Consider the following 57,671-nt stretch of genomic DNA (forward strand, 5'->3'; position numbering starts at 1 on the left):
CGCTGCGACCAATAATACGGCCTAATGTAGAGTGCAGCTGATCGATACCAATGCTGTTACCCGTCAATGTTTGATACAGGTTCACCACATCGTTAAAGTGTTTTTCCGTTGGCTCGTGTTTTGCCGCCAGTTTGCACAGTAAGTCCGCTAATGGCCCCACTTCGACGGTTTTGTCATAGAAGGTTGGCGCTTTCACCCATGAATATTTACCGTCATCGTCCCAACCAGTGTAGTTAGGGTTTGTGGTGCCTTCCCACGGTGCTTGTGGCTCGTTTTCTTTGTACCACGCGTGTTTGCTACTTTCTTTGATACCGTTGATCAAATACTCGTCCATGTGACTGGTAATTGGGCGATAGGTACTGAAATCACTGTTTTCGAGATAGCCACCCGGCAATAAGAAACTGCCATTTTTGCCGTCCATCGGCATTTCAGGCATACACATGTAATGCTTCGCCCCTTGGCCGACTTCTAACCATTCTGGGTAACCCGCTGCAATCACTGCTGCATCGATTTTGTATACTTGCTCGATAAAATCCCCTAAACGGTCGATAAAAGATTTCACATACATCAAGCGTTCAAGGTTAAGAACCCCCACCCCATCAAGGTTGATAGGGTTCGCAACACCGCCCACCGCAAGGTTTTGGATATGTGGTGTTTTTCCCCCTAACAGGGCCACAATGCGGTTAGCATCCCGCTGACATTCAAGGGCTTGCAGATAGTGCGCGACCGCAATCAAGTTCACTTCAGGCGACAATTTCATCGCTGGGTGCCCCCAGTAACCGTTCGCAAAAATCCCTAATTGCCCGCTCGCCACCAGTTTTTTGATTTTGTCTTGTACGCGGGTAAATTCTTCTGCGCTATTGAGTGGCCATGTGGAAACCCCTTTGAGGATTTCTGCCGCTTTATTTGGGTCTGCATTTAACGCAGAGGTGATATCTACCCAATCAAGCGCCGACAATTGATAAAAATGGACAATATGGTCTTGAATGGTATGCGCCGCTAAAATCATATTACGGATGTACTGCGCGTTAACAGGCACATCAATATTCAAAGCGCTTTCAATGGTACGTACAGATACAATGCCGTGAACAGTGGTACAAACCCCACAAATACGCTGCATGATCATCCATGCGTCACGAGGGTCTTTCCCTTTGACAATTTCTTCCATGCCGCGCCACATAGTGCCTGAAGCCCAAGCCTTGGTGACTTTTCCATCTTCAATTTCACAATCAATGCGTAAGTGACCTTCGATACGAGTGACTGGATCTATTGTTATACGTTGGCTCATGCTTTACCTCGGGCCTCTGAATGGCTCATCGTTGTTTTTTTCAATGCTGGAATAACGGGTAGTAGGCGGATCAGCAAGATATACGCGCAGACCTCAATTGCCACAAAACCCATTGAAATTAAAAGTTCTTCTGATGTTGGGAAGTAGTCGTAACCGCCCCCAGGATTAAACGCGACAAGGGAATAGCTCATCCGCCACATTGCCGCCCCGATTAACATGCTTAATCCGCTGATATATAACCAACGCGAATCATTTCGTAGTGATGGCATGCGGAAAATAATTAATGGGATCACCATTAACACGGTTTCTATCCAGAACATCATGGCGTAGAAGTCGCCATTAAAGATGTGGTGCAGTTTTTCGCGATAAATTAACTCGCCAAATCGACACACAAGGAACAATACCAAGAGCACTTGCAGAATTTGCGTTAACCGCACAAATAGCGGCCGCTCATCTGCCCCTTGCCCCTTTAAGGCAGCTTGCAGCAATGAGCCTTCGAAAATGACAATCGAGAAACCCATAATAAATGCGGTCAACAACGAGAGCAGCGGCAACATTTCATAACTTTGCCAAATTGGATGTACCTTGTATCCCGCTGAAATCATTAACGATCCCATTGAGGATTGGTGCATCATTGGCAACAGTGCCCCTAATGCGATGATAAAAAACATCACTTTATTCAAGCGTTTCAATGAGACTTTCCAGCCAAAACGCTCACACAAGGCTGGGGCAAATTCTAATGCCATCACGCCGATGTAAATCGTCATACATACGGCAGTTTCGAACAGTACCGAATTGGTGTTGAAGAAACCTGGGATATAAAAATACGGTAAGTTCCAATAACGCCCCACGTCGATAGTGATGGATAAACCACCGAGCGAATAGCCGAATAAGCTGGCAAGTAATGCAGGACGAACCAGCGGATGATATTCCCCGCGGTTAAACACATACACCGCCCAAGCCAGTGCCCAGCCACCACAAGCAAATCCCGTTCCTATCAGCAAGTCAAAAGCAATCCAAATCCCCCACGGATAACCGCCGTTAAGGTCAGAAACCGAACCTAGGCCGAAAACCAAACGTTTGATAATCAGAATGACGCAAAGCAACACCAATGGCCCAAAGACCATAATTGGCCAACTGACTAAACGCCCACCTAACGGCTTTTCTTTATGATGCGTCGTCATTTGAGTCATCTCCTTCGTGTTTGTCATTCTTGGTATTGCGATACACCAAGAAGCTCAACCCTGCTAGCGCCGCTAACGGCAACACCATGCCTTTGTATAGCGTGTGTTGAACATATTCAGAGCGCGCACCTGTCGAAAGCTGCTCCAATTCAGGCAAGCCAAGGTGTTGATATGGCACGCCTGAGAGCACAATGACCTGCGTTCCACCGCCTTCAAGCTCGCCATACACATGGTTTTCATACTTCGGCACTTTGATGACATTTGGGTCATTGCTATGCAAGGTTTGACGTGGAAAGCCGTATTCATCGCCCACTTTGAGAGTTAAGCGTTTTTTCGCTTCAGCGAGTAACTCTTCCCGCGTACCGAAAATCACGGCACCAGTTGGGCACACTTCCACACAGCCAGGTAAACCGCCTTTGTCTAGACGCTCAACGCCTTTTTGATTACATAGCTCGCACTTATGGATAGCCCCAAACTTATCATCGTAAGCATATTTTGGAATGTTGAACGGACACGCCACCATGCAGTAGCGGCAACCCGTACACACACTTGCATCATAATGAACGATGCCCGTTTTCGGGTCTTTTTTCAGTGCTTGAACAGGGCAAACAGAGACACAATTTGGGTCAACGCAATGCATACACTGCTTTTTAATGTAGGCGTAGCCGTCTTTTTCCTGATCTTTATTCACCCCAGTGCCGCTGCTCCAGACCTGAATAATGTTATTGGTGTATGGGGTAAGCTTGTCGTTGTTCGACCATGTTTGCGCCCCGACTGGGTTACGCTCTGGGTGGTTGATATCTTGGCATTTTGTCACACAGGCCTGGCACCCAACACACAAAGTTGAGTCGTACAGCATGCCAAGGGAGTTTGGAATTGGCGGTCGGTTTTCCGCTCCCGCCAAGCTTGGTGAGCTGCCCGCAAGGAGCGCTCCCCCTGCGGAGAGTTTAAGAAAATTTCGTCTATTCACGGTTATTCTCCCCGTGAGTCATGGTCTTGCTGGCGTTTTTGGCGACCTAATTCACGTACCGCCATCACACTCACCCCAGCGACTAACCCCACAACACCACCAATTAAGCCAACGGCGGTTGATGATATTTGCCCGCCTTCACGGTTATTTAAATCAGGTTTATCCGCCCGTGGCGTTGGGTTTTCCACACTCGCAAGTTGGTGAATCGCTTTGTGGAAGCCAACATTTTCTTCGTTACAGCCATAACAAGGGTGGCCAATCGCCACAGGCCATACACCGCCAACATCGCAGAACTGCAATGTTGAACAGTTACCGTAAGTTTCAGGGCCCTTACAGCCTAAGTGATATAAACACCAGCCTTCACGGTGACCATCATCGCCAAACTCTTTGGCAAAACGGCCTGCGTCAAAATGAGGGCGGCGCTCGCAGTGCTCGTGAATCAATCGGCCATAAGCAAACATTGGACGGTTTTTGCTGTCCAGTGCTGGCGGGCGATTAAACGTAATTAAGTGGGCAACGGTCGCAAGGAAGTTATGTGGATTTGGCGGGCAACCTGGGATATTAATCACTGGTTTATCTTTGATAACTTGGTTTAGCCCAACTGCGCCCGTTGGGTTATCGCCCGCCGCTGCAACACCGCCCCAAGAGGCACAAGAACCGATTGCAATCACGGCAGCGGCATGTTCAGCCACTTCACGGATATGCTCAACAATTGGTTTCCCTGCAACCATGCAGTAAATACCATTGTCTTTCAGCGGGATAGAACCATCGACGACAAGAACATATTTTCCTTTGTATTTTTCTATCGCATTATGCTTATTCTGTTCAACTTGTTCACCAAAAGCGGCAGATAACACCTCATGGTATTCCAGTGAAATTGTATCCAGAATTAAGTTTTCGAGGGTTGGGTGGGTAGAACACAGCAGGGACTCGGTACAACCCGTACATTCTTGTGCGCCAATCCAGATGACAGGCGGACGAGCAGGGTCGCTAATAGATTCAGCAATTTGGGCCGCTGCTTTCCCGCTTAGCCCCATCGTTGCTGCCAACGCTGTACATAACTTCATAAAATCACGGCGGTTAATACCGTGAGGAGAATTAATAGAGTTATCTCCTATCATTCTTTTTTCCTATTATTATGGGTGGCTTAGAACCTATTCATTAAACAAATTTCGTTGATTATCTTTGCGTTAGAGATGCCACAAAACCCGACGTGCTAAATACGCTTACGCCTTACGCTTGTATCATTGCAATTCAAATTGACAACAAAACTGAGCTTAATGAAATAAATTCTTATTTAAGTAACCTGGTGCATATATATAAAATAGGATCCTATTCCTACCGATTTTTAATCACTTGATCTTCATCAAGAGGAAATAAGAAATTTTATCTTTTTTATATATTTGTTAGAAAAATCGATTCAGTTACTGGAAGATAAAAGTGATGTATTAAATAGAATTCAATCATTTATTATTCAATAATGCGCTATGCATCACATTAATTTAAATATAAATTTCATTAATTATCATTGAGATATAGAAAATCATTATTTGCTTATCATTTAATTAAACGAAATTAGAGTATTATTAATAACCAATCCATTAATATAATTACAAATTATCTAAATAAGAATCAATATCAAAAAAAGAATATTTTAATTAAGAATTAAAATATACAAAAATCAGCCTAATATACTTTCTAAAGACATCACAATATTCCTCATAGGCTAACCCTTTAATTTTGCTGAGGCTATCGCCACTTGCCCTAATGCCAATCCACCATCCCCCATCGGGAACTGCCTTGCCGTTAATACCTCAAATTCATTTAAATTATTCATTAATAAATTTCGTAATAATTTATTGTGCATCACCCCCCCTGATAGCACGATTGTCTTAATGCCATATTGCTGGGCAGATGCTTTCGCAAGCTGCGCAAACCCATTTGCTAACGCAATATGAAACGCATGGGCACGTTGTGCTTTCGGCGCTTGGTAAGCACCCCATTCACGCCAAAACGTTGCTAAATCAAGGTGTTGATTAATTAATGGCATCGTCACTGGGTGTGTCATAACCTCAGAGTTCATCGCCAGCGCTTCAAGTTGGCACGCCGCTTCACCTTCCCAACTGGTTTGTGCCGTACAAATACCAAGGGCAGCAGCAACAGCATCAAATAACCGCCCCGCGGAAGACGCTGTTGGGCAATTGAGCCCCCGTTCAATAGCCTTTTCCAGTCCTTGCCAAGGGAGTTCAAGAAGTTGAATTGCATCTGGTTGCTGTTGCCAGTTGGGAACAAACTGTAACCAGTGAGCCAATAAATTACGCCAAGGTTGCCTTGCCGCCATTTCGCCTCCGGGCAATGCAACCGCAGGCAATCCACCTAAATATTGACTGGATGAATAATCCACTAGTAAACATTCCCCACCCCAGAGACGTTGGTCATCACCAAAACCTAACCCATCAAGTGCTAAACCAATCACCTTATCTGTATTTCTTGGCAAACCATGCTCCACCATTACGGCTGCAATATGGGCGTGATGGTGCTGAACGTGCACAAAGGGAATATCCAACTGCGCAGATAGTTGCTTAGCAAAGCGATGGCTGACATAGTTTGGGTGCATATCCCCAACCAATACCGTTGGGGTAAAACGGTAAATTGACTTAAACAAATCAATCGAACTTTGGTATTGCTCAAAAATATCTAAGTCGTCCAAATCCCCAAGGTGCTGGCTTAATACCGCGCTTTTATCGCGCAGTAAACAGAACGTATTTTTCAGGTCAGCCCCTAACCCTAATATAGAGGGTGAGTTTTCAAACCCTTCAGGTAAATCTACAGAATCGGGTACATAGCCACGAGCACGACGTAACATTTCGGCCTGACCTTGGTGAAAACGAACTAAAGAATCATCAGCACGTTGTACGATATCTCGGTTATGTGTCAGGTAAAAATCGGCGATATTAGCTAAATCATTGAACGCACTTTGCTCCGTAAGTACAGGGGGCTTCCCTGAGGCATTTCCTGAAGTCATGATTAATGGTTTTTTTACCTCAGCCATCAATAAATGCTGTAAGGGGTTTGAAGGCAGCATCACCCCTAACTCAGTTAAATATGGAGCAACGAACTGGCTTAACCCACTATTTTTCCACTGCTTGATTAAAACGATCGGCGCTGCGGGGCTTTTTAACAACGAGGCTAGCCCATCACTCACACTCACCCCTTGGTTTTTTAACCAATCTAAAGACGGGATCATCACCGCAAAGGGTTTTGTTGGGCGATGTTTACGCATGCGTAGCGCTTGCACTGCATGGTCATCCGTTGCATCGCAAGCAAGATGAAAGCCGCCTAACCCCTTGATGGCAATAATTTTACCTGCAAGTAAATATTGCGATGCCGATGTTAACGCCCCTTCCTTCTCCGCTACCGTCAGCCCAAAAGCATCACTGAGCTTAATTTCGGGGCCACATACAGCACATGCATTGGGCTGCGCATGAAAACGCCTATCCGCGGGGGATTGATATTCCACCAAACACTCAGGACATAACGGGAAATCAGCCATCGCGGTATTTGGGCGATCATAAGGCATATGGCGAATAATCGTAAAGCGCGGCCCGCAATGAGTACAGTTGGTGAACGGGTAATGAAAACGGCGATTTTTCGGGTCAAAAAGTTCTTGCTGGCAAGCATCACAGGTTGCCGCATCGGGGATCACTTGCGTATCCATTTTCCCTTCGCCACTACGGCGAATGGTAAACTCATCGGGTAAAACATCCCATTGAAAAGATTGTGATTGAATACTCTCTATATGCGCCAAAGGAGGGCAATGTTGTTGTAATAATTGGCTAAATTTAGTGATATCTGCATTTGCAAGTAGGCGGATAAGCACCCCTTCACCATCATTACAGACATCTCCATGCAATTGCTGCTGATGTGCCAACTGCCAAACATAGGGACGAAAACCCACCCCTTGTACTTTACCTTTAACCCGAAGCTGTATTCCGTTGCTCACTTGCACACCCTCTTATTTCAATAGAAGGTATTTTCCCGCTAACAGCTTCAAAAAACTTCACGTGAGATCAAAAAAAGGTGGGATACACATAAGAAAATATGGGGAATTACATCGCTAAATTCGCTGATTCATTATATTCCCAATAACTCTAATTAATAAAACTTAATAAACTCATTCCTATTAGTTTTTAAATCTAATTTAAATTGCATTATTAAATAAACTCTCTTTTTTAATTAAATAATAAAGTCAGTTTATATAACCGTAGAATTTCAATATCACCTAATTCACTGTTATTAATAAGTTAAATAAAAAAATTTATAATTAATCCTAAAGAACGATAGTCACACCATCCAAACAAAAGTAAGCTCATTCATATGTTAACAATTTATCAACATATAGATTTTAATTATAATTATTCAATACCAGTGTAAATTCATTAATAATAAAAAGAGGTGCTATTTTGAAAATCAAACCACTGTTTATCTCTCTATCTCTCGCGGCGGCATTATTCGGTTCAAGTTCTTTAGCAAATGCCGATGAAATTATTACCCTTGGAACAAAAGGTGGGCCATCCATATTAAGTGAAACTCGCTTGCCGCAATCGACCGCATTTATTAAAGGGGATAAAACCTATCTTTTTGATGCAGGATACGGCGCAACTTTGCGCTTAGTTCAATCGAAAGCTCCGCTAAAAAATATCGACTCAATTTTTATTACTCACCTGCACAGTGACCACGTTGCCGATTACCCTGCGTTATTATTGAATGCATGGAACAGTGGGCTAAACCACCCTGTGACGGTGTATGGTCCAGTGGGTACAGAGAGCATGACCAAAGGTGTTTGGGACACCTTTAAGCGCGATATTGATTTACGTATTAAAGATGAAGGCAAACCTGATTTACGTAATATGGTCACTGCCAAAGATATTTCTGAAGGTGTTATTGTTGATAAAGACGGTGTGAAAATCAGTGCGTTGTTTGTGCCACATCCCCCTTTTAATTCCGATGAAGCCCTAGCCTATAAAATCCAGTCAGAGGGAAAAACTATCGTTATCACAGGTGATATGATTGATAATAAACAAATTATTGAATTTGCCAAAGATGCCGACCTTTTAATCAGTGAAGTTGTGCTGGTTTCTGGCGTTGAAAACTTAGCAAACCGAATTGGCAATGGCTCGACCCTTGCAAAAGCGATTATTTCCCATCACACCACCGCAGAAGAGGTCGGTAAAATCGCGAAGGAAGCCAATGTAAAACATTTGGTACTCACCCACCTTGTTCCCGCAGATGACCCATCGATTACCGATGAAGTTTGGATCAAAGAGGTTAGAAAGCAATACTCTGGCCCTGTTACCGTCAGTAAAGACTTACAACGGTTTGAATTAAAATAATGTAACCAAAATAGCCACAGACTACCTTGTGGCTATAATTGGCTCTGATATTAACTCCCACAATCGCTGATAAACCCCCTTCTGTTTCTTATATGAAACTAAACAACGCAATAAGCTCGACACACTCCACATTTTGAAACGAATATTTTACATATAGTCAACATTCGATTGACTATTAATCACCCCTACATTTAATCTGGTTTTAAATAATAAACAACGTTTCGTATATGAAACAAAATGTTACTGCGTATTAAGAGGAGAAAAAAATGAGCTGGATTGCTGTGTGCGATGTTTCACAAGTTCAAGAAGAATTTCCCTTTTCAGCCAAAGTTAATGACAACGAAATCGGTATTTTTTTGGTTGAAGACCAATATTACGCTTTAGAAGATGTATGTCCTCACGCTTATGCCCTACTCAGCCAAGGGTTTGTTGAAGATGGAAAAGTTGAGTGTCCCCTACATGAAGCCATCTTTGATATCAAAACAGGAAAATGTCTGCGAGAACCGGGTGGTCGAGATTTAAAAACCTATCAAACCCGCATTCATGAAAACCAAATCGAAATTAGCTTAATTGAGGAGTAAACATGGAACCGATTCGAAATATTAATCCTTACCTCCCCGCAAATAACCAAATTATTCCTGCACGAGAAGGTGGAAAAGGGAGTATTCAAGCACCTGGAAGTGCACCAAATATTGTCTGGCAAACACGATCGCGCCTTCCTGATGAATACGAAACAGCGCTGATCGCCGCATTAGAAAATTTATTTGCATCAGGAACAGAAACTCTCGAAGCCCTCGTTGAAGCTTTAAACCAACAACAATTATTTGACCGACAAGGTCATGCATGGACACCAAGCAGTTTCCGCGAATTTTTGCTCGTTAATGGATATTAGTACTTTGTAATTTATACAAAAATAAAAATAACCTTTGATAATCGGAAGCAAATTATGACAACGAATACACAACCTCAAAACTATCAAGCGTATTTAGATGTGGGGCTACGAGGACAGTGGTACCCCGTATTATCAAGCTGGGAAGTCAGCAGTAATCCCATCGGCATCACTCGCCTTGAAGAGCAAATTGTCTTATGGCGCGATGATAAAGGCCAAATTCATGCCTTAGAAGATAGATGCCCTCACCGCGGTGCACGTTTATCCATGGGCTGGAACCTTGGTGAACGCATTGCCTGTTGGTACCACGGCGTTGAAGTAGGCGGAGATGGTATTGTCAAGGACGTTCCAGCGGTTAGCCAATGCCCTCTTGAAGGCCAAAAATGCTTAAAAACCTATCCAGTTCAAGAGATTCACGGTGCTATTTTCCTCTATTTTGCCGTTGTTGAAGGGGAAACACCGCCAGCGCTTGAATTCCCTGAAGAATTAGCCGATGGCGAAAACCACAGCCACTTCCTCTGTACCGCATCGTGGAAATGTAACTATCAATATGCCCTTGAAAATGTAATGGATCCGATGCATGGCACGTACCTACACTCTTCTTCTCACTCTATGGCCGAAGGGGATAAACAGTCTGAAATGATCCTTGAGGCCACTCAAACAGGGTTTATTTTCCGTAAAAATGATCAAATCGGTGTCAACTTCGACTGGGTAGAATTTGCCAGTACAGGCGCAAACTGGCTTCGTTTATCCATCCCATATCAAAAACGTTTTGGGCCCGGCGGGCACTTTTGGATCATCGGTATGGTCGTTCCTGAAGATAAAGATCACTGCCGCGTATTCTTCTGGCGAATTCGTAAGGTCAAAGACTGGCAACGCGATCTCTGGCGCTTTATGTACCGCAACCGCCTAGAGGGGCTGCATTGGGATGTGTTAGAGCAAGACCGCATTATTTTAGAAAACCTCGCACCAAATGCACGTAACCACGAGTTTCTCTATCAACACGATGTCGGTTTGTCTCGCCTTCGTCGCATCATGCAGCGTGAGGCCAAAAAACAGTTTGAACTGATTTACGGTAAGGAAACTGAAAATGCATAACCTATTGGCGGGAAAACGTATTGTCGTCACTGGCGCGGCAAGAGGGCTGGGTTTTAGCTTTGCTCAAACCGTCGCAGAGCAAGGCGCTAAGGTCATTCTGTGCGACATTCTTGAAGAGCGTTTGCAAGAAAGTACCGAGACATTACGCCGCCAAGGGTTTGATGTACAAAATTATTGTATTGACCTTGCAGATCCTGCTTCTATTCACCAAGCCTTTGAGTACATCGCTCAGCAAGGTGCCATTGATGGACTGATCAACAATGCGGCGCTCGCGACTGGCGTGGGGGGTAAAACGTTAGATGAGTACGATCTTGAGCTTTGGGATCGCGTTATGACTGTAAATGTCAAAGGAACATGGCTGGTAACAAAAGCGGCACTACCATTATTAAAGCAAAGCCAACATGGAAAAATCGTCAATATTGCGTCTGATACTGCCCTTTGGGGTGCGCCAAGGCTAATGGCTTATGTCGCCAGTAAAGGGGCAATTATCAGTATGACTCGCTCAATGGCGCGTGAGTTAGGCCAACACCGTATTTGCGTTAATGCGATTGCGCCAGGGCTGACAAAAGTTGAAGCCACTGAATATGTCCCTGAAGAACGCCACCAGCTTTATGAAAATGGTCGCGCCTTACAAGGGGAGCAATTACCTGAAGATGTCACTGGTACTGCATTGTACTTGCTTTCTGATATGGCTAATTTTGTGACGGGGCAGCTCATCCCCGTCAACGGCGGCTTTGTGTTTAACTAACTGATGACCGCATGGGCGGCGAGGTTAAGGCATTGAATTCAACATGTAAGTACTTGATACCTGGTCTGGAAAAAGGATTGCAACTTCTTCTCTTGCTCGCACAGCAGCACCGCGAGCTCACGTTTGCGGAAATCCTACGCTTAGTCGATATGCCTAAAGCCACGGCTTATCGCGCGATCCAAACCTTGGTACATTTGGATTTCCTTGTCCAACACCCGAGAACAGGGGCATTTTCACTTGGTCGCAAAGTGCTTAGCCTTGGTCTCGGTTATATTGCCTCTCTCGATTTGACCCAGCTAGGGCAACCGATTATTGAACATTTGCGTGATCGCAGCCAGTGCAATAGCCATCTTGTGATCCGCGATGGCCGAGACATTATTTACATCGCTCGCGTCAGCGGTGCGGAATCAAAAATTAACCATGTCAGCGTCGGCACACGCTTATTAGCTCATCGAACATCTTTAGGGCGCATGCTATTAAGTGGGCTTTCTTCTACAGAATTTGATGCTCTTTACCCTGATGAAGAGCTCCCTGATAACGCAGGCAGCAAACACGAATTCTGGAACATGATCCAAGCTGACAAACTGCGGGGTTATGTTATCGGTGAATCATTTTATCGCCGTGGCATCTCCTCCATTGTTTATCCCGTTTACAACCAAGACAACGGGGTCGAAGCGGCAATCAGTATCATGGTTCCCATGGACAGCATCCCTGTGCAGGAGCGCCAATATTTGCAAAATGAAGTGCGCAGTGCGGCACAAAAGCTAACTGAATTTATTGGCGGCATCATCCCAGCCAAAGTGATTTAGCGTTAGTAAAAAACTTACCCATTTTTCGGTTTATTGCCATAAGCCTCGGCTCTCCTTTGCCCAAAAAACGTATCAGGCAATAACACCAACCTACAGAGGATTAAGCTATGTCAGTGATTGGAATAGAAAAATTAGAATTTGGCGTTGAAGACCTTAAGGCCTGCCAAAAATTTTTACATGACTTTGGCTTACATGTTTCTAACAATAATCCAAGCGTGTTTAGCACTCTATCGGGCGCCGAGCTGGCATTGTTTCCCCTTGATGATGCCTCCCTCCCTGCACCTTTTGAAACGGGATCAACCTTAAGGCGCATTACATGGGGCGTTGAGAACCTCAGCAACCTAAATCAAATCATTGATAATATTCAGGAATGTGATGGGTTTGAGCGAACATCCACTGGCGCACAATGCCGCGATCCTAATGGAATGACTGTTGCTTTTTGCCTTTCACAACAAAAAGACGTCCAACTAGACGTCACAGGTATCAATCAATGGGGAGACATTCGCCGCATTGATAAACCTAGCCCAATTTATGAAAAAGCTACACCTATTAATGTGGGTCATGTGGTTTTCTTTGTTGATAACCTTCCTGAAACAGAAGCATTTTATTGCCAAAAACTGGGGTTCCAAGTTTCGGATCGCTACATCGATCGCGCCGTTTTCCTACGCGCTCAAATTAACGGCTGCCACCATAATTTGTTCTTACTCAAGTTACCGCATCGCGGCAGTGGCTTAAACCACGTTGCCTTTACCGTTCGAGATATTCACGAGGTGATTGGTGGGGGCTTAGCGATGAACCGTCATCAATGGAGTACCTTTATTGGCCCGGGCCGCCACCCAATCTCATCCGCTTATTTTTGGTACGTCAATAGTCCAACAGGCGGCGCATTCGAATATTACACCAACGATGACTACCTCACGGAAAAATGGCAGCCAAGGGAGCTGGAACACTCACTGGTTTCATTTACCGAATGGGCGGTTGAAGGTGGCTTAGATTATGAAACACGCCGCCAAGTCAAACCCGCCAAGGAGTCATAAGATGAGCACTTTAATTCAAGGCGGTATTGTCATTATTGGCGGCGGCCAAGCCGGTGGCTGGGCTGCAAAAACGCTCAGAGAAGAAGGCTATCAAGGCACTATTTCGGTGATCAGTGATGAAAACCACGATTTTTACGAACGTCCTCCACTGTCAAAAGCGGTTCTCACACAAGAAGACGCTGTTTTATCGCGTTTATTTAGTGAAGATGATACCCGAGCATTGAACCTGCAGTGGTTTCGTCCCATTCGAGCCGAGCGAATTGATGCGCAAGCTAAATGCGTCTATCTCAATGATGGGCGGTTAGTTGGATTTGATAAATTGCTCATCGCGACAGGCGGCCGTCCTCGTTATCTATCAAAAGCATGGCAACAACACCCTAACGTATTTGCCCTACGCTCATGGGATGATGCCCAAATACTGCGTTCCAGTCTCTTATCCGCAAAAAAAATTGCCATCATTGGCGGTGGATGGATTGGCTTAGAAGTCGCAGCTTCCGCACGGAAAATGGGCCTTGATGTGACGATTTTTGAACGTCAAAGCCGTTTGTGTGAGCGCAGTGTTCCGCAAAGTGTCTCCGACGCATTAGCGCAGCGCCACCATGAGGCTGGCGTGCAGGTCATTACAAATTGTGGCGATATTCAATTGGTTGATGACAACGGCGCTTTACAAATCGGTTGTCAAAAATACCCAACCTCCCCCTTTGACCTTGCCGTTATGGGGATTGGTGTTGAACTCAACCTTGAGCTCGCAAAAGATGCGGGGTTAACGGTCACTCATGGCATCGTGATCAACGATAAAGGGCAAACCTCGCACCCTGACATCTATGCCGCAGGGGATGTTGCATGCCACCCAACGCTTTCTTTGTGTTTGCAATCTTGGGCTTATGCACAAAACCAAGCTATCACCACAGCAAAAGCAATGCTTAACCCGCAATCCATAGGGTTTAATGAACCCGCTTGGCTTTGGTCTGACCAATACCAAGACAACATACAAATTTTGGGTGTCCCTAGCACACAGGCTCTGCAACACATCCAACGCCACAGCGAAAATTCAGAGGTTCACTTTGCATTAAATGAGGCTAACGAATTGATTCAAATGGTGGCATTTAATGATGCTCGCGCGATCAAACTGGGTAAACGTTGGTTGCAAAGCCAGCGCAAATTGGTTCCCTCAGAACTTGCCGACCCCACATTTTCACTAATGTCACTTAAATAGTGTCAGCGAGGAAAAAACATGGCAAATCAAAGTATCACGATATCCGCCAATGAAAATGCACAAAGTACGCAGGATACACCAGAAAAAGTGAACTGGCTGATCCCAATCGGCCTATTTTCCTGCGTTTTACTGGCATTTTTCGACAAAATTAGCATCGCTGCACTGTTTTCAGACGAAAAGTTTCAACAAGCGCTGGGAATCGATTTTGATCCCACTCGTTTAGGCTTATTGATGAGCGCTTTCTTATTCGCGTATGGCGTTTCATCCATGTTATTGAGTGGGATTGGTGACCGCTTTCACCCCACAAAAATGTTGTTATTTATGATCAGCAGTTGGTGCTTCTTAATGATCTTTATGGGATTTACCCACCATTATGGCACCATGGTTTTCCTTCGCGTATTACTCGGCATAGCAGAAGGGCCATTGTTAGCCATCGCCTATGCCATTATCCGCCGCACCTTTCCGCCCAAAATGCAGGCTCGCGCTACAATGCTTTGGTTACTAGGAACCCCACTAGGTGCAGCACTTGGATTCCCTATTTCGTTGTATCTATTAAATAATTTTGGCTGGCAAAGTACCTTCTTTGTCATGGCAGCCTTTACCGTGCCCGTGTGGTGGTTGGTGGTCTTCGGAATTCGCCATCCAAATTTGGTCAATCGGAGTGCTCAGTTAAAAACAACATCAGGGGAAAAACGACCTGAAGAACAAATTGCAGAAATGAAAGCCCATAAAAAACGCCTATTTCAAAATAGCCATTTTTGGATCATCTGCATATTTAATATCGCGTTCTTAGTCTATCTCTGGGGTATGAATGGCTGGTTGCCAAGCTACTTAATTAAAGGGAAATCCATTCACTTGGAACACGCAGGGATCCTCTCTTCCCTCCCATTTATTGCCATGTTGTTTGGTGAAGCAATTGGTGCGTGGCTTTCTGACCGCTACGACCGCAGAGCCTTAGTGTGTTTTATCTCGTTGTTAGGTGCCGTGCTTGGTTTGGCGGGCGTGCTGTTCCTCACTGAGACCTATAGCATCATTTTAATGATGGCATTCAGCATGTTTATGTGGGGAGCTGGTGCCCCTAACATCTTCGCATTACTCGCTAAAGCGACACAAAAACAAGTCAGTGCCCTTGCTGGTGGGATATTCAATGGCCTTGGAAACCTTGCTGGCGCTGCCGCACCGCTATTAATGGGTGTGTTGATTACCGTTACCCACACTATGGATAGTGGGCTGTTATTTATCGTCATTATTGGTTTAGTGGGTAGCTTGTTATTGCTCCCCTTACTGAAAAAATACTAAACACTGCCTTTTTAGGAGATAACGCTATGTCACAACCTCAAATCAAACCGCAAGGGATCCCAATGGCACAATGGATTGAATCCCGAGTAGCCCGCCTTGAAGGTCGCAAATACGATTGGAACGCATTGAAATTCCAAGCCGATTACGACCCGAAATATCGCCGCGCACAAATGCGTTATATCGGCACTGGCGCAACAGGAGTCGCAAGCGATGTAAATACTGTTCCTGCAGAAAACTTCACCTTTTCTACCATGGTCTTACCTGCTAAGTGTGAAGGGCCGCTGCACTTGCACCCTGACGTTGAAGAAGTTTTTTTTATGCTAAAAGGCACTATCACGCTGTTTATCAAAGACGGTGATGAAGAATATGAAACGGTATTAAAAGAACGTGATTTGATTTCTGTCCCTGCGGGAATTTACCGCGGATTATTCAATCACGGGGAAGAAGAGGCCTTAATGTGCGTGATGATTGGGACACAAAAACCCGCTATCCCAACATACCCAGAAGACCACCCACTATCAAAAGTGAAACGCGGATAACAGGAGTGATCAGTGATGAATCTGCCAATTGAAAATTTACCCGAGTTACAGCTCGCCAACTTTGGTCAATACCGCCTTAATTGGCGAGAGGCAGGCCAAGGTGAGCCAGTGATCCTCCTCCATGGTATCAGTTCAGGATCGGCCTCATGGATTTCTCAACTGACGGCGTCATCACTGACTCATCACTATCATCTCTATTGTTGGGATGCGCCTGGCTATATGAATAGCCTTGAATTGGCGACAAAAACACCTGTAGCACTTGATTACGCCGATGCATTAGAAGCCTTTATTGATGGTCTGGGTTTACAACAAGTGACCCTAGTTGGCCACTCGTTAGGCGCTTTAATGGCCTGTGCTTTTGCGTCTTTGCATCCTCAGCGCGTCAATGGCTTATTTCTCGCTAACCCCGCACAAGGTTATGGGACAAAAAGCCTTGAAGAACGTAATCGTGTTTATGACCAAAGACACGATATTGTATTTCACTCAGGTATCGAGAGCTATGCACAAAACCGTGCAGCAGCCTTATTGTCCCCCACTGCTTCAAAAGAAAAAATCGAGTGGGTTCAGCAAAACATGAGAAAACTCAACCCAACGGGTTTTTTATCCGCTGCATGGATGCTAGCGCATGACGATATCAGCCTATATTTAAAGGCTTATACTGGCGCACTCGAAATGCTGGTTGGGGAAGAAGACTCCATCACCCCACCTTCACAAGTCAGCCAATTAGCGCAGCAGAAGCAGTGCCCGCTGTTTTATGTTCCACAGGCGGGTCATGCGAGCTACCTTGACCAACCCGCTGAATTTAACCAGCACCTAACTCACTTTTTATCGGCCGCTTTGCAAAGGAAAAACGCATGAATTTACAGTTAAATAACCGAGTCGCTGTCGTGACTGGCGGAAGCTCTGGCATTGGCTTTGCGACCGTCAAATTGTTACTCGACGAAGGGTGCAAAGTGGCCTTTTGTGGTCGAAATAAAGATAAATTACAAGCCGCAACAACAAAATTAATGGCCTTATACCCACAAGGAAATTTTATCGCTGTCATCTGCGATGTACTAGATAAAACCCAAACAGAGGCCTTTGCTGAACAAGTTCACCAGCAATATGGGCACGTTGATTTACTGATTAACAACGCAGGCCAGGGCTATGTCGCCAGCTTTTCAGATACCCCTGAGGCAGCTTGGCTACATGAAGCCCAACTGAAATTATTTGGTGTGATAAACCCAGTGAATGCATTCTTACCACTCTTAGAACAGTCCAATATCGCATCCATTACCTGCGTGAATTCATTGCTAGCATTGCAACCTGAGCCACACATGGTTGCCACATCCGCAGCAAGAGCCGCATTATTAAACATGACATTGAATTTATCTAAGACATTGTTACCAAAAGGAATACGCGTCAACTCTATCTTACTGGGCATGGTGGAGTCTGACCAATGGCGCCGCCGTTTCGAGAGCCGCAGCGATACCGACCTGACTTGGGAACAATGGATAGGCAATATCGCCAAAAACCGGGGTATCCCCATGCAGCGCTTAGGCAAGCCTGAAGAGCCAGCTCGCGCACTGGTTTTCTTAGCATCCCCGATGGCGTCATTCACCTCAGGTGCCGCTTTAGATGTTTCTGGTGGCTTTGCCCATCAAATTTAAAGGATTGAAATATGAAAACGTTAATGCTGATTGGCTATGGCGCGATGGCAGAAGAAGTGATTACTCGCTTACCTCATGGGATAACGCTGCGCTGGGTTGTGGCTCGCGCGCATCACCACGAAGCCATTATTAAGCGCTTTCATGGGGAAGTCGCCCCGATTGAGGATATCAACCAAGTTAATGAAACCCCCTCTCTTGTGTTGGAGTGTGCCAGTCATGAAGCCGTTAAACTGTACGCGCCCCTTGTTTTACAAAAGGGCTGGCGACTCGCGATTATTTCAACAGGCGCACTCGCTGACACCACAACGGCACAACATTTAACCGCGTTAGCCAAACAACATCATGGGCAGTTAATCCCACTAACTGGAGCAATTGCAGGGCTTGATGGTCTGCGTGCAGCGAAAGAAGCCAATATTACGCAGGTAACTTATCAATCACGCAAAAGCCCAGCAAGTTGGCGTAATGGCCCTGCTGAACAATTTATCAATTTATCCCAAGTGACTGAACCAACTGTGTTTTTTACGGGTAGTGCACGGGAAGCTGCGCTTAATTTCCCTGCTAATGCCAATGTGGCTGCAACCATTGCCCTTTACGGAATTGGCATGGATGACACACAAGTCCAGTTGATTGTTGACCCTACTACCAGCAAAAATACCCATCACATTGAAGTAAAAGGTGATTTTGGGCAATTTTGCATCGAACTTAATGGCAATCCACTTCCCTCTAACCCGAAAACATCCATGTTATCAGCCCTAAGTGCGGTGGAAATTTGCCGTCGTGTTGCTGAACAGGGTGCCATTTGACGGAGAACATCATGAATAAAATGGATATTTTTGTCGGCGGAAAATGGCAATTGGGCCGTGGCAAAGAGATGCAATCGCGTTTTCCTGGCGACAACCAGATTGTCGCAACCCTAAATAGCGCTAGCCTTGAAGATGTCGAGGATGCAGTTGTAGCCGCAGAAGCCGCATGGCGAGAGCCTTCATGGCGAAATATGCCTTCCCACCAGCGCGCCGCTATCTTATATAAAGTCAGTGAGTTAATTGATAAGCAACGTGAAGAATTAACCCACTTACAAACTTTGGATAATGGCAAGCCGTGGGCTGAGGCCCGTGGCCTTGTAATAAGTGCAGCGGCTACCGCACGTTATTTTGCTGCGGTCTGTGAAGTACTAGGTGGTGAGCTCCCCCCTCGCCGCCAGACAGATATCATGACAATAAGTACTTACCAACCTATTGGCGTTATTGCAGCGATCACGCCATGGAACTCGCCGATTGCCAGTGATATGCAAAAAATTGCCCCTGCGATTGCCGCTGGAAACGCCGTTATTTTGAAACCTGCGGAAGCGACACCACTTATCTCATTAAAACTCGCTAAAATCTTTGAGCAAGCAGGCTTACCTAGTGGTCTATTAAGCGTACTGCCAGGAAAAGGCTCAATTATCGGGGATGCCCTCGTTCGCCACCCTCTAGTGAGGAAAATTTCCTTCACAGGGGGCACAAATACTGGGCGACAACTGGCACATATTGCGGCAGATAAACTGATCACCACCTCGTTAGAATTAGGCGGAAAATCCCCGACAATCGTGTTATCCGATGCCGATCTAGATCTTGCTGCTCACGGTGTTTGCTACGGTATTTTTAGCTCGATGGGGCAAGCTTGTATTGCAGGTTCACGCTTATTTGTCGCCCGTGATATCTACGACAAATTTATGGAAAAGCTCACCACATTAACTCAAAACCTCATTATTGGCGATCCTCGCCAAGAACGCGTACATATTGGCCCATTAATTACCCCTGCTCACCGCGATAGCGTGCAGACATATGTTGACCTTGCCGTCCAAGAAGGCGGAAAAATTCGCCTTGGCGGAAAATGCCCTTCAGACCCAGCCCTGCAATCGGGGAACTATTATTGCCCCACGATCATTGAAGGCTTGAATAACCAAGCCCGTGCTTGCCAAGAGGAAATCTTTGGCCCTGTTTTGGTTGTTATCCCCTTTGATAACGAAGATGAACTCATTCAAGAAGCCAATGATTCCGTGTATGGCCTCGCGGCAGGGATTTGGACGCGTGATTATACCCGCGCCTTTAAACTTGCTGATGCTCTTGAAACAGGCACCGTTTGGATCAACACCTACAAAGTTTTTTCTATTTCAACCCCATTTGGTGGCTTCAAAGAAAGTGGTCTTGGTCGCGAAAAAGGCATCGAAAGCCTCAAGGCCTATATGCAACAAAAAAGTCTATTTCTGGCACTTAACCCACAACCAAACCGTTGGTGTGAATAACCAATCCGTTAACGGATTATTCAAGCATTTAGGAGAATATAATGTCTGACATGATTACGGTTGGCGAAGCCGTCGCCAGAACATTAGAGCAATACCAAGTCACCACGGTTTACGGTGTCATTTCGATTCATAATTTACCCATTGCTGATGCAATTGGCCGCCGAGGGATCATCGACTTTACCCCAAGCCGTGGCGAGGCGGGCGCAGTGACAATGGCTGATGCCCATAGCCGTTTTCGCGGGCTAGGTGTGGCATTAACCAGTACAGGAGCAGGCGCAGGAAATGCCGTTGGTTCAATGATTGAAGCAATGAATGCGTGTTCACCGATGATCCATATTACGGGTCAGGTGGAAAAAGCCTATTTAGATATGGACGCAGGGTTTATCCATGAAACCCCAGATCAACTCAGCTTCCTGCGAGCAAGTTCCAAGCAAGCTTTTCGCGTACACAGTGCAGAGCAAGCGATCTCCGTCTTACATAAAGCTATCCAAGTCGCTCAAACCGTGCCTTGCGGCCCCGTATCTATTGAAATCCCAATCGATATTCAAAGTGCTCAAGTGCCTATTTCCGTATTAAGCCACCCCGTTGTTCCATCGGTATTGCCTGCATGCAACGCATCTCACGTCGACACTATTTGGGGGAAACTTCAACAAGCAAAACAGCCATTATTGTGGATTGGCGCAGGGGCATTACAAGCTGCTGATGCCGTAAAACGTTTAGCAAATCAAGGTATTGCTGTGATTAGTAGTACCCACGGACGCGGGATTTTATCGGATGAGCATCCCTTTAGCTTACGCGCCTTTCATAATGCAGACTCCATCGATGCCTTAATGCGCAGCTGTGATTTATCCTTAGTAGTGGGTTCCCGTTTGCGCAGCAATGAAACCAAAACATGGTCATTGCCCTTACCGCGCCCGCTGATCCAACTTGATATTGATCCTCAAGCTGCCAATCGAAATTATATTGCTGACATCAATATTACTGGCGATGCCAAAGCATTACTGGAAGCACTGGCAGACAAAATGGAGCTCACTAACCGCCCTATTTCACCATCTTGGAAAAAACAGGTACAAGACGCTGTTCAGCAAGCTGAGCAACAACTACGTGAACAATGCGGTGCTTATAGTGGCCTCAGTGATGCTGTCGAACAAGTTCTACCAAAAGACGGTATTTTTGTGCGGGATATTACGGTCTCAGGGAGCTTATGGGGCAGCCGATTATTAAAAGCCATTGAGCCAATGCACAATATTCACTCCCTCGCTGGCGCGATTGGATTAGGTCTCTCAATGTCGATTGGCAGCGCAAAAGCCAACCCTGGCACCTCAGTCATTGGCCTTGTCGGTGATGGCGGCTTGATGCTAGGGATTGGCGAACTCGCTACCATGGCACAAGAGCAACTCCCTATCGTATTGATTATTATGAATGATAATGGATATGGCGTGATGCGAGGTATTCAGGAAAAATATTTCTCAGGTAGGCAATATTATAATGAATTACTAACGCCTTCATTCAATCAATTAGCTCAATCAATGGGTATTACCGCATTTACCATCGACAAAGCCACTGATTTTAAATCCACTCTCCAGCAAGCCATTGATTTAAAAAAACCAGTCGTGGTCGAGGTACTCATGGATAAAATCGGCAAAATGAATTTCTCAGGCCCACCACAGAAGAAGTTGTTTTAATTAATTTAGACCCGACCAGAGCAGCTAAAGGCTGCTCTTTTTGTTTGTATATCAACCCACCAGATACAAAAAAGCCACTTGCTAAGAAGTGGCTTAATGCGCTGATTTAACAGCTAAAATTTGGTGGCCCCTACTGGACTTGAACCAGTGACCAATCGATTATGAGTCGACTGCTCTAACCAACTGAGCTAAGGGGCCAAAGTGGGATGGATTATACGTGCAGTTTTATCGTAGGTCTAGTATTTCAAAACCGTATGGCGAAATTGTGTGCAAAACTGTTATCACACTTATATTTCAATGCAATAGCATTTCCCAAATGTATCAATCGCACCATGATATTCCCTTTTTTTTTGCGCCACTGCCAATTTTTATTAAACTGGCTTTTATATACTTTATTTATATTTAGCACTGTTTTATTTCAAATTTACCATGTAAATGGCCACATAAAGGCAATCAATTTTATTAAACATCCTTTATTCAATTAATTGATATAGAACAATAATTTTGTAACTTAGATCTCCCAATATGATTCATAGATAATTCGCATATAGGACAAAAATGATGAAAAAAGTACGTGCAGTTCAATATGGTTGCGGAAAAATGGGCAAATTTCTAATCCGTTACTTGCAAGAGCATGGCGCTGAAGTTGTTGCGGCTTTTGATATCAACGATGCGGTCATTGGTAAAGATATCGGCGAAATCGCAGGGACTAAGCCAACTGGTGTCAAAGTACAGCCACTCCATGAAGCAGATGCGACCCTTGAAACCTTAAAACCGGATGTCGGAATTATTGCGACTCTCAGCACCATGGCTGACCTAGAAGATGCATTCTCATTGTTCGCTCGCCACGGCGTTAATGCAATCTCTACGGGTGAAGAAGCGCTTTATCCTTGGAATTCATCTCCAGAGATCACTCAAAAACTTGATGAATTAGCTAAAGCAAACAACTGTACCTTAGCAGGAAGCGGCTACCCAGATATGTATTGGGGCGTGCTAGTCGATACCTTAGCTGGGTCTATGCACAAACTGGTAAAAATCAAAGGTTCTAGCTGCTATAACGTGGAAGACTATGGTATTGCCTTGGCAATTGGCCACGGTGCAGGGCTCACTGTCGATGAATTTAATCAGCAAATTGGTAATTACAATGACTTGCCTTATGACGTCATATCCCAAAAAATTGAGAGTGGAGAATATGCACCACCTTACATGTGGACACAAAATGGCTGGCTATGTAGCCGCCTTGGTCTAACAATCACCAACCAAACACAGCGCTGCGTTCCGCAAATCGCACAGGCCGATATTTATTCTGACACACTGAAAATGACGGTGAAAAAAGGCGATGTGCTTGGATTATCAGCCGTTGTTATCACACAAACGGCTGAAGGTGTGACCCTCGAAACCGAATGTATTGGTAAAATTTTAACTGCCGATGAGTGTGACAAAAATAGCTGGCAATTAATCGGTGAACCAGATACTGCCATCGAGGTGAATAACCCAGCAACGGTTGAGCTAACCTGTGCCAATTTAGTTAACCGTATCCCAGCACTGATTAATAGCCCTGCAGGCTATACCACCACGGAAAAAATGCCAAATAATGTCTATATGACCAAACCGATGCATGAATACTTATAGTTAAACAGTAAGCCCACCTCACACAAGTGAAGCGGGCTTTTTACTTTTTCTCATCAATAAATTAGCGGGGTTTTACCATCTGCCATTCTAAATGGTGTTTAATGGCTGGCCATTCAGATGCAATAATGCTGTAAACACAGCTATCACGCAGCTCACCCGTTTTAGTTCTCATATGACTACGCAAAATACCATCCAGTTTTGCGCCTAGACGCTCAATGGCTTTACGGCTCTGATGGTTTAAAAAATGAGTTCGAAACTCCACAGCAACGCATCCTAACTCCTCAAAAGCATGCTTTAGCAATAAATATTTAGCCTCTGTATTAATTGCTGTGCGTTGAACTTCAATACCATACCATGTTGCCCCCAGTTCAACCCGTTGCACGGTATTATCGACTTTATTATACGATGTGATACCAACAGGCTTACCTGTGCGCTTGTCGATAACGACAAATGGTAAACACTCTTTTTGTGCAAAACGTACAAGACGGCTTTCAACATCTTGAGGGAAATTATCAGGATCGGGAACTAAGGCATACCATAAATTATGCAGCCCATCACGACGGATAATCGCCGCAAGTTCTGCATCATATTGGTGAGATAAAGGCTCAAGGCGAACACATTCACCTTCTAAAGTAATAGCTTGGCAAATCTCTTTCATCATGGTTTCCCTATGTGGCTTTTTTGCGATGTGTCTCTACTTTTTTAATCTTTTTATATGACATAAAAATAAAATGACGTCACTTAACTGTGTTGACTTAGCAATTTAACCTAAAACATATGATAAAAATCACAAAATTTTAACATCTTTACCAATTTACAGATTCATTACGCTACAGTTAACTCATCTGACCTGTTAAATAAATCCCGAATGGGAGCATCATATGAGCAATTTTCCACACCTTTTTACCCCCCTTGATTTGGGGCATACGGTTCTTAAAAATCGGATATTAATGGGCTCAATGCATACTGGGCTCGAAGAACACCCTGAAGGGAGCGAGCGTCTCGCCCATTTTTATCGTTTGCGTGCTGAAAATGGTGTCAGTCTGATTATTACAGGGGGCATCGCACCTAACCCTGAAGGAGCCCTAACCGCCCATGGTGCGGTATTGAATAACTCAACTCAGCTGCCATTTCACCGCACAATTACCGATGCGGTGCATCAAGCAGATGGCAAAATTGCCCTTCAAATATTACATGCAGGTCGATATGGATTACACCCATTATTAGTGGCTCCAAGTGCTATTCAAGCCGAAATTATTCCATTTGCACCAAAGGCGCTATCTGCAGATGAAGTTCAAAAAACCATTGATGATTTCGTGAATACCGCAAAATTAGCCCAACAAGCAGGCTATGATGGCGTCGAGGTAATGGGCTCTGAAGGGTATTTAATTAATCAATTCATTGCAAAACGTACAAATCATAGAACTGATGAATGGGGTGGCAGCTACGTAAATCGCATTCGTTTTCCTATTGAAATTGTACGGCGCATTCGTGAAGCCGTTGGCGCTAACTTTATTATTGTGTATCGCCTTTCAATGTTAGATTTAGTGGAGGACGGTTCTACGTGGGAAGAAATCGAATACCTTGCTAGCGAAATTGAAAAAGCGGGCGCGTGTATGATCAACACAGGCATTGGTTGGCATGAAGCCCGCGTACCAACCATCGCAACACAAGTCCCTCGCCACGCATTCAGTTGGGTCACCCAAAAATTAATGGGTAAGGTGAATATTCCATTAATTACCACAAACCGCATAAATGATCCCTTTGTTGCTGAGCAAATTCTTGCTAATGGACAAGCGGATATGGTGTCGATGGCTCGCCCATTCCTTGCAGATGAAGCCTTTGTCCGTAAAGCCGCCGAAAACCGTGCTGACGAAATCAATACCTGCATCGGCTGCAATCAAGCTTGCCTTGATTTGATTTTTAGTGGGAAGCTTGCCAGCTGTCTTGTTAACCCACAAGCAGTTAGGGAAATGGATTATCCCAATGAAAAAGCGGCTAAAAGTAAGTCTGTCGCAATTGTTGGTGCAGGCCCTGCGGGGCTTTCATGTGCCATTTATGCAGCTAAACGCGGCCATAAAGTAACTTTATTCGAAAAATCAAACCAAATTGGTGGGCAATTTAATTTAGCCAAACAAATTCCTGGCAAAGAAGAGTTCCATGAAACCATCCGCTATTTTTGCCGCCAATTACAGCTGCTAAATGTAGATGTTCGCCTTGAGCAACAAGCGGATGCACAAAGTCTTTCAGGGTTTGATGAAGTGATTATTGCCACTGGCGTCACGCCACGCAAAATTCAGCTTGAAGGCGCTGAGCATCACAAAGTGGTTTCCTATATTGACGTTATTACCCACCAGCAAACGGTTGGCAAAAGTGTCGCCATTATTGGTGCTGGCGGCATCGGTTTTGACGTGGCAGAACTCTTAACGCAAGAAGGTAAAAGTAGCAGTTTGGACACTTCACTGTTTAATCAAGAGTGGAACATTGACCCAACTATTCATTCAACAGGGGGAATTTACCCGAAGAATAAAAATACCGTAGGATCGGCGCGCCAGCTCTATTTGTTGCAGCGAAAAAATAGCAAAGTCGGTGCAGGCCTTGGAAAAACAACGGGTTGGGTTCACCGATTGTCACTGATGAAGCGCGGTGTAAAAATGCTCAATGGTGTGGAATACATGCGTGTTGACGATGATGGTTTGCATATCCGCTACCAAGATAAAACGCAGTGTTTGCCCGTCGATAATGTCGTCTTATGTGCAGGGCAAGAGCCTTATCGCCCACTAAAAATTCAGCTCGCTGAACACGGAATTGATGCTCATGTGATTGGTGGAGCCGATGTGGCTGCTGAATTGGATGCACGCAGGGCTATCGAACAAGGTATGAAAGTCGCATATCAGCTTTAAATCGCTCTTTTCTCGCCTTGACCACAGGTCTTGGGAGGGAAAACCTAACGCATTTACCGACTAAAAAGGGCAGAATTGTATTCTGCCCTGAGGTTGTTGACAAAGCAGGATAAAAGCGTCGTTTTTCCTGCTTTGTGTTATCAGCCGAAAATCAATAAATTGATTTTCCTAATTTATTTTCAAAACCTATCCAACCTGCAGTCAAACCTAATCGGTTTGTCAGCAGTCTGAGGGCAGAATTGTATTCTGCCCTTTTCATTTATACCATAAAAACACTAGTCGTTATGGGAGAACTGAGCCTCTGAATTTGCAAGCTTTTCATCTTCTGCCAAACAAACTGCCGCCGTAAATAAAACATCAGTGGAAGAGTTCACTGCAGTTTCCGCTGAATCTTGCAGTACACCAATCATCACGCCAACAGCAACGACTTGCATCGCAACATCATTTGGAATACCAAACATATTACACGCTAATGGGATCAATAATAATGAACCACCCGCGACACCAGATGCACCACAGGCACACACCGAAGCCACGACACTTAACAATAATGCAGTCGGGATATCCACCGGAATACCTTTGGTGTGAACTGCAGCTAACGTCAGAACCGTAATCGTTACCGCAGCCCCTGCCATATTAATGGCTGCCCCTAATGGAATAGAAACAGAATAAGTGTCTTCATGAAGATTCATGCGACGGCACATTGCCATATTCACAGGAATATTCGCTGCTGAGCTACGAGTAAAGAATGCGGTAACGCCGCTTTCACGTAAACACGCGAACACTAATGGATAGGGATTACGCTTTAATTTCCAATATACAATCAACGGATTGACAACTAAGGCAACAATAATCATACAGCCTAATAAAACGGCTAATACATGGAAATAGCCTTTTAACGCTTCAAAACCCGTTGTCGCAATTGTTGATGATACTAAACCAAAAATACCTAATGGCGCCAATCTAATAATGACTCGAACTAATTGAGTCACACCATTAGAGAAATCAAGTAACAGTGTTTTTGTCGTATCCGTCGCATGTCGAAATGCAATACCTAAACCGATAGCCCACGCTAAGATACCGATATAGTTACCATTAATCAGTGCATCAACGGGGTTAGTAAATACGTTGTTTAATAGGCCGCTTAAAACTTCAGCAATGTTTCCTGGTGGATTCATTTCTGTTTCACTGCCCGCCAAGGCAAGTGTTGATGGGAATATAAATGAGGCAATTACCGCCACTAATGCGGCGAAAAATGTCCCTAAAATATACAGAACCAAAATCGGTTTAATACTGGTTTTTTGCCCTTGACGATGGTTAGCAATGGAAGACATTACCAATACCCACACCAAGACTGGCGCAACTGCTTTTAACGCGCTCACGAATAAATGGCCTAACAGCCCTACGTTTTTTGCTGCCGATGGCCATAACCATGCCAATAAAATACCTGCAACTAAGCCAACCAATATTTGCTTGACCAAGCTACCGTGAGTGATCACTCGCCATAACCCTGTTTTATTTGTATCCATAGTAGACCTATATTATTTATCTTTATTAGGAATTAAATGTGTTTGCAGAGCCAGTATAAGGAATAAATACCTTGTGAAAAGGCTATTATTCAAAATATACACAATGATTGATTTTACTTAACAAATATTTTACATAACTGTGATCGCAATAGAGTTTTGTTTCTTATAGTAGAATGGCATAAAGAAGAATGGTTGAGTATTTTCAGGGGGTTAAAACAAAAAACCCCTACCTCATCGGTAAGGGGTTTTAATTTCGAAGGGGATTATTTGTTTTTTGCTTCGTTACGTTTGTTAACAATAGTATTAATGATTAATGTTACCACCAATATTGCGGCAATCGTTCCCAACGAAATCGGTGTTGGAATATGGTAGATATCAATAAGCAGCATTTTTATACCAATGAAGCTTAAAATTACCGCTAAGCCATATTTTAACATTGAGAACTTCTCTGCGACGCCTGACAGCAAGAAATACATCGCACGTAACCCTAAAATAGCAAACAAGTTAGACGTTAAAACAATAAACGGGTCAGTAGTCACTGCGAAAATAGCAGGAATACTATCCACCGCAAATATCACATCACTGATTTCAACTAAGATCAGTACTAAAATCAGTGGCGTTGCAAACAGAATACCATTACGTTTAATAAAGAATTTTTCGCCGTGCAGCTCATCCGTCATCCGAAGATGTGAACGCACCCACTTCACTAACGGTTTATCATTAATTGGCGAGTCATCTTCTTTGGCAAAAGCCATTTTAAGCCCCGTAAACAGTAAAAATAGGCCGAAGATATATAAAATCCAACTAAACTGTGTAACCAACCAGCTGCCAGCAAAAATCATGATAGTTCTTAATACGATAGCGCCTAAAACACCATAAACTAAGACTCGGCGTTGTAAACTGGCTGGAATGGCGAAATAGCTAAATAACATCAACCAAACAAAAACGTTATCAACTGCCAAGGCTTTTTCTAACAAATAGCCTGTTAAAAATGCCATCGTTTGGCTATCAGCAAATTCACGGCTTACATTATCATTGAGATACCACCAAAAACCTGCCGCAAAAATTAGCGAAAGCGTGACCCACACAATGCTCCAAGCTGCAGCTTGCTTCATCGACATGGCTTGGCCTTTGTGTTTACCCTGCCAAAACAAATCGATAAGTAACATAAGTAAAATAATAACTGCAAAACTACCCCATAAAACAGGGTTACCGACTGAGTGCATTTTCCTATCCCTTAAAAAACAAAAAACGGCTGATATCCAGAAGACATCAGCCGCTTAAAATTCTTTAACCTCAAGGAGTTATCTATTGGTTGTAAATTATGAGCAAACCTCGCCTTCTGGCAAGGTCTCACTTACAACACAATTAACCCAAGGACAGGCACTGTGGTGCTCGGCTACCGGGTGTAATGTGTACACCGTAATGACGATAAACCGACAAGAAGAAGTTACTCCCCTTTGCTATGCGCAAAATATACGGTAAATAATCTTAAAATGCAATAATTAGCTATCTTAGATTTAATGATGTTTTTTTGTGTTAAAAAACAAATTAACTTCAAACTTTTGCATTTTATTGCGAAAAGCCTCTACTAACGTGCGTTTTTAGCCCGTTTCCCTTGTTACAATTGGTATGATTAATTGTAAAAACACGGCTCAACTTAAATGAATTCTAAAAATATGCTTAAAATTTGCTGTTTAGTTATTTTCTGTTTTGTTAAAGTGAGCGTGCTTTACACTAACAGCCTGAGGAAACAACGCTTTCACTCAGGTATTCACTTAATCCATTTCTCCCTGCCCAACAACAAGTTTGTTGCTGTTATTGCCGTTTAGGAAACATTAATGGAATTAGTTAAAGAACTTTTTTTTGCCCTTTGGCACCAAGATTATGTCACGCTCTCTAACCCATCATTGATGTGGGCTATCTATCTTATGCTGTTTGCTATCCTGTTTCTTGAAAATGGGGTTTTACCCGCAGCCTTTTTGCCTGGTGATAGCTTATTGATTTTAGTGGGTGTTCTGATTGCGAAAGGCACCTTGAGCTACCCTCTAACCATCGTGATTTTAACAGCAGGCGCAAGCTTAGGTTGCTGGGTAGGTTATATACAAGGTCGCTGGTTAGGAAATACAAAGATAGTCAAAGGTTGGCTCGCACATCTCCCAGAACATTATCACCAACGGGCTCATGGCTTATTCCACCGCCATGGTCTTGCTGCTCTGTTAATAGGTCGTTTTCTCGCCTTCGTAAGAACATTACTGCCGACTATTGCAGGTTTAGCAGGTTTGAAAAACGGTCGCTTTCAAGTGTTTAACTGGTTAAGTGGCTTATTGTGGGTGCTTATTTTAACCGCTATAGGTTATGGTTTTGGCAAAAGCCCGATTTTCCAGCAATATGAACATCGTATTATGAATGTATTGATGTTAATCCCTGTTTGTCTGTTAGTTATCGGTTTAGTCGGCAGTATTGCTGTCGTTGTAAAGAAAAAACTGTCAGGCAAAAAAGCAAATTAATTCAATTTGCGGGGATGTTTTGCTTCCCCGCATTTTCACTTTTACCCATTTTTACTTTTCCATTTATTCTCTGCAAAAAACTGCATTAATCTACTGATTAAACCGCTATTTTTTAGAATACTTTGTTTGTCATTTTTTGTTTATTCCCCATAACAATGCCGAATATTTGATTGCACTTAGTGTAAAAATCGCTATTGTTAATACTACGAATGCGCTTTTTCTATTGATAGGAGGTTGTATATGTCATCGAATCATTCATCAGACGAACTACGTTCAGAGCTCCGTGCTTTAGCTGATTCTCTGGAAGCGATGCTTAGTGATACCGGCGAAAAATCGAAAGAAGAGATCGAAAGCTTAAAATCAAAAGCACAAGAAGCACTATGCTCATCTCGCGCAAAACTCGGCCAAACCACCGAAAGGATCACCGAGCAAACCAAAGAAATTGCGGGGCGCGCAGATAACTACGTAAAAGAAAACCCATGGACAGGCGTCGGTATTGGCGCAGCAGTGGGTGTTGTTCTTGGCGTGTTACTCGCTAAACGTTAATTGCTTATGGAACCAAACCAGCAACGTCAGGGCCCCGGTAAAGGGGTCCTTGAAACTTTACGGCGCATTGCCAATATTTCAGTGGGTATGGTGCAAACGCGTCTAGAGTTAATCGCCGTTGAGCTAGAAGAAGAAAAGCTCAACCTTATCCAACTTCTTTTATTGGTTGGTTTAACGCTACTCTTCACCGCATTTGGTTTGATGTGCTTACTCGGCTTAATTTTTTGGTCTGTTGACCCGATTTACCGTTATCAAGCACTGGCGATGACAACAGGTGCATTAATTCTGCTTGCCATTATTTTTGCTATTTGGGCGTTAAAAAAGGCAAAACAATCAACCTTACTAGGTGCAACACGGGAGCAACTCGCTCAAGATGCCAACGCGTTAGCGAGAAAGGATGATGAACAAAAATAAGCAACAATTACTGGTAGCCAAAAAGCAGCGCTTAATTAGAAGAATTGAGCGCCAACGCCAAGAGTTGGCTGAAACGTCCTCTGACTGGCTACAAACTACCGCACCTTATGACCGTGCTTGGCAAACGATCATGACCTTTCGCCCTTTAGTTATTGCTGCCACAGGCTTGCTCTCTGTCTACTCCCTTCGCAAACCACAAAAAATTCTACTATTAGGCCGAAAAGCCATCACTATTTGGGGCTTAGTTCGTTCAATTCAAAGCGCAATTCAAGCCAGCAAAAAATAACCTCTCCCTCCACCTGATAATAATTTATTATTATTCAATAGGATAAAAACATATCTTACTAGATTTTATTTTCCCAATAAGTTCATTCAATTTTTTTGTCTATCTTTGTTAATAACCTTAGCTTTTTATTGAATGAGCAAATAGCTACTATAAGCCCATCAAATGATTTCTAGCCAATTTGTGCTAAAAATAACTTTATAAAGCGACATATATCGCAATTAACTTACATTTAATGACTTATTAGTCTGGAGAATCTCGATGAAAAATTTAGAAAGTGGTGCGATATTATTGGCTCGTATCATGATGCCAATCCTGTTCATTGTCGCTGGATATGGAAAACTGGGTGATGCTTATGCAGGCACACAACAATATATGCAAGCCATGGGTGTTCCTGGCTTCTTATTACCTTTAACAATTTTATTAGAATTAGGCGGCGGATTAGCGGTTCTGTTTGGTTTCTTAACTCGTACCGTTGCCTTGTTCACTGCAGGTTTCACTGTATTAACAGCATTGCTGTTCCACATTGACTTTAGTGTGGCACCAAACAGCTTGATGTTTATGAAAAACTTTACTATCGCGGGCGGTTTCTTACTGTTAGCGGTTACAGGCCCAGGTAAATTCAGTATCGATCATTTACTCGGCAAAAAATGGTAATACGCGTTTCATATCACCCTTATTGATTTCTGATTTGTCTTCATTTGTTTGTCCAATTCATACCTCCCTCGGGAGGTATTTTTTTGTCCAAGATATAGGTTTGAATCTCAGCCACTAAACCCTACACGTAAATGCTAAATAGTTTGAGTTGTAGACAACAATGCAGGCCCTGAACTTATATTAACTTCTAAATAATTCGTGCTGTAGCAAGGCGGCAAGCTTGCTAATCCCTAGGAGCATACATGAGTATGTGACTAGGGTCAGGGAGCGATGCCAACAAAGCTACAGTGCGAAGTATGACGAAGTTATGAACGAAACAGTTTGGGGATCTCACGCAAACACCACGACTTCGCCTCCCCCATACTATCCCTCCGCCACGCCATAATAATGGTCGTCTCATGGCTAAACTCCGCCCCGACGACTTTCAAGCGCCCTTCACGAATATCTTGCTCCACCAGCGGATACGGCATTGTCGCTACACCAAGCCCAGCTAACAATGCATTACGCTTATCTTCGATACTCGAAACCGTCAAACGCTGCTGTTTATCTAACAACTGCACGGTGATCACTGGACGTTCACGAGCCGTATCAGCAACGGCAATCCCACGGTATTTCACTCTCGTGACATCAGAAAGTGGCTCTGGCTCTTGATGGATGGGGTGGTCTGGGCTTGCTACGTAAATATGGTTAATGGTGTATAACGGTTTCGAGTTAATTTCTGATGATGAACGAAAGTGCATATCGGGCGCAATCACAATATCTGCTTTACCACTTTCAAGACGCTCCCATGCGCCTGCCAGCACTTCCGTAATCAGTGATAATTGCGTTTCTGACTTTTCAGCCAAGCGCTCCACTAATGGGAACAACGACTGTGCTGGCACCAATGCCTCACAAACAATTGTTAAATGGGTCTCCCAACCTTTAGCAAGTGCTTCAGCATCTGATGTCAGTTTATCCGCCGCTTCGAGTAAAATACGGCCTCTATCCAGCAGCATTCTGCCGACATTGGTAAACTTAGTTCTATGTCCTGAACGGTCAAACAAAATTACATCGAGCTCTTCTTCTAACTTTTGCATGGTATAGCTTAGCGCGGATGGCACTCGACCTAACTCCTCTGCTGCCGCTGCAAAACTGCCACGTCGGTCGATTGCATCCATCACCCTTAATGATTCAAGCGTTAATGCTCTCTCTTTACTCATGATGTATCTCTTTCAGGAAATTTGAACAAGGGAAACAGATTAACTGGCTAACAATTCAACGTCCAGCTATTTATTATAACAATAGATTATTAACTTATTATTTGGATGAGGGTTAACCATTATGATGACATTAAGACCCGTTAACCATTGCGGAAAAGCAGACTATGGTTGGCTACAAGCTCGCTATGCTTTTTCTTTCGGCCACTATTTTGATCCAGACTTTATGGGATTCAAAACATTAAGAGTGCTGAACCAAGAGGTTATAGCGCCGCAAAACTCATTACAGCCAAGAATGTATCCCCATGTTGATATATTAAACATCGTGCTAAAAGGGCATGCGCAATACCGTGATAGCTTAGGGAATACCATTGATGCAAGCGAAGGTGATTGCGTACGTTTTTCACCCCGCCCTGACCTGAGTTACAGCGAGCAGAATATCTGCCCACAGACGCCATTAACACGCCTACAGCTTTGGTTAAATGCATGTCCACAACAAGAATCATTACCGTTGCAGAAAGTAACGATTTCTGAAAATGAAAATTGCCTTGTGGCATCGCCGGATGGCGAAAAAAACAGTATTCAATTACGTCAACAAATTTGGATAAACCAAATTCACTTAGCGCCAAAATCATCATCAATGATGTCTATAAAAGGCCAAAATGCCTTTTTGCAATCAATACATGGTGGCGCCACTTTACGCAATAAACACGGTGAAAGTTTAACCATGAATTGTAATGATGGGGTCTTTTTGCAAAACGAAGACGAGTTTGAAATTACTGCTGATAAAGATTTTCGCGGTTTATTGATTGACCTAGGTGAACAAAACTAAGTTTACTGACAACTTCCCGTCACCATTAATCCAAAATCCCTCATATTTTGTCGAGTATGAGGGAAAATTTGCGAACCGATTCGCAAATTTAATCATTTACATATCCTATATATTGACAAGCCTGTGATAGAGTCCAGCCATTAGCGAGTGAGAAATTTAACTATTTTTTCCTCAATGGCTTTTTTCGTTTTGATTTTAAAGGTGTTTTCGTGGCGCTATTCACTCAACAACGGCACAATCAAATTTTCGCCCAAATTCTCAATGAGGTCGTCCCTCAAGATGAACTTGCCAAACGTTTTTCCGTTTCAACGCGGACAATCCGCTCTGATATCAATGAAATCAATGAATTGATTGAAGAATATCACGCACATATCGTGTATGAACGGGGGCGTGGTTACCGTTTAAAAGTTGAAGATGAAACCCTATTTGCCACCTTTACACAACGCAGCGAAGAAGACAGTGCTATCCCTCGCACCAGTAAAGAGCGTATTGATGCTTTATTATTGAAATTATTAATGTTATCGCTTCCCGTCAAGCTTGATGACATTGCGGAAGAGTGGTTCGTTAGCCGCGGTACGCTGCAACAAGATATGGGTGCAGTCAGGGAACAACTGCAAAAATACCAAATTGCGCTGGAAAGTATTCCGCATCAAGGTATTCGCCTCAATGGCAGCGAATGGGCGATTCGTGCTTGTATGACAGAAACCTTATGGCGACGTTATTCGGAGCAAATCACGCCTGATTTAACCACATTTCACCCAGATAGCTTGGATAATTTGGATTTAACCTATATTGATAAAGTGCTTCATAACAGTATGAATCGCTTTGATATTCGTCTTAGCAATGAGGGGCATCTCTACCTCGTTTTTAACTGCGCCGTGACCATTTTACGCATCACCCGGGGCCATGAACTCACTACCTCCGTCAAAAATGATGAAGCGGAAGAAGTGATCCGCAAAGCCAGTGATGAAATATCAAAAGGGCTAATTTACTTTCTGGGGAATGACCTCTCTAATGCGGAACTCAGCTATTTGCATGACCAAATTATTGCCCAGCGCATTAGCCACCAAGACTCATCCACACAAAAAAGTGGTAGCCATAATGAGCTTTCCGAATATATTTTGAATTATATTAATGAGTTATATAACTATGATTTACGAAATGATGAAAAGCTTAAAAAAGATCTCAACACGCATCTTGCAGCGTTGATCACGCGCTTGCAGTACCATATTTCCACCCCAAATCCGTTATTATCTGATATTAAACAATATTACCCGTTCGCCTATGATGTCACACTCAGCGCGTTAACCAGTGCGAGTAAGCAATTACTTCCGCATCCTATCAGTGAGGATGAATTGGGTTACCTTGCAGTTCACATTGGTGTAAGCCTTGAACGTAACTATGGTGCTGGGTCTATTCGTCAAACCGAGGTGCTCGTTGTCACGGATGCAGGGAACTCAACGTTTCGTGTGGTTGAATCCAAAATTATGCGCGAATTTCCACAATTGAAATTTAGCCGCGGGCTCACCTTACAAGAATATGAATCACTGAGTGAAGTGAGTGAAGATTTTGTGATCACGACGGTGAGAATTTCTGAAAAAAATAAACCCGTTATCAAAATCGCGCCCTTTCCAACGCCTTATCAATTAGAGCAAGTTGGGCGACTCGCGATGGTGGATCAAACACGTCCTTACATTATCGAACGCTTTTTTGACGAACGATTTTTTATGGTGATTAACGAAAAAATCAGCCAAGAAGCGTTATTTCAAACGGTTTGCCATAAATTACAGCAAGAAGGCTACGTCACACCTGAATTTTACCCATCTTTGCAAGAGCGCGAATCCATCGTTTCCACCCTTCTAGGTGAAGGTATCGCCCTACCCCATTCATTAGGTTTATTGGCAAACAAGACCGTTGTTGCAACGGTTGTCGCACCCAAAGGCATTGAATGGAATAAAGAAACCAAAGAAAACGCCTATGTTATTTTCCTACTCGCCATCAGTAAGGCAGATTATGAAGAAGCAATGGCGATTTACGATTTATTCGTCACCTTTGTGAAAGAAAAAACCACGCGCCGCCTTATTAGTGTAAAAAACTTCAATGAATTCCAAGTGATCGCAAAAGACAGCTTGGCAAGGGTACTGTAGCCCTTATGCAACTTCCACTTCTAGGTGGAAAAGTGGGAGTTGCCGTCTTTTACGTGATCCTAACCACAACTCTACGAAATCTTTTTCTCGTCATACTCACAGGTTTTACCCCCTAACTGGCTAAGTGGAAACAATAACCACCAAAAGTGACCGACTCTAATTTTCTATTTCCACTTCCCCTTCCAGTTGTATGTTCCATTTCCAGTTATACCATAAAAAATATATCTAATTGATTTTATTTAAATTAATTAGACCACCCCATCATCACAGTCATTTAATGATGATTGATTCATGTCAATTTTTCCACTTAATTTCCAAATAGGTTAAATAACGAACCAATTTTACTTTGTTTCATTTCCAAATTATTTCCACTTACAAGTGGAAATTCACTGCCTGCAAAAATTGCCAATAAGCGTCTAATGTATAAGACATGAAGGAACAGAGTAGTCTAACTAGCAATATTACTTTGGATTTTAAACAGTTATGAGTGAATCAGTTGTCGTTTTTCAAATGTTAGAGCACGACCTTGATGTCGATGAGGTCACACAAAAACTGCTGGCAGTGATTACTGACTGGCTCAAGCAAGAGGACTGCTACACCACCGATGTACAACAACAAATGTTGGCGTCTCATCTACGTGCCATGGTAGCGAGAGCGAAAACTGGCGAGGCATTACCAGAGGTTGATATCAGTCTGTTCGATGAGATTTCTCAACATTCGATTGCATTAGCTCAGCGAGTTGTCGATACGCTCCCTGGCTTAGCACCAGAAGAGACATATTTGCTTTCTGTTCACTTTGAAGTCGTTCGTTCAAATGATTAATTTTTAAGTTGTAGGATTGGAGAATATTTATATGAAACAGATCGTTATTGTGATCGGAGACCGTTTAGGTAAAGGGCAAAAAGTTGCCGCAGGCGTTGAAGCCGCAGGCGGTAAAGCGATTGTTGTCCCTGGCGTGGCAGCAGATATGAAACTCGGTGATGTGATGAACGCAGAGCAAGCCGACCTTGGGATTTCATTTTGTGGCAGTGGCGGCGCAGGCGCTATCACCGCTCAAACCAAATATGGCTATAAAGCTCGTTATGGGATGCGCTCTATTGAAGAGGGAGAAACTGCCATTGCAGAGGGTTGCAATGTATTAGGTTTCGGTTTTATGGACAAGGAAGAGTTAGGCGAGCGCTTAGTTAAAGCATTTAATAAAAAATACGGCAACGCTTAATGAAAAAATCGATCGAAACGACAGTACGGGTGACAGGGCAAGGCGACACCAAGCAAAAAGCCATTGCGGACGCCTTAAATTCGATTCAAAAAACCGTACTGAAAAACAGCACAGACATCATCCTGCGGATAGAACCAAAGGATGTTGAGGTTGTTAGTGCTCACTCGCACTCGCGGACAGAAAAATTTCTTTTCATCTTTTTGCCACGCAAACGTGAACATTTCCGTGTTGTACTCGACGTTTCGCTGGATGTCACCTTACTTTCTGTCAACGAAATACCATTTACAGAACAATAATAGCAATCAGGTCTGGAGTTAATTCCATGAGTGAAACTGCATCTTTTTTAGAAATATTGGGCATGTCCCTCATTATCGGTGGGCTCTGCGGCTTCGGTTTAGGCGCAGGCGCGGCACGTATGTTCCACGCACCGACCGTGCAAGGGATGGGGGCATTTCGTACATTGGGCGAACTTAACGCATGTGAAGGCGACCCAGCATCTCACTTCTCTTTCGGCTTAGGATTCTTCTTTAACGCATGGGCATCGTCCGTTGCTGCGGGTGCATTCACCCAAGACGTTGACCACCGTATCATTCCAAACTGGGGTGCAGCGGCACTGCTAACCAAAAACCGTAACGTAGCAGAAACCTTGCATAACCCGAAAAAAATGGCCATTGCCTGTGCCATCATCGGGGCATTCGTAGTGGCGTTCTTAAATACCACTGCATCTGCGGTTCCTGCGGCACTGCAAACCACAGCAATTAACGTTCTTGTTCCTGCGGCAAACCTGCTGGTGAATACGGTGATGCCAGTGATTTTCTGGTTAGCAGCTATGGACGCTGGCCGTCGTTCTGGTTTCTGGGCAACGCTGTTTGGTGGTTGTGCTCAGCTAATCATGGGTAACGCTATCCCAGGTTTAGTATTAGGTATCTTGATAGGTAAAGGCGTTGATGATAACGGCTGGAACCGTATCACACGCACAATGATGATAACAGTCGTTCTGTTGTTCGTTCTGAGTGGCTTCTTCCGTGAATTTGACCTGAAGATGATCACCTCTTTCAACCTAGACAAACCATTGTGGCTTGAATACGTCCACGGACTGCTGAGCGGGAAATAATCATGACAACTGAAATTAATAAAGACGATTTTTGGTACGCCGAGTGGTCATTCCCCATCTTTGTTGGGCTGCTATCAGCAGGGATCTTCGCAGGTACCCATATGTACGTGGTTTACGGGTTCGGCGCATTTAACGAAGTGGCATTTGTCGCCATGTTACGTGCAGGGCTCGACACTGGGGTTTACGGCGCAGTTGCGGCATTCGGTGCGAGTTTCTTATTCGCTCGAATCATCGAAGGCTCACTGGTGGGGATTTTGGATATCGGTGGCGCATTACAAACAGGGATTGGCCTTGGTGTCCCCGCTCTGTTCCTCGCGGCTGGCTGGGATATTTTAGTCACTAACTTTTGGATTTCGTTACTGACAGGCTTATTCCTTGGCGTGTTAATCGGCTTACTGATTGTATTTGCACGTAAATTCACTATTGCTCAAGCTAACTCAACCTTTGGCGCTGACATCATGATGGGCGCGGGTAATACTTCAGGTCGATTCTTAGGCCCGTTGATTATCTTAGCTGCGATGGCTGCTTCCATTCCAATCGGGATCGGTTCGCTGATTGGCGCTCTAATTTTCTATGTATGGCAAAAACCCGTTGCTGGTGGGGCAATTTTAGGCGCGATGTTATTCGGTTATTTCTTCCCTATCGTTGCTTAATGCGCATTCTCCCGGGGCATATGCCCCGGGTTACTGAATAACATAATTAAACACAGGCTCGAAATAGTTTAAAACGTAGCTAGGCGGCAAGTAAGTGAGTTCCTAGGCGCATAGAGCAGCCAACAACGCTGCGGTTTGAAGTATGACGAGCATGACATGACAAGTATGAAAGAAGGTGACTATGTATTCCTTAATCATAAAACACGCCAAGCTTATCGATGGTTCAATTATCGATATTCTCGTTAAAGACGGAAAAATCGACGCGGCAGGCCCTGAGTTAGCCTGTAACCAACAAGCTGACAAAGTGATTGACTTAAAAGGGAAAACCTATGTCAGCGCGGGATGGATTGATTCTCATGCACACTGTTTTGCCGAATCACCAATCTACTTTGATGAGCCCGATTTAGCAGGCGCTGCGGGTGGTGTTACCTCACTGGTTGATGCGGGGAGTGTGGGCGCTGACGATATTGATAAATTTTATCAATTAACCAAAAAATCCAAAACCAACGTCTTTTCTTTGTTGAATATTTCACGAATTGGCATCATTGCACAAAATGAATTATCCGATATGAACAATATCAACGAAGTGTGTTTTCAAGAGGCTATCGAACGCCACCAAGGCTTTGTGGTGGGAATGAAAGCCCGTATGAGTAAAAGCGTTGTGGGTGAAAATGGCATCGCACCACTAGTTCAAGCCAAAGAGATGCAGAAAAAACACCGTCTCCCATTGATGGTGCATATCGGTAATAACCCGCCAGATATTGATGAAGTGGCTGATTTGCTCACGCGTGGCGATATCATCACACACTGCTTTAATGGCAAACCCAATAAAATTTTAGGTGATGATGGCTATCTTAAACCCTCAATTGCCCGAGCTCTGGCACGTGGTGTGATTTTAGATGTCGGCCATGGCGGTGAAAGTTTTAGCTTTAAAGTAGCTGAACAAGCCATGCGTATCGGCACATACCCTGACATTATCAGCTCCGATATTTACCATCGCAACCGTGTGAATGGCCCTGTTTACAGCCTTGCATTTGTGATGACTAAATTCCTGTGCATGGGCTTTAGTGCAGAGCAAATTTTACGCTGTGTTACAGAAAAAGCCGCTAATTTCTTATCACTCCCAGCAAAAGGGTATTTAAGACCTGGTTTCGATGCAGACATTACGTTGTTTGATCTGAAAGAAGAACAAACTGAACTCACTGACGCAGAAGGCGAGCACCGCGTAGGCACACACCGCTTTGTGCCTATTGCCGCTATCGTTGGTGGTAAACATATTATTCATGCGCAAGGTGAATCCGAACATGCAATCGATTTATGAGAAATATCAGTTAAAACACGTTATCAACGCGTCTGGCCGCATGACCATTCTAGGCGTATCGACACCAACGCCTGAAGTTATTGAACGTGTCGCTTACGGACTTAATAATTACTTTGAAATTAAAGATTTAGTTAATAAAACAGGTGAATACATCGCCAATTTGTTGAATGTCGAAGCCGCTGTCGTGGTGTCTTGCGCCTCAGCAGGTATTGCCCAAGCGGTTGCGGGTGTGATTGTGCAGGACGATGATGACTTATTACTGAACCTGCATTCATCGGAAAAAGTTGTTCCGCGTGAAATTATTTTACCAAAAGGCCATAACGTCAACTTTGGTGCGCCAGTTGACACCATGGTGTCTTTAGGCGGCGGAAAAGTGATTGAAGCGGGCTTTGCGAACGAATGCAGTGCAGCCCAATTAGCCGCAAAAATCACCCCAAATACGGCAGCAATTTTGTATATCAAATCCCATCATACCGTGCAAAAAAGTATGTTAACCGTCGAGCAAGCAGCTAAAGTGGCACATGACCACCAGCTGCCATTGATTGTTGATGCTGCCGCAGAAGAAGAGTTAACCGCGTATTACCAAGCGGGTGGTGATATTGTCATTTACAGCGGTGCAAAAGCTATTGAAGGGCCGACCAGTGGCTTAGTTGTCGGTAAAAAACAGTATGTTGAGTGGGTAAAACGCCAAAGCCAAGGTATTGGCCGTGCTATGAAAGTCGGCAAAGAAGGCATTTTGGGCTTAACCCTTGCCATCGAACAATACTTAACTGCACAAAAAGAAACTGGCGCAGAAATGGTCACGCGTATGGCGAAGTTTATCAGTGATCTAAATGCCATTAAGGGCATTTCAGCCCAAGTCGTCTGGGACGCCGCAGGGCGCGACATCGCCCGTACCGAAATCAGCTTCGATGAAAAAGTGATTGGTAAAACAACCTATCAAATTATGGCTGACTTAAAACAAGGCGATACCGCGATTTACTTCCGTGAATATAAAGCCAACGAAGGGAAAGTCGAGGCGGATATTCGCAGCGTCAGTACTGAACAACTTGATGTTATTTCAAAGAATATTCGTTTGTTAGTAGAAGGAATTTAAGATGAAATTGTCACCGAATTTTTACCGTGACCGCGTTTGTTTAAATGTATTGGCTGGCAGCCACCAAAATGCCAAAGATATCTATGCCGCCGCAGAAACCTTTGTTGTCGTCGGTGTATTATCGAAAAACTACCCTGATTTAGACAGTGCTATCGCTGATATGCGCATTTATGCCAAAGAAACGGACAATGCATTATCTGTGGGTCTCGGTGCGGGTGATCCGAATCAATCCACAATGGTTTCTTTGATTTCAAAAGAAATTCAGCCACAGCACGTCAACCAAGTGTTTACGGGAGCACCAATCAGCCGTGCTTTACTCGGCCAAAATGAAACGTTTGTAAATGCGCTGATTTCCCCAACAGGCACAATTGGTATGGTGAAAATTTCAACAGGCCCGCTAAGTTCCCAATCCCCTGATGGCATCGTTCCTATCGAAACTGCGATTATGATGCTAAAAGACATGGGGGCAGATTCAGTTAAATTCTTTAATATGAAAGGGTTAACCTATATTGAGGAATATAAAGCTATCGCCAAAGCCTGTGCAAAATTTGATTTTTCTTTAGAGCCGACTGGAGGGATTGATTTAGACAATTTTGCCGAAATTTTGCAAATCGCCCTCGATGCAGGTGTGAAGAAAATCATTCCTCATATTTATAGTTCAATTATTGATAAAGATACGGGTGATACGCGCCCAGAAGATGTGCGTCAGTTATTGCAGATGGTTAAGCAAGCGGTTAATTGATGCGTTAAAAGCAGTAAAAAGAAGTCAGAAAATAAATATAAGCGAGACGTTACAAACAGAGTCATTGTGACAAAATGACCAAAACAACAAATGCCCCACTCATCTAGTTTGTGTGGGGCTTTTTTTCATTCTCTATCAATGACCTATACTTCGTGCATTCGGTATAATATGAAACCAATAATTATCTGGCACAGGGCTATCCCATACCCCGAAGAAAGCAGCAATGCCAATCATGATAAATAAAATGGCCAAGGTCAAAGCCATCATGACACTCCCCGATAATGGAAATTGACGTTTTTGCGTGGGTATTTGCAGTGAAAAATCCAGTGTTGACGCAACTGGGCAAGATTCCACACAGGTCATGCACCCCGTGCACTCTACCGTTCTTACCTGAATGAGTTTATCCACTGGAATGCGTGATGGGCAGTTTTTCGCACATTTTCCACAATCAATGCAGCTTTCTACATTACGGCGAATTTTAATGGGTGAAAGTAGTGAAAATAGCCCCAACAGCGCCCCATAAGGACAGAGATAACGGCACCAAGCATTGCGAATAAATAAGCTCAACACCACCAAAACTACCACGCTAATCAATGCAAAGTCGCTAATATGGCGAAAGAAATCCAACATTTTCACATCAATAATGATCCCATAAGGCGACATCATAAAGTATTGGATCATCTGCGCTGACATAGAAAATGCAATATAAAGAAAAAAGCTTAACAGCACATACTTTAAGCCTCGCAGGGGGATATCTAGCCATTTAGGGAGATTGATTTGATAACGAAACAGTTTTTGTCCTAATTTCCCTGTGTATTCCGATATCGTTCCTATTGGGCACATCCATGAACAAAAGGATTTTTTCAACAGTAAACTAATAAGAATAAACGCCACTAAAAGAAACGTCGACGCCGCATGAATAGGTGGGAAGTTCCCTGTTTCAAATGTGTATTTTAAGTTCATTAACCCCGCAATGGGCAGCCAGCCTTCAATCCCTCCCGGACGCGGTAGGTACAACGTTTCCCCTCCAGTTTCGAAGTAACGTACCCAGTAATAAAAAGTAATACCGATATAAAGGTTTATCGCCAGCAGTATAATTTGGACGGCTTTTCGCCACGTTGAGGCATTTCGCCAGTCATTCCAAGGACGCTTACCACCCACCGTACCAGGACGTCGCATGTAGCGAATATGAGGTTTGTTTGCCATTTAGCCTATCTCTTTAACATGCATTTAAAATACCATTATTGTATTTACATATTCAAAGAGCACATTGATTTGCATCAGAGGGTTGTGACGTTGATGGTTTGATGGTTTGATGGTTTGATGCAACAAAATGATAAAGGCAGACCAGAAAAAGAAAAATATTATATTTTTTCTAAATAATTCGAGTTGTGCCAAGGCGGCAAAATGAGGAAATCCCTAGGAGCATACAAAAGTATGTGACTAGGGTTGACGAATGAAGCCAACGCCGTAACAACACTAAATATGACGAATCAAATTTTTCTATTAAGCTAAGATTTTTTCTAAATAGTTAGTGCTGTAACAAGGCAGCGAAGTGAGGACAGCACGGGGAGCATACAAAAGTATGTGACCCGTGTGGCTGAACGAAGCTAACGCCGTGACAGCGCTAAATATGACGAAAAAATGGGAGTTGGCCGATAAGCCGGGTTCTGTCGTGGACAACCATTCATCTAGGCCAGCACTTGCGCACTGGCTCCAGCAACCTACCCGAGTTCAATGCGGGCCGCACCATATGAACCCCTATTTGGTCTTGCTCCGGGTGGAGTTTACCGTGCCACGAACTGTTGCCAGTCGCGCGGTGCGCTCTTACCGCACCCTTTCACCCTTACCTGATCCTGTAAACAGGCCATCGGCGGTTTGCTCTCTGTTGCACTAGTCGTAGGCTTGCGCCTCCCAGACGTTATCTGGCACCCTGCCCTATGGAGCCCGGACTTTCCTCCCCTCTACCCGTCTCCCGAAGGGACTACGATAAAGCAGCGGTTGTCTGGCCAACTCCGCGGCGAATTATAGGCACTTTGCTACGGCTTGTACAGACTTTCGAGCTGGCAATTGACGACTTAAGCTATTGATAGCGCTATTTGCTTAAAAGTTATTCATCATCTTGATTATCTAACATCAATTTATACAGCATATTTTTCTTTAAACCGTAAATTTCGGCAGTAATCGCCGCTGCTTTTTTCGGGGGGAGCTCTTTTTGCAGTAAATTGAGAGTGCGGATAACATCAGGTGAAATCGCTGAATCATCCTCCGGCTTCTTATAGCCTTCAACGATTAATACCATCTCACCACGATGGCGATTTTCATCTTCTTTCACCCAAGCCAGTAACTCCCCCACCGGGCGCCCCTCGATAGACTCCCACGTTTTGGTAATTTCACGGGCTAAAACAACATGGCGATCTGGCCCCCAGACTTCCACCATATCTGCTAAACTGTCCAGTAGGCGATGGGTTGATTCATAAAAAATCAGCGTGCGTGGCTCTTGTTCAAGTGATTGTAAGACATCTTTTCGTCCTTTTGTTTTTGCAGGTAAAAAACCTTCATAACAAAAACGGTCTGATGGCAATCCCGCGGCTGATAATGCAGTAATTGCCGCGCAAGCACCAGGTAACGGTACGACTCGAATACCAGCTTCACGGCAACGATTGACCAAATGATACCCTGGATCATTAATTAAAGGTGTACCTGCATCTGAGACTAATGCGATACTATCACCTTGATGAAGTCTGCTAATTAATTGATCTGCCTTTTGCTGTTCATTATGATCATGCAGAGCAAACAGTCGTGCATTTATCGCAAAATTTTGTAATAAAATGCCTGAATGCCGAGTGTCCTCTGCCGCAATAAGGTCAACATGTTTAAGAACATCCAGCGCGCGTTGCGTGATGTCGCCCATATTCCCAATCGGTGTTGGGACGATATACAGCGTGGATGCCATAACCACAGCTTGATTAGGTTGGTTCATTGTTTCATCCGAATAGCCGGTTTAAAATTAAGCAATTGAAAAATACACCATTGGATACAGTATGCGTCCTTCAATTTTTTTGCATTTGAAAAAAGGGTTAATCTGCACAGCAATGCTGTCCACATTTGCACTCTCTGGGTGCCAAATTGTCTCAGATTATTTTCCTTCCACCCAAAAAACACCTGAGCAAAGTACGTCCGATGCCAGCGGCTACCAAGCTATCATTGATGCGGCTCAAGGCAAACCCTCTCTGGAAGCACTTCGTGCCTACATTAGCCAAGAACCATTATTAAAGACAGCTGCCGATCGCCAAGCTAACATCGATGGATTCTGGAAGATGTTAACACAATTGACGCCAGAACAGATTCACGGAATTGGCGCAGAGGAAAATATTCTCCAAGGCTGGGTTGATCTGCTCGATATTTATCAAAATAACCAAGATGACCCTGATGCCCTCCGTGCGGGTTTTAATGACTGGAAAATGCGCTACTCCAACAACCCTGGTGCTGCACTAGCCCCAACTCAGCTAATTCAAGCTATGTTACCGCGTGTTGGTAATAGCCCCAAAATTGCATTATTTCTCCCAATGAGCGGACAAGGCAAAGTATTTGGTCAGGCCATCATGCAAGGATTTATGGATGCACAAAAAGGCATTCCTCAAGGTGCAGCAACACCAGCAAGAACAGCCCCACAGCCGAGTAGCGGCAACGATGTGCTAGACCAAATTTATGCAGAAGTTGCGAATACCGCAGGCGGCGTCCCCACAGATACAGACATCGTCTCCTCCAGCCTACAAATTGATGCCACACCTGTGAATACACAAACAATCAAAGTGTTTGATACCACAGGCAAGCAAATGCCCCAATTACTGGAACAAGCGAAAAACGAAGGTTTCAACCTCGTTGTTGGCCCGCTATTGAAAAATGATGTTCAAACTATCGCACAAATGGGTGCACCCGTTAGCGTATTAGCCTTGAATGAGTTGGATGCTAACCAATTACAGCCACGTCCAAATCTTTGCTACTTTTCGCTTTCTCCTGAGGATGAAGCGCAAAATGCTGCTGCATATATGCAAGCACAAGGCAAACAAATGCCATTGGTTTTAGTACCTGCTAATGCATTTGGAGATAGAATCGCCAAAGCCTTCGCACAAGGGTGGCAGTCAAAAGGTGGCGGTACGGTATTAATGCAAACCTTCGGTTCAGTGCCTTCTTTAAAAGAATCCATTAACCGTGGTGCAGGAATTCGAATGACGGGAACGCCAGTTAACACTGGTAACCAGCTAGGCGATGCAAGTGGTGCAATTGACTCTGTTTATATCGTTGCAACTCGTGATGAGCTCACACTAATTAAACCGATGATTGAAATGGCGATCAGTTCTCGCTCTCGCCCTGCACTTTATACTAGTTCTCGTAGCAACCAAGCAGGTTCCGGTGCAGACTACCGTTTTGAAATGGATGGCGTAAAATTTAGCGAAATCCCACTGCTTGCGGGAGCAAATAATAACCTACGCAAACAGGCACAACAAAAACTGAATAATGACTATTCGTTATTCCGCCTGTATGCAATGGGTATTGATGCATGGTCATTAGCAAATAGCTATGACAAACTGCAACAAGCAGGTCAAGTGAAAATCAATGGTGCATCAGGAACCTTAAGTACACAAGCTAACTGCGTGGTGTTCCGAGAACTGCCATGGTTACAGTTTAAACAAGGGCAAGTTGTCCCTGCTCAGTAAGATTAAAGATAAGCCATCAGGATGATGGCTCAGACTGCTGACAAACCGATTAGGTTTGACTGCAGGTTGGATAGGTTTTAAAAATAAATTAGGAAAATCAATTTATTGATTTTCAGCTGATAACACAAAGCAGGAAAAACCACGCTTTTATCCTGCTTTGTCAACAACCTCAGCCATCAGGATGATGGCTTTTTCAGACAAGGACGTCATGAAAGCAATTCAAAAACCCTTAAGATGGTTAACAGGTCGATATTACGAAAATCGAGCTCTCGCATTTCTGAAAAAACAGGGGCTAACCTTTATTGAACGCAATGCCAGAAATCGAGGTGGGGAAATTGACCTCATTATGCGTGATAAAACAGGTTGGGTGTTTGTTGAGGTTCGATTTCGCAAAAATTGTGATTACGGTGATGCGCTTTTATCAGTAAACTGGCATAAACGTAGAAAGTTATTAGCCGCAGCCAAAATTTGGCTTGCACAGCGACAAGAGAGTTTCGAAACCAGTGCCTGTCGATTTGATATTTGTGCTATTACAGGCAATCAATTCGAATGGATACAAAATGCCTTTAATGATGAAGGCTAATATTCGTCAGTAAGCTATTATATTCTTTAGCGATTGCAGCCAACACAGCGACAGCGCGAACATGACGGGTTTACCCTAAATAATTCGTGTTGTCGCAAGGCGGCAAGTGAGCTAATCCCTATGAGCATACAAAAGTATGTGATTAGGGTTAGCGATTGCAGCCAACACAGCGACAGCGTGAACATGACGGGTTTACCCTAAATAATTCGTGTTGTCGCAAGGCGACAAGTGAGCTAATCCCTATGAGCATACAAAAGTATGTGATTAGGGTTAGCGATTGCAGCCAACACAGCGACAGCGTGAACATGACGGGTTTACCCTAAATAATTCGTGTTGTCGCAAGGCGGCAAGTGAGCTAATCCCTATGAGCATACAAAAGTATGTGATTAGGGTTAGCGATTGCAGCCAACACAGCGACAGCGCGAACATGACGGGTTTACCCTAAATAATTCGTGTTGTCGCAAGGCGACAAGTGAGCTAATCCCTATGAGCATACAAAAGTATGTGATTAGGGTTAGCGATTGCAGCCAACACTGCGACAGCGTGAACATGACGGGTTTACCCTAAATAATTCGTGTTGTCGCAAGGCGGCAAGTGAGCTAATCCCTATGAGCATACAAAAGTATGTGATTAGGGTTAGCGATTGCAGCCAACACAGCGACAGCGCGAAGAATGACGGGTAAATTTTTACAGGAAAAAACCAGTGCTAGATAGAATAAAAGTTTGTTTTACCGAAAGTATTCAAACTCAAATTGCAGCCGCTGAGGCGCTGCCTGATGCGATTTCTAGAGCCGCTATGATGATGGTTCAGTCTTTGCTTAATGGCAACAAAATTTTATGTTGTGGCAATGGCGCATCTGCTGCGACTGCACAACGTTTTGCTGCGAGTATGATCCACCGATTTGAAACTGAGCGCCCGAGTCTCCCTGCTCTTGCATTGAATACCGATAATGCGGTACTTACTGCAATTTCAGGTAGCAAGCAACCTACTGAAATTTACGCGAAACAAGTGAGAGCATTAGGCCAACATGGTGATGTTTTAATGGCTATTTCCACTCATGGTAATAGTAGCGATATTATTAAAGCTGTTGAAGCCGCTGTTACACGGGATATGACCATTGTCGCTCTTACTGGCTACGATGGAGGAGAGCTTGCTGGCCTACTTGGCCCACAAGATGTTGAAATTCGTATTCCTTCTCAGCGCAGTGTTCGAATTCAAGAAGTTCATCTTCTTACTGTAAATTGTCTATGTGATCTTATAGATAATACTCTTTTCCCTCATCAGGATGATTAAGGAGACAAAATGCGATTAATACCCATTTTTGCCATAGTAATCAGTACGATTCTTTTACAAGGCTGTATTGGTGCTGCAGTTGTTGGCTCTGCCGCTGTTGCCACGAAAAGTGCTTCTGACCCACGGACCGTTGGCCAGCAAGTTGATGATGGCACATTAGAAGCTCGAGTGAGCGGACAGCTCAATAAAGATAAAGAAATTACGGGTAAGGCACGAATTATTGCCACTGCATATAAAGGTAATGTGCTATTAACTGGGCAAAGTCCTGATATGTCATGGGCTGAACGCGCCAAACAAATCGCCTCGAATGTTGATGGCACCGTATCCGTTTATAATGAAGTGCGTAGCGGTGAACCTGTCGATTTAGGTACTGCTTCCAAAGATACTTGGTTAACCACTAAAGTTAAATCAAAAATCTTAGCGAGTGATAGTGTTAAATCGGGTAGTGTGAAAGTGATTACTGAAAATGGTGAGGTTTTTTTACTTGGCGTATTAACAAGGCAAGAGGGTGATGCTGCTGCTAAAATCGCCAGTGAAACTGATGGTGTTCGTCGAGTGACGACGGCTTTCACTTATCTCAATTAATCATAAACAATAATATATCCGAATAAGAATAAGAGCCATTAGTGAAAAACTATGGCTTTTTTCTTATTCAGGCAAAACATCATTTACTTTCAGAAAATTCTTACCGCCTAAAAGGTGCATTTGGTTCAGTATCCACGCCTGCCGTCTTAACACATAAGAAGATGGTGATTTTGCACTATATCGGTGTGGATTAGGAAGAACGGCTGCTAAAAGTGCAGCCTCACTCATAGAGAGCTGACTAGCAGGCTTATTAAAGAATTTATTTGAGGCCTCTTCAATACCAAAAACCCCATCACCAAACTCAGCAATATTAAGGTAAATGGTCAGTATTCTCTGTTTAGACCACATAAGCTCCATTATTGGCGTCATCACTGTTTCCAAGCCTTTTCTGACCCAGCTTCTACCACCCCATAACCATAAGTTTTTAACGGTCTGCTGGGAGATTGTTGAGGCACCTCTAATTGATTGTTTATTGTTCACATTATGTTTATAAGCACGTTCAATTGCATCAAGATCAAAACCCCAATGATGTGGAAAATTTTGATCTTCAGATGCGATAACCGCTAAATAAATATACGGAGAGATCTGTTTTTCACTGACCCAAGTAGAACTCGATACATAAGAAAAATTTAAGTTTATCCATGCGCTAATTTGACGCTCAACCATAACCGCTGAGAATGGCACGGGGACATATTTAAAGACAATGACAGTACAAAACCACACCAGAAGTAATGAAATTGTGATCTTCTTTAACCCGCGCCATAATCGAGAAACAATAGTTAGCATTCAAATAATCACGCCATTTCCAATACTTTCTTAACGAGTTTATTAATCCCTGTATTTGCTTCAGAAATTGATTGTGCCAGCATATAAGCAGGGGTTGTTATAACTCGGTTAACTTCATCGACAACAATGTCATCAACTGAACATTTGATGTGTTCTCCTCCCATATTTTCTATTTGAGCAATCGTTTCGCCATCATCGCCAATAGTTAATTTCACTGATGTATTTAACATTTTCGGAAGCATAACAGGCGCAATACACATCAGCCCTAGAGGCTTTTTTTGTTGGTGCATTTGACGAACTAAACTTAACAGTTCTTTATTAATCTCACAGTCACTTCCTTTAACTGCAAAATCACATAAATTTTTTGCCGCACCAAAACCACCAGGAATAATGAGCGCATCCAGCTTAGAGGCATCTGCAGAGGATAAAGGGGATATTTTACCACGTGTAATACGGGCTGATTCCTCTAATTGATTACGTTTTTCTGTATTTTCTTTTCCATTTATATGATTTATAACAGTTGGTTGCAACTCATCAGGTGCAAAAAAATGAACTTCAGCATTGTTTTGACTCAATGCTAACATTGTTAATACTGACTCATGAACCTCACTTCCATCAAATACACCACAGCCACTTAAAATAACCGCAATTGATTTCATATCTTGCTCCATTTGTAGTAAATTATCTCTCAAGCGATAAGGCAGGCAAACATCAATCTTCATCACAGATTTTAATGAATCTTGTAACAGATTCGCTAAATTTTGGTATCTTGATGTTATTGCTTACCGCGATTAACCTAATTTAATGATTTGCCTAGAATGAAAAATACATGCAAATCAACGATTTCCCTGGTGTTGGCGCAGTATTCGCGCACCCCAACTTCGGTTGGGGTTATTTTTTTGTACGCGCATCAACCCAGTTTCTTAAAGTTTCTATATCGTCTTTCCAATCCTGTTTTAATTCATCAACCCATTCTTGTACATTATCCCACCAAGCTGGTAAATCAGGAGATTGGATTTGCTGAGCTATTTTCTGTAAATTCCTTAAGCCCACAGAACCCGCTGCACCTTTAATCTTATGAGCCTCTTCCACGATACCCTTTTGATCTTTTGCAACCATATTAGAGTCGAGAATTGCTAAGTAGCCTGGAAGCATTTTTTCAAATACGTCTAGCCCATCATAAATTAATTTAGGGCCAACTAATTCAATATATTGCTCCAACATTTCACAATCTAACCTTGACTCATCAACCGTTGATTCAGGGATATCACTTTGGACCTCTTCTTCAGAGTGAGCGGCTTGCTCGCCCCAAAACTGCTCAATAACTTGAGTTAGTGCTGGAACAGATAATGGTTTGCTTAAAACGCCATCCATACCTGCATCAAAGTACTCTTTTTTATCTTTAAGCACATTTGCGGTCAGTGCAATGAGTGGAGGTAAATCCTCCTTGTTATATTGCTGTTTCAGTTGCCTTGAAATATCCAACCCTGTCATATCTGGTAACTGAATATCTAATAAGACTAAATCGTACTCACCAGGTGCGAACATGGATAACGCATCTTTGCCCGTCATCGCGACATCAACTGTATTCCCTAAATTTTCTAATACAGAGCACGCCACAACAACGTTTAGTTCAATATCTTCCACTAATAAAATATGCAAAGCAGGTAATGGGTAATCATCATCATTTTCTTCAAATTCCACAATTTCATCGTCAACAACAGGCGCAGAAATAGATAACGTAAATGTAGAACCTTCACCTATTTGACTTTCAACTTGGATATCTCCCCCCATATTTTGTGCTAGCCGGCGAGATACAGAAAGTCCAATCCCCGTTCCCGTTGCAGGCTTACCACCCGCAGAATCTGTTACTTGATAGTACATTGCAAAAATTTTATCTAGCTCATCTTTTGGGATACCAATTCCGCTGTCTTGTACCCTAAAAAACAATTTATTTTCAGACTCTTGCCAGATACTGAGTTTGACTTCCCCTTTTTGTGTAAATTTGACTGCATTACCAATTAAGTTCCATAATATTTGGCGCAATCGCGTCCCGTCAGTTAATACTTTTTTCGGCAATGCAGGGGCGACATCCATAACAAATTTAAGCCCTTTTGGCTGAACTAATAAGCCGCTTAAATTTTCGAGATCATTCACAAACTCAGATAATGTGATTGGCTGGTTATCCAACTGAACCTTACGGCGCTCGATCTTATCCATCTCAATGACATCGTTGAAAATATTTCCTAATGTCACTGCACTGACATGAATCGTTTTCAAATAGCTAGATTGTTCCGAAGTTAACTCAGTGTCTAACAATATTCGGCTCAAGCCAACAATGCCGTTAAGGGGGGTACGAAGCTCGTGGCTGATTGTTGAAATAAATGTGGTCTTCTCCCTACTCGCGCTCTCTAATGCCTCTTGGTAACGTTTACGCTCTGTTATATCGCGACCAAAACCCATGAGACCATGGCGTTTGCCAACACGGTCATAAAATGGCACTTTTCGTAGCTCAAAACAGGCTTTTCTACCATCTGGATAAACCAACCATTGTTCATAGGTTAGAGAAACATTATGGCGAAAAACTTTTTCATCGGTTTCCATCACTTTAGAAGCAATTTCCACATCATAAATATCTAGCGGAGTGAGCCCAACTAAGTGTTTTTCACTTTTCCCAGTCAGGAGTTCCATAGCCCTATTACAACCCGAAAATTCGTTATTTTCATTACGGTAATAAACTAAGTCAGGAGAGGCATCAAGGAATGAGCGTAACAATACCGATTGCTGCTCAAGTTCAACTTGAGTTTGCTCACGGTATTTCATTTCTTGCTTAAGTTGTTCAAGTAATTCTAAATGTGCACGCTCCGCTTTTTCACGCTCAAGTATTTCGAGGTTGAGCTGCTCTATATTTCCTTGTAATTGCGTGTTTAATTCAGCGTCACGCTTGCGCATTACCTCAAGCTTATCCACCATACGCGATAATCGTTGACGTGATTCTTCCAGTTGTTCCACCACAACAGACAGAAAGTAGACCGCAAGCGGAGTGATGATAAGCCCAAAGAAAATAGACCCGACCATATCTAAACTATCTACATGCCCACGCAAGAAGATAGCGACTGCCATTTGCATTATCATGGCGAGTACAACAAGTGCGGATGCGAGTAATAGTGAAAATCGCACCAATCCAAGTTTCATCATCAAATCGACATAGTATTGCGCAAGGCCGCGAAGTACTTTCATAACCACCCCTTAGTAAAATTCTCTTTGAATCATATATCAAACAGGGCAGATTCGGATGTTTATTAATACAAAATGTCGATCCTGCTCATTCAATAGCCATTTTTTATCATTAATGATAAATAACAATCAGGTAATTTCTTTGTTTTAGCTCGGGTAAAAATGTATCTCGGGTTACTTTTCATCATAATCGTTTGAAAAATAGATCAATCATGCGACTTATACTGACTTTTGTCGTGCTAAGCTTTAGGTTTCAAAGCGCACTGTATGATGTAAATTCAGACTAAGTTCAGTAAGGAATACCATGAACGCCAAAATTATCGGTCTCCCACGAAATGAACCGCCAAAAAAAGCAGTCAATATTCGAAAAATAGATTTCGTCGAAATTTATGAGCCTGATGATGTCAACAATACGCAGCAACAGGCAAGCCGTTGTCTCTCCTGCGGTAGTCCGTTCTGTGAATGGAAGTGTCCTTTGCATAATACCATCCCCAAATGGCTAAAATTAGCAGAGGAGGGTCGTATTATTGAAGCAGCTGAATTATCTCATCATACCAATAGCTTACCTGAAGTCTGTGGCCGCATTTGTCCACAGGATAAACTGTGTGAAATGGCCTGTGTATTGAACGATACCTTTGGCGCTGTCACCATTGGACACATAGAACGTTATATCAATGACACCGCATTCTCTCTAGGTTGGCGGCCTGATCTTTCCCATGTCACGCCTGTGAATTTCCGTGTTGCTATTGTTGGTGCGGGCCCTGCTGGCCTTGCATGTGCAGATGTTTTAGCGCGTAATGGTGTACAAGTGACTGTATTTGATAGACATCCCGAAATTGGTGGTTTATTAACTTTTGGGATACCCGCATTTAAATTAGAAAAACAGGTCATGATACAACGACGCGATATTTTCACTAAAATGGGAATTCAATTTCAACTTAACATCGATATCGGTAAGGATATACACCTCAATACGCTTGAGACGAATTATGACGCGATTTTCCTCGGAATAGGCACATACAGTGCAATTAAAGGTGAACTGCTCAGGAATGCCGCTCAGGGCTGTTATGATGCCCTACCTTATTTAATTGCTAACACACGCCATTTGATGCAACTCCCACCTTTACCTCTTGAACCTTATATCGATTTACAGGGAAAAAATGTGGTTGTACTCGGCGGAGGAGATACCGCAATTGACTGTGTGCGAACAGCGATTCGCCAAGGTGCTTCGCAGGTGTCCTGTATATATCGGCGTGACAAACAAAGTATGCCCGCTTCACTAAAAGAGATAAATTATGCAATTGAAGAAGGGGCTGAATTTTATTTTCATTTACAAGCCACTGAGATTCTTTTGAATGAGACTCAAAAAGTCCGCGGGATTTCTGTCATCCGCACCCAGAATGGTGAACTCAAAGAAGGACGAACCTCCGTAGAACCTATCAAAAATTCAGATTTTACAATTGAAGCTGATGCTGTCATTGTTGCTTTCGGTTTTCGCCCACACAAGCAACCTTGGTCTGAAGATAGTTTTGTACAACTTGACTCGCAGGGGCATATTTGTGCAAGTCGCAATAGCCCGTTTCCTTTTCAAACTTCCCATGAAAAAATATTTGCTGGGGGGGATGCTGTTCGAGGTTCAGACCTTGTTGTCAATGCAATTGCCGATGGACGCAGTGCCGCCGAGGGTATTTTACTTTTTTTAGGAGTATAGAAAAACATAAAAAAACAGAGGACAATCCCTCTGTTTTTCTATCAATATGAAGTGAATTTACTACTTAACCACTCTTAATGCAGGTCTGCCTTTTGGTGGCCTTGGTGGCTCATCATCCGAAGGTTCTTCAGCGCTATGCTCAACTAATGAGCTATCTTGAACTAATGCAATCCCTTCTTCTTGCGAATCATCTACGTCTTCAAAATCAGAAGATATTTGTGCATCATAGGCTGCTTCAGGTTCAAACATCATCCCTGCACCATTCTCACGCGCATACACAGCCATAATTGCGGCCATTGGGACATACACTTGACGAGGAACTCCACCAAAACGTGCATTAAAACGCACTTCGTCATTGGTAATTTCAAAGTTACCCACAGCACGTGGCGCAACATTCAATACAATTTGCCCATCCCGAGCGAATTCCATTGGAACGTTAACAGTAGGAACAGTGACATCAACCACCAAATGCGGGGTCATATCGTTATCGAGTAGCCACTCATAGTGGGCACGTAACAGATAAGGGCGACGTGGTGACATTGCTGTCATTTCCATCATACTTTTAGCCTCTTGCTGACAGACGCATTTCGCGTTCTAATTCCGTCAAAGATGCTAAGAATGCATCACGCTCAAATACACGTTGCATGTACATCTGTAAATGTTTGCTATTAGCAGGTTTCAATTCAATACCCAGTACAGGTAAACGCCATAACAGCGGCGCTAAATAGCAATCTACCAAGCTAAATTCATCACTCATAAAAAATGGCATTTCAGCAAAAACAGGCGAAACAGCAATTAACTCTTCCGTTAGTTGACGACGGGCGCTATCCGCTTCCTGAGCACTGCCTTTTTCTACTTTGTGCATCAGAGAATACCAGTCTTTTTCAATGCGATGCATTAATTGACGGCTAGTTCCACGCGCGACTGGGTAAACAGGCATTAATGGAGGATGAGGAAAACGCTCATCAAGGTATTCCATGATAATCAGCGGATCATATAAAGTCAGCTCACGATCAACAAGTGTCGGAACGCTTTGGTACGGGTTGAGATCAATGAGATCTTGAGGCGGATGACCAGGTTCAACATGTTCAATTTCGACGCTAACCCCTTTTTCTGCCAAGACGATACGTACCTGATGGCTAAAAATGTCAGTTGGGCCTGAGAACAATGTCATTACCGAACGTTTGTTAGGAGCGACAGCCATTAAAACCTCCAAATTACAAAAATGGACGAAATGTAATTAATTTTTAATTACCCGTTACCCATTTTAAAATCCCCTGTGTCCTACTTTCATTTATCCATACTGAAAGTCAACACAACCCTCCCGCACAGAAAGGCGAGAAATGATGAAATAAAAAAACAGGGGCATATTCTAACAGATTTTGTACAGCTTAGGGGGGCGTGATAGGAAAAATCATAGATTTATTTCATTGTAAAAGAATAATCACACAAAAATCACAATAAAAAACTGAACTAATTCAAATTAAAAAACAATAAACCTTAGAGCAAACTCTATTGTTATCTGGATGTTATGATGAAAAAAACAATTTTTATTACCAAAGAGTGATTATTTAAAATTTTAGACTAATTCGTTTTCTTTTTCTGCTAATTATATTTAATTCTTTTTTAAATTATCTTTAAACGTCAGCTTACTGATTTTTAGGCAATAAAAAACCCGCCATAAAGACGGGTTTTTTCATCAATTTTATGCCCACAGGGCAATAAATTAACGTTTGGAGAACTGTGGACGACGACGAGCTTTACGCAGACCCACTTTCTTACGTTCAACAGAACGCGCATCACGGGTAACGAAACCAGCTTTACGCAGATCAGAACGAAGAGTCTCATCATAAGCCATCAGTGCACGAGTAA

Annotated in this window: 53 protein-coding genes, 1 tRNA gene, 1 other RNA gene and 1 pseudogene (2 of these 56 only partly in view); 37 read left to right on the plus strand and 19 right to left on the minus strand. The window is 43.4% G+C overall.

Going from position 1 to position 57,671, the window contains the following annotated elements:
- From hybC to hypF, 5 genes are all read right to left on the minus strand, one after another.
- A protein-coding gene (hybC, locus tag KDJ85_RS03350) for a hydrogenase 2 large subunit (protein WP_225818473.1) crosses the window boundary here: on the minus strand, positions 1-1,288 show its 5' portion. The gene continues 416 nt to the left of window position 1, outside the view; only the first 1,288 of its 1,704 coding nucleotides appear in the window; the start codon lies at positions 1,286-1,288; its stop codon lies beyond the left edge, outside the window.
- Positions 1,285-2,472, minus strand: coding sequence for a Ni/Fe-hydrogenase cytochrome b subunit (gene hybB, locus KDJ85_RS03355; RefSeq protein WP_225818474.1), 1,188 nt, complete (start codon positions 2,470-2,472; stop codon positions 1,285-1,287). Before hybB ends, hybC begins: the two co-directional genes overlap by 4 nt.
- Positions 2,456-3,442, minus strand: coding sequence for a hydrogenase 2 operon protein HybA (gene hybA / locus KDJ85_RS03360; RefSeq protein ID WP_225818475.1), 987 nt, complete (start codon positions 3,440-3,442; stop codon positions 2,456-2,458). The genes hybB and hybA overlap by 17 nt, the downstream gene beginning before the upstream one ends.
- 2 nt (positions 3,443-3,444) lie before the next feature.
- Positions 3,445-4,563 carry a hydrogenase 2 small subunit gene (gene hybO / locus KDJ85_RS03365; protein WP_206083631.1) on the minus strand — a complete coding sequence of 373 codons (1,119 nt, stop codon included), beginning with the start codon at positions 4,561-4,563 and terminating at the stop codon, positions 3,445-3,447.
- Positions 4,564-5,168: 605 nt separating this feature from the next.
- Positions 5,169-7,445: a carbamoyltransferase HypF gene (gene hypF / locus KDJ85_RS03370; RefSeq protein ID WP_225818476.1), complete on the minus strand. Its 2,277-nt coding sequence runs from the start codon at positions 7,443-7,445 to the stop codon at positions 5,169-5,171.
- Between the two features lie 460 nt (positions 7,446-7,905).
- On the opposite strand from hypF, the gene KDJ85_RS03375 reads away from it, so the two are divergent.
- From KDJ85_RS03375 to KDJ85_RS03445, 15 genes are all read left to right on the plus strand, one after another.
- A complete protein-coding gene (locus KDJ85_RS03375) occupies positions 7,906-8,835 on the plus strand; it encodes an MBL fold metallo-hydrolase (protein WP_225818477.1) in 930 nt (309 codons plus the stop codon).
- Between the two features lie 266 nt (positions 8,836-9,101).
- Positions 9,102-9,416, plus strand: a complete 315-nt coding sequence (locus KDJ85_RS03380; RefSeq protein ID WP_225818478.1) for a Rieske (2Fe-2S) protein — start codon at positions 9,102-9,104, stop codon at positions 9,414-9,416.
- A gap of 2 nt (positions 9,417-9,418) precedes the next feature.
- Positions 9,419-9,727: a recombinase-like helix-turn-helix domain-containing protein gene (locus tag KDJ85_RS03385; RefSeq protein WP_225818479.1), complete on the plus strand. Its 309-nt coding sequence runs from the start codon at positions 9,419-9,421 to the stop codon at positions 9,725-9,727.
- 54 nt (positions 9,728-9,781) lie between these two features.
- The gene (locus tag KDJ85_RS03390) at positions 9,782-10,822 is read left to right on the plus strand and encodes an aromatic ring-hydroxylating oxygenase subunit alpha (protein ID WP_225818480.1); all 1,041 of its coding nucleotides are present in this window, start codon (positions 9,782-9,784) and stop codon (positions 10,820-10,822) included.
- Positions 10,815-11,570 (plus strand): SDR family oxidoreductase, encoded by a 756-nt coding sequence (locus KDJ85_RS03395; RefSeq protein ID WP_225818481.1) that lies wholly within the window; start codon positions 10,815-10,817, stop codon positions 11,568-11,570. The genes KDJ85_RS03390 and KDJ85_RS03395 overlap by 8 nt, the downstream gene beginning before the upstream one ends.
- Positions 11,571-11,581: 11 nt before the next feature.
- Positions 11,582-12,379 carry an IclR family transcriptional regulator gene (locus KDJ85_RS03400; protein WP_225818482.1) on the plus strand — a complete coding sequence of 266 codons (798 nt, stop codon included), beginning with the start codon at positions 11,582-11,584 and terminating at the stop codon, positions 12,377-12,379.
- A gap of 107 nt (positions 12,380-12,486) precedes the next feature.
- Entirely contained in the window at positions 12,487-13,416 is a 930-nt protein-coding gene (locus tag KDJ85_RS03405) for a VOC family protein (RefSeq protein ID WP_225818483.1), read from the plus strand.
- Position 13,417: 1 nt separating this feature from the next.
- Positions 13,418-14,632, plus strand: coding sequence for an NAD(P)/FAD-dependent oxidoreductase (locus tag KDJ85_RS03410; protein ID WP_225818484.1), 1,215 nt, complete (start codon positions 13,418-13,420; stop codon positions 14,630-14,632).
- 18 nt (positions 14,633-14,650) lie between these two features.
- On the plus strand, positions 14,651-15,931 hold the full coding sequence (locus KDJ85_RS03415) for an MFS transporter (protein ID WP_225818485.1): 1,281 nt from the start codon (positions 14,651-14,653) through the stop codon (positions 15,929-15,931).
- A gap of 26 nt (positions 15,932-15,957) precedes the next feature.
- A complete protein-coding gene (locus KDJ85_RS03420; protein WP_206083618.1) occupies positions 15,958-16,470 on the plus strand; it encodes a cupin domain-containing protein in 513 nt (170 codons plus the stop codon).
- Between the two features lie 15 nt (positions 16,471-16,485).
- On the plus strand, positions 16,486-17,328 hold the full coding sequence (locus KDJ85_RS03425) for an alpha/beta fold hydrolase (protein WP_225818486.1): 843 nt from the start codon (positions 16,486-16,488) through the stop codon (positions 17,326-17,328).
- A complete protein-coding gene (locus KDJ85_RS03430; RefSeq protein WP_225818487.1) occupies positions 17,325-18,119 on the plus strand; it encodes an SDR family oxidoreductase in 795 nt (264 codons plus the stop codon). Before KDJ85_RS03425 ends, KDJ85_RS03430 begins: the two co-directional genes overlap by 4 nt.
- An 11-nt stretch (positions 18,120-18,130) precedes the next feature.
- Entirely contained in the window at positions 18,131-18,922 is a 792-nt protein-coding gene (locus KDJ85_RS03435; RefSeq protein ID WP_225818488.1) for an aspartate dehydrogenase, read from the plus strand.
- An 11-nt stretch (positions 18,923-18,933) separates the two neighbouring features.
- On the plus strand, positions 18,934-20,403 hold the full coding sequence (locus tag KDJ85_RS03440) for an aldehyde dehydrogenase (protein ID WP_225818489.1): 1,470 nt from the start codon (positions 18,934-18,936) through the stop codon (positions 20,401-20,403).
- Between the two features lie 41 nt (positions 20,404-20,444).
- Complete coding sequence (locus KDJ85_RS03445) at positions 20,445-22,088, plus strand: thiamine pyrophosphate-binding protein (protein WP_225818490.1); 1,644 nt, start codon at positions 20,445-20,447, stop codon at positions 22,086-22,088.
- Between the two features lie 121 nt (positions 22,089-22,209).
- Here KDJ85_RS03445 and KDJ85_RS03450 read toward each other — a convergent pair.
- Positions 22,210-22,286: transfer RNA gene (locus KDJ85_RS03450), tRNA-Ile, on the minus strand.
- Positions 22,287-22,646: 360 nt separating this feature from the next.
- Between KDJ85_RS03450 and KDJ85_RS03455 the strand changes: the two genes are divergently transcribed.
- A complete protein-coding gene (locus KDJ85_RS03455; protein WP_225818491.1) occupies positions 22,647-23,720 on the plus strand; it encodes an NAD(P)H-dependent amine dehydrogenase family protein in 1,074 nt (357 codons plus the stop codon).
- A 61-nt stretch (positions 23,721-23,781) separates the two neighbouring features.
- Here the strand turns inward: KDJ85_RS03455 and KDJ85_RS03460 are convergent, their stop codons facing one another.
- The gene (locus KDJ85_RS03460) at positions 23,782-24,378 is read right to left on the minus strand and encodes a GNAT family N-acetyltransferase (protein ID WP_225818680.1); all 597 of its coding nucleotides are present in this window, start codon (positions 24,376-24,378) and stop codon (positions 23,782-23,784) included.
- 223 nt (positions 24,379-24,601) lie between these two features.
- Here KDJ85_RS03460 and KDJ85_RS03465 point away from each other — a divergent pair, with 223 nt between their 5' ends.
- Positions 24,602-26,623, plus strand: coding sequence for an NADPH-dependent 2,4-dienoyl-CoA reductase (locus KDJ85_RS03465; protein ID WP_225818492.1), 2,022 nt, complete (start codon positions 24,602-24,604; stop codon positions 26,621-26,623).
- A gap of 275 nt (positions 26,624-26,898) precedes the next feature.
- Here KDJ85_RS03465 and sstT read toward each other — a convergent pair whose 3' ends face one another.
- Both sstT and KDJ85_RS03475 read right to left on the minus strand, forming a co-directional pair.
- Positions 26,899-28,152 (minus strand): serine/threonine transporter SstT, encoded by a 1,254-nt coding sequence (sstT, locus tag KDJ85_RS03470; RefSeq protein ID WP_225818493.1) that lies wholly within the window; start codon positions 28,150-28,152, stop codon positions 26,899-26,901.
- A 263-nt stretch (positions 28,153-28,415) separates the two neighbouring features.
- The gene (locus KDJ85_RS03475) at positions 28,416-29,378 is read right to left on the minus strand and encodes a TerC family protein (protein ID WP_225818494.1); all 963 of its coding nucleotides are present in this window, start codon (positions 29,376-29,378) and stop codon (positions 28,416-28,418) included.
- A gap of 615 nt (positions 29,379-29,993) precedes the next feature.
- Between KDJ85_RS03475 and KDJ85_RS03480 the strand changes: the two genes are divergently transcribed.
- From KDJ85_RS03480 to KDJ85_RS03500, 5 genes are all read left to right on the plus strand, one after another.
- Positions 29,994-30,662, plus strand: coding sequence for a DedA family protein (locus tag KDJ85_RS03480; protein WP_225818495.1), 669 nt, complete (start codon positions 29,994-29,996; stop codon positions 30,660-30,662).
- Positions 30,663-30,902: 240 nt separating this feature from the next.
- A complete protein-coding gene (locus KDJ85_RS03485) occupies positions 30,903-31,208 on the plus strand; it encodes an ElaB/YgaM/YqjD family protein (RefSeq protein WP_225818496.1) in 306 nt (101 codons plus the stop codon).
- A 6-nt stretch (positions 31,209-31,214) separates the two neighbouring features.
- Positions 31,215-31,622, plus strand: coding sequence for a phage holin family protein (locus KDJ85_RS03490; protein ID WP_206083587.1), 408 nt, complete (start codon positions 31,215-31,217; stop codon positions 31,620-31,622).
- On the plus strand, positions 31,606-31,908 hold the full coding sequence (locus KDJ85_RS03495) for a YqjK-like family protein (RefSeq protein ID WP_225818497.1): 303 nt from the start codon (positions 31,606-31,608) through the stop codon (positions 31,906-31,908). The genes KDJ85_RS03490 and KDJ85_RS03495 overlap by 17 nt, the downstream gene beginning before the upstream one ends.
- Positions 31,909-32,166: 258 nt before the next feature.
- Positions 32,167-32,562, plus strand: coding sequence for a DoxX family protein (locus KDJ85_RS03500; RefSeq protein WP_225818498.1), 396 nt, complete (start codon positions 32,167-32,169; stop codon positions 32,560-32,562).
- A 305-nt stretch (positions 32,563-32,867) separates the two neighbouring features.
- Here the strand turns inward: KDJ85_RS03500 and KDJ85_RS03505 are convergent, their stop codons facing one another.
- A complete protein-coding gene (locus KDJ85_RS03505) occupies positions 32,868-33,761 on the minus strand; it encodes a LysR family transcriptional regulator (RefSeq protein ID WP_225818499.1) in 894 nt (297 codons plus the stop codon).
- A 121-nt stretch (positions 33,762-33,882) separates the two neighbouring features.
- Here KDJ85_RS03505 and KDJ85_RS03510 point away from each other — a divergent pair, with 121 nt between their 5' ends.
- The 10 genes and pseudogenes from KDJ85_RS03510 to dagF all read left to right on the plus strand — a co-directional run bounded on the left by KDJ85_RS03510 (position 33,883) and on the right by dagF (position 42,882).
- Entirely contained in the window at positions 33,883-34,590 is a 708-nt protein-coding gene (locus tag KDJ85_RS03510; RefSeq protein WP_225818500.1) for a pirin family protein, read from the plus strand.
- 197 nt (positions 34,591-34,787) lie between these two features.
- Positions 34,788-36,737: pseudogene (locus tag KDJ85_RS19240) on the plus strand (BglG family transcription antiterminator); the annotation flags it as partial.
- Between the two features lie 483 nt (positions 36,738-37,220).
- Positions 37,221-37,559 (plus strand): transcriptional antiterminator, encoded by a 339-nt coding sequence (locus tag KDJ85_RS03520; protein WP_225818502.1) that lies wholly within the window; start codon positions 37,221-37,223, stop codon positions 37,557-37,559.
- Positions 37,560-37,590: 31 nt separating this feature from the next.
- Positions 37,591-37,956 carry an SFCGS family glycine-rich protein gene (locus KDJ85_RS03525; RefSeq protein ID WP_206083580.1) on the plus strand — a complete coding sequence of 122 codons (366 nt, stop codon included), beginning with the start codon at positions 37,591-37,593 and terminating at the stop codon, positions 37,954-37,956.
- Positions 37,956-38,252: a DUF4312 family protein gene (locus KDJ85_RS03530; protein WP_047756106.1), complete on the plus strand. Its 297-nt coding sequence runs from the start codon at positions 37,956-37,958 to the stop codon at positions 38,250-38,252. The genes KDJ85_RS03525 and KDJ85_RS03530 overlap by 1 nt, the downstream gene beginning before the upstream one ends.
- 26 nt (positions 38,253-38,278) lie before the next feature.
- Positions 38,279-39,070, plus strand: coding sequence for a DUF4311 domain-containing protein (locus KDJ85_RS03535; RefSeq protein WP_206083579.1), 792 nt, complete (start codon positions 38,279-38,281; stop codon positions 39,068-39,070).
- A 2-nt stretch (positions 39,071-39,072) separates the two neighbouring features.
- Positions 39,073-39,723: a DUF4310 family protein gene (locus KDJ85_RS03540; protein WP_225818503.1), complete on the plus strand. Its 651-nt coding sequence runs from the start codon at positions 39,073-39,075 to the stop codon at positions 39,721-39,723.
- Between the two features lie 181 nt (positions 39,724-39,904).
- The gene (locus KDJ85_RS03545; protein WP_225818504.1) at positions 39,905-41,044 is read left to right on the plus strand and encodes an amidohydrolase/deacetylase family metallohydrolase; all 1,140 of its coding nucleotides are present in this window, start codon (positions 39,905-39,907) and stop codon (positions 41,042-41,044) included.
- Positions 41,028-42,140 (plus strand): DgaE family pyridoxal phosphate-dependent ammonia lyase, encoded by a 1,113-nt coding sequence (locus KDJ85_RS03550; RefSeq protein ID WP_225818505.1) that lies wholly within the window; start codon positions 41,028-41,030, stop codon positions 42,138-42,140. Before KDJ85_RS03545 ends, KDJ85_RS03550 begins: the two co-directional genes overlap by 17 nt.
- Before the next feature lies 1 nt (position 42,141).
- Positions 42,142-42,882, plus strand: coding sequence for a 2-dehydro-3-deoxy-phosphogluconate aldolase (gene dagF, locus KDJ85_RS03555; RefSeq protein ID WP_225818506.1), 741 nt, complete (start codon positions 42,142-42,144; stop codon positions 42,880-42,882).
- A gap of 135 nt (positions 42,883-43,017) precedes the next feature.
- Here the strand turns inward: dagF and KDJ85_RS03560 are convergent, their stop codons facing one another.
- The 3 genes from KDJ85_RS03560 to rsmI all read right to left on the minus strand — a co-directional run bounded on the left by KDJ85_RS03560 (position 43,018) and on the right by rsmI (position 45,865).
- Complete coding sequence (locus KDJ85_RS03560; RefSeq protein ID WP_225818507.1) at positions 43,018-44,088, minus strand: 4Fe-4S binding protein; 1,071 nt, start codon at positions 44,086-44,088, stop codon at positions 43,018-43,020.
- Between the two features lie 437 nt (positions 44,089-44,525).
- Positions 44,526-44,899, minus strand: an RNA gene (rnpB, locus tag KDJ85_RS03565) — RNase P RNA component class A.
- Positions 44,900-44,992: 93 nt separating this feature from the next.
- Positions 44,993-45,865 (minus strand): 16S rRNA (cytidine(1402)-2'-O)-methyltransferase, encoded by an 873-nt coding sequence (gene rsmI / locus KDJ85_RS03570; protein WP_225818508.1) that lies wholly within the window; start codon positions 45,863-45,865, stop codon positions 44,993-44,995.
- 61 nt (positions 45,866-45,926) lie between these two features.
- Between rsmI and KDJ85_RS03575 the strand changes: the two genes are divergently transcribed.
- From KDJ85_RS03575 to dolP, 4 genes are all read left to right on the plus strand, one after another.
- A complete protein-coding gene (locus KDJ85_RS03575) occupies positions 45,927-47,603 on the plus strand; it encodes a penicillin-binding protein activator (RefSeq protein ID WP_225818509.1) in 1,677 nt (558 codons plus the stop codon).
- A gap of 208 nt (positions 47,604-47,811) precedes the next feature.
- The gene (locus KDJ85_RS03580; RefSeq protein ID WP_225818510.1) at positions 47,812-48,186 is read left to right on the plus strand and encodes a YraN family protein; all 375 of its coding nucleotides are present in this window, start codon (positions 47,812-47,814) and stop codon (positions 48,184-48,186) included.
- Between the two features lie 703 nt (positions 48,187-48,889).
- Positions 48,890-49,480 carry a DnaA initiator-associating protein DiaA gene (gene diaA, locus KDJ85_RS03585; protein ID WP_004925390.1) on the plus strand — a complete coding sequence of 197 codons (591 nt, stop codon included), beginning with the start codon at positions 48,890-48,892 and terminating at the stop codon, positions 49,478-49,480.
- A gap of 9 nt (positions 49,481-49,489) precedes the next feature.
- Positions 49,490-50,065: a division/outer membrane stress-associated lipid-binding lipoprotein gene (gene dolP / locus KDJ85_RS03590; RefSeq protein ID WP_047756668.1), complete on the plus strand. Its 576-nt coding sequence runs from the start codon at positions 49,490-49,492 to the stop codon at positions 50,063-50,065.
- A 63-nt stretch (positions 50,066-50,128) separates the two neighbouring features.
- On the opposite strand, the gene mtgA is transcribed toward dolP, so the two are convergent.
- From mtgA to arcB, 3 genes are all read right to left on the minus strand, one after another.
- The gene (gene mtgA, locus KDJ85_RS03595) at positions 50,129-50,851 is read right to left on the minus strand and encodes a monofunctional biosynthetic peptidoglycan transglycosylase (protein WP_225818511.1); all 723 of its coding nucleotides are present in this window, start codon (positions 50,849-50,851) and stop codon (positions 50,129-50,131) included.
- Positions 50,852-50,859: 8 nt separating this feature from the next.
- On the minus strand, positions 50,860-51,510 hold the full coding sequence (gene elbB, locus KDJ85_RS03600; RefSeq protein WP_225818512.1) for an isoprenoid biosynthesis glyoxalase ElbB: 651 nt from the start codon (positions 51,508-51,510) through the stop codon (positions 50,860-50,862).
- A gap of 232 nt (positions 51,511-51,742) precedes the next feature.
- Positions 51,743-54,091 (minus strand): aerobic respiration two-component sensor histidine kinase ArcB, encoded by a 2,349-nt coding sequence (gene arcB, locus KDJ85_RS03605; RefSeq protein ID WP_225818513.1) that lies wholly within the window; start codon positions 54,089-54,091, stop codon positions 51,743-51,745.
- A 301-nt stretch (positions 54,092-54,392) separates the two neighbouring features.
- On the opposite strand from arcB, the gene KDJ85_RS03610 reads away from it, so the two are divergent.
- Positions 54,393-55,799 carry an FAD-dependent oxidoreductase gene (locus tag KDJ85_RS03610; RefSeq protein WP_225818514.1) on the plus strand — a complete coding sequence of 469 codons (1,407 nt, stop codon included), beginning with the start codon at positions 54,393-54,395 and terminating at the stop codon, positions 55,797-55,799.
- A 60-nt stretch (positions 55,800-55,859) separates the two neighbouring features.
- Here the strand turns inward: KDJ85_RS03610 and sspB are convergent, their stop codons facing one another.
- The 3 genes from sspB to rpsI form a co-directional block, all read right to left on the minus strand.
- Positions 55,860-56,339, minus strand: a complete 480-nt coding sequence (gene sspB / locus KDJ85_RS03615) for a ClpXP protease specificity-enhancing factor (protein WP_225818681.1) — start codon at positions 56,337-56,339, stop codon at positions 55,860-55,862.
- Positions 56,340-56,361: 22 nt separating this feature from the next.
- Positions 56,362-57,003 carry a stringent starvation protein SspA gene (gene sspA, locus KDJ85_RS03620; RefSeq protein WP_206083565.1) on the minus strand — a complete coding sequence of 214 codons (642 nt, stop codon included), beginning with the start codon at positions 57,001-57,003 and terminating at the stop codon, positions 56,362-56,364.
- A gap of 522 nt (positions 57,004-57,525) precedes the next feature.
- Positions 57,526-57,671 carry the 3' portion of a 30S ribosomal protein S9 gene (rpsI, locus tag KDJ85_RS03625; protein ID WP_004258235.1) on the minus strand. Its footprint extends 247 nt past the window's final position, so 146 of the gene's 393 nt are visible here — the last part of the coding sequence; its start codon lies beyond the right edge, outside the window — the gene reads right to left on this strand; the stop codon is at positions 57,526-57,528.

The organism is Providencia vermicola (assembly GCF_020381325.1).
Classification (GTDB): domain Bacteria; phylum Pseudomonadota; class Gammaproteobacteria; order Enterobacterales; family Enterobacteriaceae; genus Providencia; species Providencia vermicola.

Coding starts and splice junctions, on each gene's coding strand:
- hybB (WP_225818474.1), bottom strand. CDS start 2,472: ATGACGACGCATCATAAAGAAAAGCCGTTAGGTGGGCGTTTAGTCAGT.
- hybO (WP_206083631.1), bottom strand. CDS start 4,563: ATGATAGGAGATAACTCTATTAATTCTCCTCACGGTATTAACCGCCGT.
- KDJ85_RS03380 (WP_225818478.1), top strand. CDS start 9,102: ATGAGCTGGATTGCTGTGTGCGATGTTTCACAAGTTCAAGAAGAATTT.
- KDJ85_RS03385 (WP_225818479.1), top strand. CDS start 9,419: ATGGAACCGATTCGAAATATTAATCCTTACCTCCCCGCAAATAACCAA.
- KDJ85_RS03390 (WP_225818480.1), top strand. CDS start 9,782: ATGACAACGAATACACAACCTCAAAACTATCAAGCGTATTTAGATGTG.
- KDJ85_RS03395 (WP_225818481.1), top strand. CDS start 10,815: ATGCATAACCTATTGGCGGGAAAACGTATTGTCGTCACTGGCGCGGCA.
- KDJ85_RS03400 (WP_225818482.1), top strand. CDS start 11,582: ATGGGCGGCGAGGTTAAGGCATTGAATTCAACATGTAAGTACTTGATA.
- KDJ85_RS03405 (WP_225818483.1), top strand. CDS start 12,487: ATGTCAGTGATTGGAATAGAAAAATTAGAATTTGGCGTTGAAGACCTT.
- KDJ85_RS03410 (WP_225818484.1), top strand. CDS start 13,418: ATGAGCACTTTAATTCAAGGCGGTATTGTCATTATTGGCGGCGGCCAA.
- KDJ85_RS03415 (WP_225818485.1), top strand. CDS start 14,651: ATGGCAAATCAAAGTATCACGATATCCGCCAATGAAAATGCACAAAGT.
- KDJ85_RS03420 (WP_206083618.1), top strand. CDS start 15,958: ATGTCACAACCTCAAATCAAACCGCAAGGGATCCCAATGGCACAATGG.
- KDJ85_RS03425 (WP_225818486.1), top strand. CDS start 16,486: ATGAATCTGCCAATTGAAAATTTACCCGAGTTACAGCTCGCCAACTTT.
- KDJ85_RS03430 (WP_225818487.1), top strand. CDS start 17,325: ATGAATTTACAGTTAAATAACCGAGTCGCTGTCGTGACTGGCGGAAGC.
- KDJ85_RS03435 (WP_225818488.1), top strand. CDS start 18,131: ATGAAAACGTTAATGCTGATTGGCTATGGCGCGATGGCAGAAGAAGTG.
- KDJ85_RS03440 (WP_225818489.1), top strand. CDS start 18,934: ATGAATAAAATGGATATTTTTGTCGGCGGAAAATGGCAATTGGGCCGT.
- KDJ85_RS03445 (WP_225818490.1), top strand. CDS start 20,445: ATGTCTGACATGATTACGGTTGGCGAAGCCGTCGCCAGAACATTAGAG.
- KDJ85_RS03455 (WP_225818491.1), top strand. CDS start 22,647: ATGATGAAAAAAGTACGTGCAGTTCAATATGGTTGCGGAAAAATGGGC.
- KDJ85_RS03460 (WP_225818680.1), bottom strand. CDS start 24,378: ATGAAAGAGATTTGCCAAGCTATTACTTTAGAAGGTGAATGTGTTCGC.
- KDJ85_RS03465 (WP_225818492.1), top strand. CDS start 24,602: ATGAGCAATTTTCCACACCTTTTTACCCCCCTTGATTTGGGGCATACG.
- sstT (WP_225818493.1), bottom strand. CDS start 28,152: ATGGATACAAATAAAACAGGGTTATGGCGAGTGATCACTCACGGTAGC.
- KDJ85_RS03475 (WP_225818494.1), bottom strand. CDS start 29,378: ATGCACTCAGTCGGTAACCCTGTTTTATGGGGTAGTTTTGCAGTTATT.
- KDJ85_RS03480 (WP_225818495.1), top strand. CDS start 29,994: ATGGAATTAGTTAAAGAACTTTTTTTTGCCCTTTGGCACCAAGATTAT.
- KDJ85_RS03485 (WP_225818496.1), top strand. CDS start 30,903: ATGTCATCGAATCATTCATCAGACGAACTACGTTCAGAGCTCCGTGCT.
- KDJ85_RS03490 (WP_206083587.1), top strand. CDS start 31,215: ATGGAACCAAACCAGCAACGTCAGGGCCCCGGTAAAGGGGTCCTTGAA.
- KDJ85_RS03495 (WP_225818497.1), top strand. CDS start 31,606: ATGATGAACAAAAATAAGCAACAATTACTGGTAGCCAAAAAGCAGCGC.
- KDJ85_RS03500 (WP_225818498.1), top strand. CDS start 32,167: ATGAAAAATTTAGAAAGTGGTGCGATATTATTGGCTCGTATCATGATG.
- KDJ85_RS03505 (WP_225818499.1), bottom strand. CDS start 33,761: ATGAGTAAAGAGAGAGCATTAACGCTTGAATCATTAAGGGTGATGGAT.
- KDJ85_RS03510 (WP_225818500.1), top strand. CDS start 33,883: ATGATGACATTAAGACCCGTTAACCATTGCGGAAAAGCAGACTATGGT.
- KDJ85_RS03520 (WP_225818502.1), top strand. CDS start 37,221: ATGAGTGAATCAGTTGTCGTTTTTCAAATGTTAGAGCACGACCTTGAT.
- KDJ85_RS03525 (WP_206083580.1), top strand. CDS start 37,591: ATGAAACAGATCGTTATTGTGATCGGAGACCGTTTAGGTAAAGGGCAA.
- KDJ85_RS03530 (WP_047756106.1), top strand. CDS start 37,956: ATGAAAAAATCGATCGAAACGACAGTACGGGTGACAGGGCAAGGCGAC.
- KDJ85_RS03535 (WP_206083579.1), top strand. CDS start 38,279: ATGAGTGAAACTGCATCTTTTTTAGAAATATTGGGCATGTCCCTCATT.
- KDJ85_RS03540 (WP_225818503.1), top strand. CDS start 39,073: ATGACAACTGAAATTAATAAAGACGATTTTTGGTACGCCGAGTGGTCA.
- KDJ85_RS03545 (WP_225818504.1), top strand. CDS start 39,905: ATGTATTCCTTAATCATAAAACACGCCAAGCTTATCGATGGTTCAATT.
- KDJ85_RS03550 (WP_225818505.1), top strand. CDS start 41,028: ATGCAATCGATTTATGAGAAATATCAGTTAAAACACGTTATCAACGCG.
- dagF (WP_225818506.1), top strand. CDS start 42,142: ATGAAATTGTCACCGAATTTTTACCGTGACCGCGTTTGTTTAAATGTA.
- KDJ85_RS03560 (WP_225818507.1), bottom strand. CDS start 44,088: ATGGCAAACAAACCTCATATTCGCTACATGCGACGTCCTGGTACGGTG.
- rsmI (WP_225818508.1), bottom strand. CDS start 45,865: ATGAACCAACCTAATCAAGCTGTGGTTATGGCATCCACGCTGTATATC.
- KDJ85_RS03575 (WP_225818509.1), top strand. CDS start 45,927: ATGCGTCCTTCAATTTTTTTGCATTTGAAAAAAGGGTTAATCTGCACA.
- KDJ85_RS03580 (WP_225818510.1), top strand. CDS start 47,812: ATGAAAGCAATTCAAAAACCCTTAAGATGGTTAACAGGTCGATATTAC.
- dolP (WP_047756668.1), top strand. CDS start 49,490: ATGCGATTAATACCCATTTTTGCCATAGTAATCAGTACGATTCTTTTA.
- mtgA (WP_225818511.1), bottom strand. CDS start 50,851: ATGCTAACTATTGTTTCTCGATTATGGCGCGGGTTAAAGAAGATCACA.
- elbB (WP_225818512.1), bottom strand. CDS start 51,510: ATGAAATCAATTGCGGTTATTTTAAGTGGCTGTGGTGTATTTGATGGA.
- arcB (WP_225818513.1), bottom strand. CDS start 54,091: ATGAAAGTACTTCGCGGCCTTGCGCAATACTATGTCGATTTGATGATG.
- KDJ85_RS03610 (WP_225818514.1), top strand. CDS start 54,393: ATGAACGCCAAAATTATCGGTCTCCCACGAAATGAACCGCCAAAAAAA.
- sspB (WP_225818681.1), bottom strand. CDS start 56,339: ATGTCACCACGTCGCCCTTATCTGTTACGTGCCCACTATGAGTGGCTA.
- sspA (WP_206083565.1), bottom strand. CDS start 57,003: ATGGCTGTCGCTCCTAACAAACGTTCGGTAATGACATTGTTCTCAGGC.